This is a genomic window from Burkholderia sp. AW33-5, from assembly GCF_053427615.1.
On record NZ_JBSAXA010000011.1, the window covers coordinates 115,343 to 171,987 of the forward strand.

51 protein-coding genes (2 of these 51 running past the window's edge) are annotated in these 56,645 nt (G+C 68.2%); 22 read left to right on the forward strand and 29 right to left on the reverse strand.

The features are described 5' to 3' along the window. The 6 genes from pgaB to ACV22V_RS18995 all read left to right on the forward strand — a co-directional run. Positions 1-1,233 carry the 3' portion of a poly-beta-1,6-N-acetyl-D-glucosamine N-deacetylase PgaB gene (gene pgaB / locus ACV22V_RS18970; RefSeq protein WP_059524962.1) on the forward strand. The gene continues 861 nt to the left of window position 1, outside the view, so 1,233 of the gene's 2,094 nt are visible here — the last part of the coding sequence; the start codon falls outside the window, past its left edge; its stop codon occupies positions 1,231-1,233. Beyond that, a complete protein-coding gene (gene pgaC / locus ACV22V_RS18975) occupies positions 1,230-2,501 on the forward strand; it encodes a poly-beta-1,6-N-acetyl-D-glucosamine synthase (RefSeq protein ID WP_059524960.1) in 1,272 nt (423 codons plus the stop codon). The genes pgaB and pgaC overlap by 4 nt, the downstream gene beginning before the upstream one ends. Beyond that, positions 2,479-2,967 (forward strand): Biofilm PGA synthesis auxiliary protein PgaD, encoded by a 489-nt coding sequence (locus ACV22V_RS18980; protein ID WP_448015058.1) that lies wholly within the window; start codon positions 2,479-2,481, stop codon positions 2,965-2,967. The genes pgaC and ACV22V_RS18980 overlap by 23 nt, the downstream gene beginning before the upstream one ends. A 118-nt stretch (positions 2,968-3,085) precedes the next feature. Further along, positions 3,086-4,909: a glutamine--fructose-6-phosphate transaminase (isomerizing) gene (gene glmS / locus ACV22V_RS18985; protein ID WP_059524957.1), complete on the forward strand. Its 1,824-nt coding sequence runs from the start codon at positions 3,086-3,088 to the stop codon at positions 4,907-4,909. Beyond that, on the forward strand, positions 4,909-6,207 hold the full coding sequence (locus ACV22V_RS18990) for a hypothetical protein (RefSeq protein WP_448015158.1): 1,299 nt from the start codon (positions 4,909-4,911) through the stop codon (positions 6,205-6,207). Before glmS ends, ACV22V_RS18990 begins: the two co-directional genes overlap by 1 nt. Before the next feature lie 166 nt (positions 6,208-6,373). Beyond that, positions 6,374-7,210: a c-type cytochrome gene (locus ACV22V_RS18995; RefSeq protein WP_448015060.1), complete on the forward strand. Its 837-nt coding sequence runs from the start codon at positions 6,374-6,376 to the stop codon at positions 7,208-7,210. A gap of 21 nt (positions 7,211-7,231) precedes the next feature. Here ACV22V_RS18995 and ACV22V_RS19000 read toward each other — a convergent pair whose 3' ends face one another. The 3 genes from ACV22V_RS19000 to ACV22V_RS19010 are packed head-to-tail and all read right to left on the reverse strand — an operon-like array spanning position 7,232 to position 10,204. Further along, entirely contained in the window at positions 7,232-8,488 is a 1,257-nt protein-coding gene (locus ACV22V_RS19000; RefSeq protein WP_448015062.1) for a Zn-dependent hydrolase, read from the reverse strand. Beyond that, on the reverse strand, positions 8,481-9,020 hold the full coding sequence (locus tag ACV22V_RS19005) for an L-2-amino-thiazoline-4-carboxylic acid hydrolase (RefSeq protein WP_059700578.1): 540 nt from the start codon (positions 9,018-9,020) through the stop codon (positions 8,481-8,483). The genes ACV22V_RS19000 and ACV22V_RS19005 overlap by 8 nt, the downstream gene beginning before the upstream one ends. A 17-nt stretch (positions 9,021-9,037) precedes the next feature. Continuing rightward, positions 9,038-10,204 (reverse strand): branched-chain amino acid ABC transporter substrate-binding protein, encoded by a 1,167-nt coding sequence (locus ACV22V_RS19010; protein WP_448015063.1) that lies wholly within the window; start codon positions 10,202-10,204, stop codon positions 9,038-9,040. Between the two features lie 177 nt (positions 10,205-10,381). Between ACV22V_RS19010 and ACV22V_RS19015 the strand changes: the two genes are divergently transcribed. Further along, complete coding sequence (locus ACV22V_RS19015; RefSeq protein ID WP_448015065.1) at positions 10,382-11,275, forward strand: LysR substrate-binding domain-containing protein; 894 nt, start codon at positions 10,382-10,384, stop codon at positions 11,273-11,275. Between the two features lie 21 nt (positions 11,276-11,296). On the opposite strand, the gene ACV22V_RS19020 is transcribed toward ACV22V_RS19015, so the two are convergent. The 3 genes from ACV22V_RS19020 to ACV22V_RS19030 are packed head-to-tail and all read right to left on the reverse strand — an operon-like array spanning position 11,297 to position 14,276. After that, the gene (locus ACV22V_RS19020; RefSeq protein ID WP_448015066.1) at positions 11,297-11,998 is read right to left on the reverse strand and encodes an aspartate/glutamate racemase family protein; all 702 of its coding nucleotides are present in this window, start codon (positions 11,996-11,998) and stop codon (positions 11,297-11,299) included. Positions 11,999-12,013: 15 nt separating this feature from the next. Beyond that, a complete protein-coding gene (locus tag ACV22V_RS19025; protein WP_448015068.1) occupies positions 12,014-13,318 on the reverse strand; it encodes a dicarboxylate/amino acid:cation symporter in 1,305 nt (434 codons plus the stop codon). A 1-nt stretch (position 13,319) separates the two neighbouring features. Continuing rightward, complete coding sequence (locus tag ACV22V_RS19030; RefSeq protein WP_448015070.1) at positions 13,320-14,276, reverse strand: ABC transporter substrate-binding protein; 957 nt, start codon at positions 14,274-14,276, stop codon at positions 13,320-13,322. 321 nt (positions 14,277-14,597) lie between these two features. Between ACV22V_RS19030 and ahpC the strand changes: the two genes are divergently transcribed. Beyond that, complete coding sequence (gene ahpC, locus ACV22V_RS19035; protein WP_006488685.1) at positions 14,598-15,161, forward strand: alkyl hydroperoxide reductase subunit C; 564 nt, start codon at positions 14,598-14,600, stop codon at positions 15,159-15,161. Between the two features lie 125 nt (positions 15,162-15,286). After that, positions 15,287-16,885 carry an alkyl hydroperoxide reductase subunit F gene (ahpF, locus tag ACV22V_RS19040; RefSeq protein ID WP_448015071.1) on the forward strand — a complete coding sequence of 533 codons (1,599 nt, stop codon included), beginning with the start codon at positions 15,287-15,289 and terminating at the stop codon, positions 16,883-16,885. Between the two features lie 114 nt (positions 16,886-16,999). Here the strand turns inward: ahpF and ACV22V_RS19045 are convergent, their stop codons facing one another. The 8 genes from ACV22V_RS19045 to ACV22V_RS19080 all read right to left on the reverse strand — a co-directional run bounded on the left by ACV22V_RS19045 (position 17,000) and on the right by ACV22V_RS19080 (position 27,195). Then, complete coding sequence (locus tag ACV22V_RS19045; RefSeq protein WP_448015073.1) at positions 17,000-17,812, reverse strand: extensin; 813 nt, start codon at positions 17,810-17,812, stop codon at positions 17,000-17,002. A gap of 251 nt (positions 17,813-18,063) precedes the next feature. Further along, positions 18,064-18,618, reverse strand: coding sequence for a carboxymuconolactone decarboxylase family protein (locus ACV22V_RS19050; RefSeq protein WP_059818878.1), 555 nt, complete (start codon positions 18,616-18,618; stop codon positions 18,064-18,066). A 25-nt stretch (positions 18,619-18,643) separates the two neighbouring features. Then, on the reverse strand, positions 18,644-19,978 hold the full coding sequence (locus ACV22V_RS19055) for an aspartate aminotransferase family protein (protein ID WP_448015074.1): 1,335 nt from the start codon (positions 19,976-19,978) through the stop codon (positions 18,644-18,646). Positions 19,979-19,993: 15 nt separating this feature from the next. Next, positions 19,994-21,043, reverse strand: a complete 1,050-nt coding sequence (locus ACV22V_RS19060) for a C45 family autoproteolytic acyltransferase/hydolase (protein ID WP_448015075.1) — start codon at positions 21,041-21,043, stop codon at positions 19,994-19,996. 20 nt (positions 21,044-21,063) lie between these two features. Further along, entirely contained in the window at positions 21,064-21,792 is a 729-nt protein-coding gene (glnQ, locus tag ACV22V_RS19065) for a glutamine ABC transporter ATP-binding protein GlnQ (RefSeq protein WP_059524930.1), read from the reverse strand. After that, the gene (glnP, locus tag ACV22V_RS19070; RefSeq protein ID WP_175912039.1) at positions 21,789-22,496 is read right to left on the reverse strand and encodes a glutamine ABC transporter permease GlnP; all 708 of its coding nucleotides are present in this window, start codon (positions 22,494-22,496) and stop codon (positions 21,789-21,791) included. The genes glnQ and glnP overlap by 4 nt, the downstream gene beginning before the upstream one ends. 15 nt (positions 22,497-22,511) lie before the next feature. After that, entirely contained in the window at positions 22,512-23,264 is a 753-nt protein-coding gene (gene glnH, locus ACV22V_RS19075) for a glutamine ABC transporter substrate-binding protein GlnH (RefSeq protein ID WP_059700050.1), read from the reverse strand. A gap of 388 nt (positions 23,265-23,652) precedes the next feature. Further along, on the reverse strand, positions 23,653-27,195 hold the full coding sequence (locus ACV22V_RS19080) for an ABC transporter ATP-binding protein/permease (RefSeq protein ID WP_448015077.1): 3,543 nt from the start codon (positions 27,193-27,195) through the stop codon (positions 23,653-23,655). Between the two features lie 120 nt (positions 27,196-27,315). Here ACV22V_RS19080 and ACV22V_RS19085 point away from each other — a divergent pair, with 120 nt between their 5' ends. After that, positions 27,316-28,269 carry a LysR family transcriptional regulator gene (locus ACV22V_RS19085; RefSeq protein WP_448015079.1) on the forward strand — a complete coding sequence of 318 codons (954 nt, stop codon included), beginning with the start codon at positions 27,316-27,318 and terminating at the stop codon, positions 28,267-28,269. 48 nt (positions 28,270-28,317) lie between these two features. Here the strand turns inward: ACV22V_RS19085 and ACV22V_RS19090 are convergent, their stop codons facing one another. Then, entirely contained in the window at positions 28,318-28,689 is a 372-nt protein-coding gene (locus ACV22V_RS19090; RefSeq protein WP_448015080.1) for an MAPEG family protein, read from the reverse strand. Positions 28,690-28,992: 303 nt separating this feature from the next. On the opposite strand from ACV22V_RS19090, the gene alr reads away from it, so the two are divergent. Then, positions 28,993-30,114, forward strand: coding sequence for an alanine racemase (gene alr / locus ACV22V_RS19095; RefSeq protein WP_448015081.1), 1,122 nt, complete (start codon positions 28,993-28,995; stop codon positions 30,112-30,114). A gap of 90 nt (positions 30,115-30,204) precedes the next feature. Here the strand turns inward: alr and ACV22V_RS19100 are convergent, their stop codons facing one another. The 6 genes from ACV22V_RS19100 to ACV22V_RS19125 all read right to left on the reverse strand — a co-directional run bounded on the left by ACV22V_RS19100 (position 30,205) and on the right by ACV22V_RS19125 (position 36,342). Beyond that, positions 30,205-30,999, reverse strand: a complete 795-nt coding sequence (locus tag ACV22V_RS19100; RefSeq protein ID WP_059690201.1) for an enoyl-CoA hydratase — start codon at positions 30,997-30,999, stop codon at positions 30,205-30,207. Positions 31,000-31,239: 240 nt separating this feature from the next. Further along, entirely contained in the window at positions 31,240-31,605 is a 366-nt protein-coding gene (locus ACV22V_RS19105) for a response regulator (protein ID WP_006765703.1), read from the reverse strand. Positions 31,606-31,641: 36 nt separating this feature from the next. Further along, on the reverse strand, positions 31,642-32,601 hold the full coding sequence (locus ACV22V_RS19110; protein WP_059524919.1) for a chemotaxis protein CheX: 960 nt from the start codon (positions 32,599-32,601) through the stop codon (positions 31,642-31,644). Positions 32,602-32,627: 26 nt separating this feature from the next. Continuing rightward, positions 32,628-33,212, reverse strand: coding sequence for a hypothetical protein (locus tag ACV22V_RS19115; RefSeq protein ID WP_448015082.1), 585 nt, complete (start codon positions 33,210-33,212; stop codon positions 32,628-32,630). Beyond that, positions 33,209-33,949, reverse strand: coding sequence for a methyl-accepting chemotaxis protein (locus ACV22V_RS19120; protein WP_448015083.1), 741 nt, complete (start codon positions 33,947-33,949; stop codon positions 33,209-33,211). Before ACV22V_RS19120 ends, ACV22V_RS19115 begins: the two co-directional genes overlap by 4 nt. 2 nt (positions 33,950-33,951) lie before the next feature. Then, positions 33,952-36,342, reverse strand: coding sequence for an ATP-binding protein (locus tag ACV22V_RS19125; protein WP_448015085.1), 2,391 nt, complete (start codon positions 36,340-36,342; stop codon positions 33,952-33,954). A gap of 96 nt (positions 36,343-36,438) precedes the next feature. On the opposite strand from ACV22V_RS19125, the gene ACV22V_RS19130 reads away from it, so the two are divergent. Together ACV22V_RS19130 and ACV22V_RS19135 are read left to right on the forward strand one after the other, a co-directional pair. Next, complete coding sequence (locus ACV22V_RS19130; RefSeq protein ID WP_448015087.1) at positions 36,439-36,834, forward strand: hypothetical protein; 396 nt, start codon at positions 36,439-36,441, stop codon at positions 36,832-36,834. Beyond that, positions 36,831-37,520 carry an alpha/beta hydrolase gene (locus tag ACV22V_RS19135; protein WP_448015089.1) on the forward strand — a complete coding sequence of 230 codons (690 nt, stop codon included), beginning with the start codon at positions 36,831-36,833 and terminating at the stop codon, positions 37,518-37,520. Before ACV22V_RS19130 ends, ACV22V_RS19135 begins: the two co-directional genes overlap by 4 nt. 33 nt (positions 37,521-37,553) lie before the next feature. On the opposite strand, the gene ACV22V_RS19140 is transcribed toward ACV22V_RS19135, so the two are convergent. Next, the gene (locus ACV22V_RS19140; protein WP_059524912.1) at positions 37,554-39,053 is read right to left on the reverse strand and encodes an amino acid permease; all 1,500 of its coding nucleotides are present in this window, start codon (positions 39,051-39,053) and stop codon (positions 37,554-37,556) included. A gap of 103 nt (positions 39,054-39,156) precedes the next feature. Further along, positions 39,157-40,563: an aspartate ammonia-lyase gene (gene aspA / locus ACV22V_RS19145; RefSeq protein WP_448015091.1), complete on the reverse strand. Its 1,407-nt coding sequence runs from the start codon at positions 40,561-40,563 to the stop codon at positions 39,157-39,159. A 154-nt stretch (positions 40,564-40,717) separates the two neighbouring features. On the opposite strand from aspA, the gene ACV22V_RS19150 reads away from it, so the two are divergent. After that, complete coding sequence (locus ACV22V_RS19150; RefSeq protein WP_059689844.1) at positions 40,718-41,692, forward strand: LysR family transcriptional regulator; 975 nt, start codon at positions 40,718-40,720, stop codon at positions 41,690-41,692. Positions 41,693-41,761: 69 nt separating this feature from the next. Here ACV22V_RS19150 and ACV22V_RS19155 read toward each other — a convergent pair whose 3' ends face one another. The 4 genes from ACV22V_RS19155 to ACV22V_RS19170 form a co-directional block, all read right to left on the reverse strand. Beyond that, positions 41,762-42,826 carry an asparaginase gene (locus tag ACV22V_RS19155; protein WP_175912054.1) on the reverse strand — a complete coding sequence of 355 codons (1,065 nt, stop codon included), beginning with the start codon at positions 42,824-42,826 and terminating at the stop codon, positions 41,762-41,764. A gap of 257 nt (positions 42,827-43,083) precedes the next feature. Next, positions 43,084-44,106, reverse strand: coding sequence for a DUF2891 domain-containing protein (locus ACV22V_RS19160; protein ID WP_059700026.1), 1,023 nt, complete (start codon positions 44,104-44,106; stop codon positions 43,084-43,086). Between the two features lie 10 nt (positions 44,107-44,116). Then, on the reverse strand, positions 44,117-45,067 hold the full coding sequence (locus tag ACV22V_RS19165) for a DUF979 domain-containing protein (protein ID WP_059689839.1): 951 nt from the start codon (positions 45,065-45,067) through the stop codon (positions 44,117-44,119). Further along, positions 45,064-45,753, reverse strand: a complete 690-nt coding sequence (locus tag ACV22V_RS19170; RefSeq protein WP_059689837.1) for a DUF969 domain-containing protein — start codon at positions 45,751-45,753, stop codon at positions 45,064-45,066. Before ACV22V_RS19170 ends, ACV22V_RS19165 begins: the two co-directional genes overlap by 4 nt. Positions 45,754-46,085: 332 nt before the next feature. Between ACV22V_RS19170 and ACV22V_RS19175 the strand changes: the two genes are divergently transcribed. The 4 genes from ACV22V_RS19175 (at position 46,086) to ACV22V_RS19190 (ending at position 48,873) form a co-directional block, all read left to right on the forward strand. Beyond that, a complete protein-coding gene (locus ACV22V_RS19175; RefSeq protein ID WP_039357299.1) occupies positions 46,086-46,310 on the forward strand; it encodes a hypothetical protein in 225 nt (74 codons plus the stop codon). A 133-nt stretch (positions 46,311-46,443) separates the two neighbouring features. Continuing rightward, on the forward strand, positions 46,444-46,707 hold the full coding sequence (locus ACV22V_RS19180; protein WP_223958967.1) for a hypothetical protein: 264 nt from the start codon (positions 46,444-46,446) through the stop codon (positions 46,705-46,707). Continuing rightward, positions 46,704-47,708: a chemotaxis response regulator protein-glutamate methylesterase gene (cheB, locus tag ACV22V_RS19185; RefSeq protein ID WP_059524898.1), complete on the forward strand. Its 1,005-nt coding sequence runs from the start codon at positions 46,704-46,706 to the stop codon at positions 47,706-47,708. The genes ACV22V_RS19180 and cheB overlap by 4 nt, the downstream gene beginning before the upstream one ends. Before the next feature lie 55 nt (positions 47,709-47,763). Continuing rightward, positions 47,764-48,873 (forward strand): diguanylate cyclase domain-containing protein, encoded by a 1,110-nt coding sequence (locus ACV22V_RS19190; protein ID WP_290370981.1) that lies wholly within the window; start codon positions 47,764-47,766, stop codon positions 48,871-48,873. 4 nt (positions 48,874-48,877) lie between these two features. Here the strand turns inward: ACV22V_RS19190 and ACV22V_RS19195 are convergent, their stop codons facing one another. Continuing rightward, complete coding sequence (locus ACV22V_RS19195; protein ID WP_448015094.1) at positions 48,878-51,130, reverse strand: putative bifunctional diguanylate cyclase/phosphodiesterase; 2,253 nt, start codon at positions 51,128-51,130, stop codon at positions 48,878-48,880. Between the two features lie 417 nt (positions 51,131-51,547). Here ACV22V_RS19195 and ACV22V_RS19200 point away from each other — a divergent pair, with 417 nt between their 5' ends. Then, positions 51,548-52,270, forward strand: coding sequence for a haloacid dehalogenase type II (locus ACV22V_RS19200; RefSeq protein WP_448015095.1), 723 nt, complete (start codon positions 51,548-51,550; stop codon positions 52,268-52,270). 121 nt (positions 52,271-52,391) lie between these two features. On the opposite strand, the gene ACV22V_RS19205 is transcribed toward ACV22V_RS19200, so the two are convergent. Next, entirely contained in the window at positions 52,392-53,345 is a 954-nt protein-coding gene (locus tag ACV22V_RS19205) for a LysR family transcriptional regulator (RefSeq protein ID WP_059700020.1), read from the reverse strand. A 156-nt stretch (positions 53,346-53,501) separates the two neighbouring features. Between ACV22V_RS19205 and ACV22V_RS19210 the strand changes: the two genes are divergently transcribed. The 3 genes from ACV22V_RS19210 to mmsB form a co-directional block, all read left to right on the forward strand. Next, the gene (locus ACV22V_RS19210; protein WP_059700018.1) at positions 53,502-54,821 is read left to right on the forward strand and encodes an MFS transporter; all 1,320 of its coding nucleotides are present in this window, start codon (positions 53,502-53,504) and stop codon (positions 54,819-54,821) included. A 122-nt stretch (positions 54,822-54,943) separates the two neighbouring features. Beyond that, positions 54,944-56,470, forward strand: a complete 1,527-nt coding sequence (locus tag ACV22V_RS19215; protein ID WP_448015097.1) for a CoA-acylating methylmalonate-semialdehyde dehydrogenase — start codon at positions 54,944-54,946, stop codon at positions 56,468-56,470. Positions 56,471-56,632: 162 nt separating this feature from the next. Further along, on the forward strand, positions 56,633-56,645 hold the beginning of the coding sequence (gene mmsB / locus ACV22V_RS19220; RefSeq protein ID WP_448015098.1) for a 3-hydroxyisobutyrate dehydrogenase. The gene runs 878 nt beyond the window's last position; only the first 13 of its 891 coding nucleotides appear in the window; the start codon lies at positions 56,633-56,635; its stop codon lies beyond the right edge, outside the window.

Here is a 56,645-nt window from a genome sequence, read left to right on the forward strand (position 1 = left end):
CCGCTCGACCGGCTGAGGCGGATCCTGATGATGTACGACGTCGACATCGGCGGGTTCGAGCGCTCGATGCGCGAGCCGGCATCCAACCGTGGCGACGTCGACGTGCCCGAGCGCATCGTGCAGGTCGATCTCGACCAGGTCTACGATCCCGATCCCGCGCGGCAGGAAGCGAATCTCGGCAAGCTGATCGAGCGGATCTACCGGATGCAGCCGAAATCGGTGTACCTGCAGGCCTATGCCGACCCGAAGGGCACGGGCGTGGCCGAAGCCGTGTATTTCCCGAACCGGCACCTGCCGATGCGCGCCGACCTGTTCTCTCGCGCCGCGTGGCAGCTCAACACGCGCTCCAACGTGCAGGTCTACGCATGGATGCCGGTGCTCGCGTTCCGGCCGCCGCCGGACAAGCATCAGGGGCTCGAGGCCGTCAGCGCATACGGCGGCGCGCCGGCCCGCGAGAACGGCACGCGCGTGTTCCGGCTGAGCCCGTTCGATCCGGAAGCGCGACTGATGATCCAGCAGGTCTACGAGGATCTCAGCAAGCACGCGTCGTTCAGCGGCATCCTGTTCAGCGACGACGCCGTGCTCGACGACTACGAGGATGCGGGCCGACATGCGCTACGAACCTATTCGCAGTGGGGGCTGCCGGCCGACGTCGGCAAGATCCGCGAGAACCCCGACCTGATGAAGCGCTGGACGCGCCAGAAGTCGCGCTACCTGATCGACCTGACCCGCCAGCTCGAGCAGATCGTGCTCGCGCACCAGAACGTGGGCGACGTGCTGACCGCGCGGAACATCTTCGCGATGCCGGTGCTCAAGCCCGAGTCCGAAGCGTGGTACGCGCAGAACTACGACGATTTCCTTGCCACCTACGACTACGTCGCGCTGATGGCGATGCCGTACATGGAACAGGCGAAGGACCCCGAGGGCTGGCTCGACCAGCTCGTGCGCACCGTCCGCACGAAGCAGCGCGGGCTGCAGCGCACCGTGTTCGAACTGCAGTCGTACGACTGGCACGCGCACAAGGACGTGCCGGCCCGCACGCTGCTCGCTCAGATGCGGCGGCTGCGCAGCGAGGGCGCGGTGAATTTCGGCTATTACCCGGACAACTTCCTGAACGGCCAGCCGGAGCTCGACGCGATGCGCGACGTGATGTCGTTGAAGTCGCGGCTCGACCCGACCTCGATCAACGCGCTGATGCAGATGCAGCATGCGCAGGGAACCAAGACGCCATGACCACCCACAGCATCATCCAGCGCCTTCAGGATTTCGTCTTCTACTATCCGTTCTTCATGTCGTATCTGTGGATGATCGGTGGCGTCGTCCATTACTTCCTGCTCGAGGAAGGCCGCGAGCTGTCGACGCGCACGATCGCGGCGAGCGGAATCCCGAAGATCTCGATCGTCGTGCCGTGCTTCAACGAAGCGGCGAACGCGCGCGCCGTGATCCGCCACCTGAACGCGATGGACTACCCGAACTACGACATCATCGCGGTCAACGACGGCAGCAAGGACCGCACCGGCGAGATCCTCAACGAGCTGGCCGTCGAGATCCCACGGCTGCTCGTGATCCATCACGCGCGCAACGAAGGCAAGGCGGTCGGGCTCACCACCGCGGCCGCGGTATCGAACGCGGAATACCTGCTCTGCATCGACGGCGACGCGCTGCTCGCGCACGACGCGATCGGCTGGATGCTCGAGCATTTCCTGACCGATCCGGGCGTCGGCGCGGTCACGGGCAACCCGCGCATCCGCACGCGCACGTCGCTGCTGGGGCGCATGCAGGTCGGCGAATTCTCGTCGATCGTCGGGCTGATCAAGCGCACGCAGCAGGTGTACGGCCGCATCTTCACGGTTTCGGGCGTGATCACGATGTTCCGCAAGACCGCGCTCGCCGATGTCGGCTACTGGAGCTCGGACATGCTGACCGAGGACATCGACATCAGCTGGAAGCTGCAGTGCCGCGACTGGCGCGTCGTGTACGAGCCGCACGCGCTCAGCTGGATCCTGATGCCCGAGACGCTGAAGGGGCTCTACCGGCAGCGGCTGCGCTGGGCGAAGGGCGGCATCCAGGTGCTGCTCAAGTACGCGGGCACGCTCGCGCGACCGACGCAGATGATGATGTGGCCGCTGTTCGTCGAGTACCTGATCGGCATCGCGTGGGCCTATTCGATGTCGTTCATCCTGCTGCTCGCGCTGATCGACGTCGTCTATCCGCTTCCGCAGACCTGGCATGTGTCCGTGGTGCCGCACTGGCACGGGATGCTGCTGGTCGCGACCTGCATCCTGCAGCTGATCATCGGCAGCATGATCGATCGTCGTTACGACGAAAAACTCCTGATGTATTTCCTTGACACCGTCTGGTACCCCGTCGCGTTCTGGTTGATCAGCATGGTCACCACCGTCGTCGCCCTGCCCGCCGTCGTTTTGCGGGGCCGCGGCAAGCGCGCCGTTTGGGTCAGTCCCGACCGAGGCATTCAACATGAAGAACGCACCGATTATTGACCTTTCCCTGCGCGCCCCGCGCGAACTGATCGCCGAACGCGGCGGCATCGTCGGGCCCGTGCTCGTCGCGTGGTTCCGCCTCGTGCGGCCCGCGCTGGTCGGAGGTGTGTGGGCATCGATCTGCATCTATACGTACCGCTACCTGCTGCCGTTCAACCAGGCCGAGATGCCGATCGAGCAGATCGTGTTCTACGTGACGAGCATCGCGCTGATCGCCGGCACGATCGTCACGTGGCTGATCGCGGGACGTGTCGTGCATCCGCTCGCGTACCGGTTGCGCGTCTCGAAGATGCTGCGGCGCTCGGCCAGCGTGAAGATGCGCTCGCTGCCGCCGACCGCGCTCGCGGGCGCCCGCCGGCGCGGCACGCGGCGCACGTCGCGCATTCTCGTCGCGTCGCACGATGCGAACGGCTCGATCTCGGGCATCGAATGGATCGCGCACGCGGGACCGCAGCCCCGCGAATAGGTCACCGGAGACGTGCCGCGCCGGACGCGACGCATGCCGCGCGACGCGACACCGCTCCCGGATTCGCGCCGTCGCGTGTCGTGCGCCGGCCTGCAACTTCCTGTAGACGAGGTGAATCATGTGCGGAATCGTCGGAGCAAGCGGCCTGAACAATCAGGTGCCGCAACTGGTCAATGCACTGAGCCGGCTCGAGTATCGCGGTTACGACTCGTGCGGCATCGCCGTGCTGCGTGACGGCCGCCTGCGCAGCGAACGCACGCTGCGACGCGTGGCGGACCTGCAGGACCGCGTGCTGACGCTCGGCCTCGAAGCGCAGACGTGCATCGCGCACACGCGCTGGGCGACGCACGGCGCGCCGTCGGAAATGAACGCGCACCCGATCATGTCGGGCGACACGATCGCGGTCGTGCACAACGGGATCATCGAAAACCACGATGCGTTGCGCGCCGAACTGCGGGAGCGCGGCTACACGTTTCGCGGCGAGACCGACACCGAGGTGATCGCGCATCTGATCCACAGCATGTATCGCGACGACCTGTTCGATGCCGTCACCCGCGCAGTCAAGCGGCTGCACGGCGCGTACGCGATCGCCGTGCTGAGCGCGCGCGAGCCGCAGCGGCTCGTCGCCGCGCGCGCGGGCTCGCCGCTCGTGATCGGCATCGGCGCGGACCAGAACTACCTCGCGTCCGACTGCGCGGCGCTCGGCGACCTGACCGACCGCTTCGTCTACCTGGAAGACGGCGACGTCGCGCTGATCACGCCGGAACGGATCGACGTGGTGGACGCGATCGGGAGCGAGGCCCAGCGTCCGCTATGCCTGGTCAAGGCACGCGACGACGACGCCGCGCTCGGCCCGTATCAGCACTTCATGCAGAAGGAAATCTTCGAACAGCCGAAGGCGATCGCCGCCACGATCGACGGTGTCGACACGATCTCGCCCGCGCTGTTCGGCGGCAGCGACAGCACGCGCGCGCTGCTGTCGAAGACCCGGAGCGTGCTGCTGCTCGGCTGCGGTACCAGCTACTACGCGGGCCTGACCGCGAAATACTGGCTCGAGGGCATCGCGGGCATTCCGGCGCAGGTCGAGATCGCGAGCGAATACCGCTACCGCGACACCGTGCCCGATCCGCGCACGCTGGTCGTCGGTATTTCGCAGTCCGGCGAAACTGCCGACACCATCGGCGCGATCGAGCGCGCGCGCGCGATGGGCCAGGATATGTCGATGGCGATCTGCAACGTGGCGACCAGCTCGATCGCGCGCGGCGCGCCACTCAGCTTCCTGACGCGAGCCGGCATCGAGCTCGGCGTCGCATCGACCAAGGCGTTCACGACGCAGCTCGTCGCGCTGTTCGTGCTGACGCTGACGCTCGCGCAGCAACGCGGCCGGCTCGATGCGGCGCATGTCGCGATGCACCTGAAGAAACTGCACGAACTGCCGGATCGCATCGCTCATGCACTCGCGCTGGAAACGCAGATCATGGGCTGGGCCGCGAAGTTCGCGCGCACCGAGAACGCGCTGTTCCTCGGGCGCGGCATTCACTACCCGATCGCGCTGGAAGGCGCGCTGAAGCTGAAGGAAGTGTCGTACATCCATGCGGAAGGCTATCCGGCCGGCGAACTGAAGCATGGCCCGCTCGCACTCGTCACGAGCGCGATGCCGGTCGTCACGATCGCGCCGGATGACCGCCTGTTTCAGAAGCTGAAGTCCAACATGGCCGAAGTGCGCGCACGCGGCGGGCGGCTGTACGTGCTCGCGGGCCATCATCTCGAGATCGACGCCGACCGCGACACGCACCTGATCCGCGTACGCGAATCCGGGGACGCGCTGTCGCCGATCGTCAATGTGATCCCGTTGCAGCTGCTCGCGTATCACGTCGGGTGCGCGCGCGGCGCCGACGTCGACAAGCCGCGCAACCTCGCGAAATCCGTCACCGTCGAATGATGCGACGGCCGGTCGCGACGCCGATCGCCACCGTGCGCGCCCATGCGGGCGCGCGCGCCGCCGCGTGGCGTGTCGCGACCGTGCTCTGCGGCGCGTGTTGCGCCATCGCGGCACCGTCGCACACGTTCGCCGGCCCGCCGGTCGTGCACACCGTCACCGTGCAGGCGCCCGCGTCGCCGCAGGACAGCGGCGACCCGCGGCGCTTCATGCACGGAATCGGCGTGGCCGACGCCGGCGACGGCCGGCGCTGGGTGTTCTTCAGCAGCTCGGGCATCGCGCCGCGCGGCGCGCTGCGCAACGGCAACTGGCCGCACGACGTGTACGTCGGCGAATGGCTGCCGGGCAAGCCGCGCCTGCTGCGCGTCCGCACGTTCATCAGCCGTCCGGAAGCGCAGGAGCCCGTATCGATCGCGCAGAATCCGCGCGGCGACATCTTCGTCACGTTCGAGGACGGCTGGAACACGCCGCAGGAGGTCAGCCAGCGCTACGGCGTCTATCGGCGCGACCTGAAGCCGATCAAGCCCTACCCGAACGACGTCGAGGCGGGCGGTCACTCCGGGCATGTCGCCGCGGTGGGCGAACGTTTCGTCGTGTTCTATTCCGCCGACTGGATCGACGGCGGCGGCGTCGACAACCTCGGCACCGGCAACGGTGTCTACGTGAAAACCTACGATGCCGACGGACGCGTGCTGAATCACGTGCCGGTCGCGCCGCACCGCCGCGAATGGTGGCCCGTGGTCGCCGGCTCGCCGCACCGCGCGCTGCTCGTCTGGCAGAAATACATCGAAGGCAGCACGGATGCGACGCTCGAATACGCGATGTTCGATCCGGTCACGGCAAAACTCGACAAGCTCGGGCCGCTGAGCGACGCGATCCAGTACTACGTGTATTCGTCCGCGTACGTGCCGGCGATCGACCGCTTCGTCGTGGTCACGACGACGGCGGACAACCGCGGCGTCGCGATGCTGATCGACCCGGACGGCCGCCGCCTTGCGACGCTCGACTGCCTGCCGGCGTCGGTGCGGGAATCCGGAATCGGCGTCGACGGCACGCATGCGTATGTGCCGACGCGCGACGGGCGGCTGCTGACGCTGGCGCTTTCGGCAACCGGCATGTCGGTGAGCGGCGCGCAGCGCTCGCCGATTCCGTGGGGCTCGACCGGCATCGCCGGGTTCGCGGCACGCGGCGGGACGATGCATTTCGTGTCGCTGACGCCGTCCGGGACGCGCGAAGCCGATTTCGACACGGCACGGGAAACGCCTTTACCGAAGACCGACGCGCAGTGTCCGACACATTGACGGCGACGCGAACGGGACCGGACCGACACCGCCGCCCCGTGTAATTGCGCCGATCCCGCATCGAATTCGCCAGCGACGCCCGTACCGGCTAGACTGTCGCCCGATTCCATTCATCGGCCGCGCGCTCGCCTCCCTGCCGCCGCCGGAACGCCCCCACGGAGAACGAATGCTGAAGCGCCGGTGGTTTTCGCTGTTGCTGGTGACGGTGTGTCTGATCGCGACGCGCGCGTCCGCGCAGGGCTCGCTCGAACTCGAGACCGACGGCACGCCTCGCGTGCTGACGCGCCAGGCGCTGCTCGCGCGCGCCGACGCGACGGACATCCACGTGCCGCGCGACATCGCGTACGGCCGGCCGATGACGTTCCGCGCGGTGCCGTTCGCCGCCCTGCTCGGCGACACGCCGCTGCCGGCGGACGGCGTGCTCGAAACACGCGCGGCCGACGGTTTCGCCGCGCAACTGCCGCTGGATCTCGCGCGCCGCCGTGCGCCGGCCGGCGCCGTCGCGTGGCTCGCGATCGAGGACCCCGCGCATCCGTGGCCGAAGCTGCCGGGCAAGCAGGTCAGCGCCGGGCCGTTCTATCTCGTGTGGCTCGGGGCGGATGCATCGTCGGTGCGGGGCGAGCAATGGCCGTATCAGATCGTGCGCATCACGATCGAATCGTCGCCGCTCGCGCGCTGGCCATCGCTCGCCGTCGATCCCGCGCTGCCGGCGAACGATCCGGCCCGCGCGGGCCAGCGCCTATTCGTCACGCAATGCCTCGCGTGCCATCGCCTCGACGGCGCGGGCAGCAGCCAGGCCGGCCCCGACCTGAACGCGCCGATGAATCCGGTCGACTACTTCCAGCCCGCCGCGCTGCGCCGCTACATCCGCAATCCGGCATCGGTGCGCGACTGGCCGGGCCGCTTGATGCCGGCATTCCCGCCCGATCAACTGAGCGACCGGGAGCTCGACCAGATCGTCGCCTACCTTACGTTCATGGCGCGGCGCAAGGCGGGCAAGTAAGCCGCGCCCGTCACGCGCGCATCACGCGCCCGGTTCCTGCGCGCTTTGCAGCACCGCGCGCAGCAGCACGTCGGCGCCCGCCGCCGACCATTCCGGCGTGATCGCCTCGGCCTCGTTGTGGCTCAGCCCGTCGACGCACGGCACGAAGATCATGCCCGTCGGCGCGACGCGCGCGATGTAGCACGCGTCGTGACCCGCACCGGAAACGATGTCCATGTGCGGCAGCCCGAGCGCCTGCGCCGCATCGCGCACCGCGTCGATGCAGCGCGGCGCGAACGGCACCGGCGGGTACGTGAAGATCTGCTCGATCCGCGCACCGAGGCCGGCGTCGGTCGCGACGCAGGCCAGTTCCGCACGCAGCGCCGCGTCGAGCTCGTCGAGCACCGCATCGTCAGGATGACGAAACTCGACCGTGAAGAAGCAGCCGCCCGGCACCGTGTTGCGCGAATTCGGCCGCGCCTCGATCATCCCGACCGTCGCGCGCGCGTGCGGCGCATGGCGACGGCCGAGCGCATCGACGAATTCGATCATCCGCGCGGCACCCACCAGCGTGTCGCGCCGGAATTCCATCGGCGTGGTGCCCGCGTGCGCGTCGACGCCCGTCAGCGTCACCTCGTACCAGCGCTGCCCCTGCCCGGCCGTCACGACACCGATCGTCTTGCCCGCGCGTTCGAGAATCGCGCCCTGTTCGATATGCAATTCGTAGGCGGCATGCACCGGATAGCCGCCGACAGGCTCGGCGCCCGCGTACCCGATCCGCGCGAGTTCCTCGCCGATCGTCCTGCCCGCGCCATCCGTTCGCGACAGACCGTATTCGAGCGGATAGACGCCCGCGAACACCCCGGCCGAGATCATCGCCGGCGCAAAGCGCGAACCTTCCTCGTTGGTCCAGATCACGACGTCGATCGGACGCTCGGTCTCGATGCCCGCATCGTTCAGCGCACGCACGACCTCGAGGCCGCCGAGCACGCCGTAGATACCGTCGTAGCGGCCGCCGGTCGGCTGCGAATCGGCGTGCGAGCCCGTCATCACCGGCGCGGCATCGGGATGGCGGCCCGCGCGGCGCGCGAACACGTTGCCCATCCGGTCCACCCGCACCGTGCAGCCGGCATCGCGCGCCCACTGCACGAACAGGTCGCGCGACTCGCGGTCGAGGTCGGTCAGCGCGAGACGGCAGACGCCGCCTTTCGGCGTCGCGCCGATCTGCGCCATCCGTTCGAGCGACGCCCACAACCGCGCGCCGTCGACGCGCGGCGCGCCCGCGAGATCGTCACGCATTGCCGGCCTCCGGCGCGTCGTCGCGCGGTGTCGTGCGCAACGCATAGCGGAAATCGCAGCGCTTGCCGCCCTGCATGATCGTGCTCGTGCGCGTCAGCGCGATGCGCGGATCGTAACCCTCGATGAAATAGCTGTCGCGCGCACAGCTCAGCAGGTGGCCGATCTCGCCGAGCCCCATCGCGTGATACATCTCCGCGTAGCTGCAGCGATGCACGTCGTAGTCGTAGTGCGCGTCGTCCGCGCGATGCACCTCGACGTCGAGCGCATCGTCCTTCTCCCACAGCACCTGCAGCGCGATGAACGATTGCACGCTCGTGCCGTCGGGCTCCTGCGCCGCGAACGTGCGGCCCGCGTCGACGGCCGCGCCGCGCACGGCTTCCGCGATCACGGCCTGCGCGCGCTCGGCGCCGAATTCGCGCTTCATGATCTCGTAGATCGGCTTGATGATTTCCGCTTCGATGCGGCGCCGCGCGAGGATGCCGAGGCGCGTGTCCTCGGGTGCCGCCGTGGATGCATGTGTCGTGTCGGTCATGGGATTCGTCTCCGTCGTCATTTCGTTGCCGGGTGCGCGCCGCCGAGCACGTCGACGACGGTCCACTTGCCGCCGCGCACCTGGTAGATCGTGAATGCCGGGTCCTTCAGGTTGCCTTCGGCGTCGAACGCGACCCGGCCGGTCACGCCGGGCCGGTCGATCGCGCGCACGGCCGCGACCAGCTTCGCCGGCTGCGTCGTGCCGGCCTTCTGCGCGGCCGCGATCAGCGTGGCCGCCGCGTCGTACGCGAACGGCGCGTGCAGTTCGATCGGCGCGTGAAAGCGTGCGCGGTACTGCGTGTCGAACGCCTTGCCGCCCGGCATCCGGTCGAGCGGCAGGCCCGGTTCGAGCGCCGTCACGCCGTCGCCGTCCTTGCCCGCGAGCGACAGGAAGGTCTGGCTCACGAAGCCGCCGGCGCCGAGCAGCGGCGCGTTCACGCCGAGCTGGCGCATCCGGCGCGCGATCGGCGCGGCCTGCGCGTCGAGCCCGCCGAAGAACACGAGATCCGCGCGCTTGCCCTTGATCGCGGTCAGCACGCCGCTGAAGTCGGTCGTCTTGTCGTTCACGTACTGGCGATCGACGATCGTGCCGCCGTTCGCCTGCACGCCCTTGATGAACTGGTCGGCCAGCCCCGCGCCGAACGACGTGCGATCGTCGATCACCGCGATACGTGCGGCCTTCAGCGTCTTCACCGCATAGGCGCCGGTGAAGTTGCCGCCCGCATCGTCGTGACCCATGATGCGGAATGCCGTCGCGTAGCCCTGCTGCGTGTACGGGTGGCCGGTGGACGCCGGCGCGATCTGCGGAATGCCGGCATCTCGATAGACGCGCGACGCCGGCACGCTGCAGCCCGTGTTCCAGTGACCGACGACGCCGATCACGTGCTGGTCGACGAGCTGCTGCGCGACCGCGACGGCCGTGCGCGGATCGGATTGATCGTCGGCCGCGACGAGCTTGTAGACGACCGGCTTGCCGCCGATGCTCGGATGCGTCGCGTTCGCGTCGTCGATCGCGAGCTGCGCGCCGTTCTGCAGGTCCTTGCCGATCCGCGCGGACGGGCCGGTGAGCGGCGCGGCGAGACCGATCAGGATCGTCTGCGGCGCGGACTGCGCGAAGGCGGGAACGGCGGCGATCAGCGTGGCCGCGGAGAATGCGAGGCTGGCGGGAAGAAAAGCGATTTTCATGTGCGGGGATCGGGGACTCGAATCAAAACATGAAAAATATTAAATATTCAGCTCCAACACCCCAAATACTCAATTGTTGGATGCTTATGCCATTCCCGACACAATAACGTAATCGCCTGTAAATACGGGATATTTTCATGTTGTCGCTTACCCTGATTTTTCGATAAAATTCGACACATGAAAAATATCGAACAATTGCCGCACGATCCGCCGCTGCGCGCCGTCCGCGCGTTCGAGGCATTCGCGCGTCTCGGCTCGGTCACGGCGGCAGCGCACGAGCTCGACATCACGCCGTCCGCGGTCAGCCACCAGTTGCAGCTGCTCGAAGCGTTCATTCAGACGCCGCTGACCGTGCGCGAAGGCCGGCTGCTCGCGCTTACCGACGAGGGGCGCGACTATTACCGCTCGATCAGCGCCGCGTTCTCGGTGCTGCGCAGCGCGACGCGCTTCGTGCGCGACCGGTCGTCGCTGCGGCAAATCACGATCAGCCTGATTCCGCTGCTCGGCATCGGCTGGTTCATTCCGCGGCTGCACGCGTTCCTCGCCGACAACACCGATGTCGACGTGACCGTGCTGTATGCGCATCACCGCAACTATCGAAGCGACGCGTCCGACCTGTCGATCCGCTTTGGCACCGGCGACTGGCCCGGCTACCGCTGCGAGCGGCTGCTGCCGGGCGCGATGGTGCCGATGTGCAGCCCGTCGTTCCTGAAGCGCCACGGGCCGTTCCGCACGCCGGCCGATCTCGCGCGGGCGCCGCTCGTGCACGACGAGGATCGCAGCACCTGGGTCAACTGGCTGCAGGGCGCCGGCGTGCGGCACGTGTCGCACGCGGTGGGGCCGATGTTCGAGGACGGGCAACTGACGCTGAGCGCGGCGCGCGCGGATCTCGGCGCGGCGCTGCTGCGCGCGCCGCTGGTCGAGCGCGAACTGGCGAGCGGCGAACTCGTGAAGCTGTTCGACCATGCGCTCGACGACGGGCGCGACTACTACCTGTGCACGCGCGAGGATACGGACATGCCGGACGGCGCGAGGCGGCTGGCGGAATGGCTCAGGCGAATGGCTGCATAAGCGCGCCGTCCCGTCGATGCGTCACACCGCCCGCCCCCATCCGCACGCGACCGCATGGGCGACCGTCGCGCGCGCCAGCTCCTGCGTGCTGTCGACCAACGCGAACGGTGCATCGCGCAACGCGCGCGCCGCGATCGGAATTTCCGTGCAGCCCATCACCGCGACACCCACGTCCCGTCGTGCCAGCGTCGCGAGCGCGCGCGTCAGGCGCCGCACCGACGCATCGATCTTCCCCGCCTTGACCGCCGCGATGCACGCGGCGATATCGCGCTGCGCGGCCACGCCCGGCATCACCGGCTCGAAACCGCGTGCACGCAGCGCCGCCTGGTAAAAGCCCGACACCAGCGTGCCGCCCGTGGCGAGCACCGCGACGCGCCGCACGCCAGCCGGCAACGCGGCCACCGACGCGTCGACGATATGCAGAATCGGCGCCGCGCTGCGTTCGCGCAGCGGCGCATACCAGTGATGCGCCGAATTGCACGGAATCGCGATCACGTCCACGCCGCAGCCGTTCAGCAGCGCGATGCCATCGAGCAGCGCCGGCAGCGGATCGGTCCCGCCGTCGATGATCGCGCGCGAGCGATCGGGCGTTCGCGTCAGGTTCGCGACGATCATCGGCAGGTGCTCCTGGTCGCAGCGTGCGCGTGTCAGGCAAATCACGCGATGCATGAAGTCGACCGTGGCCAGCGGCCCCATTCCGCCCAGTACGCCGACGAGTGCCATGACGCCTCCCCTCCTTCACGCGCGCGGCGGCCGCGCGCAGATCGCGGATACGACGGCCGAGTTGCCGATCACCAGCAACAGCGTCCGCAATATTTCGCAGAACGGATCGATTGCCGCGAACAGCACGAACGCAGCCTCGAACGGCAGATGCAGTGCCGCGCACACCATGCCGGCGAGCGACACCGTCACGACGCCCGACGTGCCGGTCGACGCGAATCCGGCCAGCACCGATGCGACCAGCACGACGCAAAGCTCGCCGGGGCCGAGCGACCGTTCGTAGAGTTGCGCGACGAACAGCGTCGCGCTCGCGTAATAAACCATCGGCCCGACGCGCAGCAGCGACACGGCAAGCGGAACGACCAGTTCGACGCGCGCACGGGCGAAGCCGAAGCCGTCGGCCAGGCACTCGATCATGCTCGGCATGCAGGCCACGCTGCTGCGCGTGGCGAGCGCCATCGCGAACGGCGTGCGCAACCCGGCGAGCGTCTCGGCCAGCGTCGCGCCCGAGCGTTTCCAGATCACGACGATCGCGGCCGCGATCAGCACGAGCGCGACGACGGCGAACGCGGCGACGAAGCGGACCATCGCCTCGAGCGGCCCGAACCCCGACGTGCCGATCTGCGCGGCGCCGCCGCAGAACAGCACGATCGGCGTCGGATACGCGAGCCAGTGCATGATTTTCTGACACGTGAAATACACGGTCTCCAGCGTCTGGCTCAGCGCCGCCGAGATGCTCGCCGGCACGCGTCCCGACGCGAAGCCGAAGAACAGCGAGAACACCAGCGCCTTCAGCGTGTCGCCGCTCGCGAGCGCCGCGAAGAAGTTGCCGGGCACCAGCGCGATCAGCATGTCGGCAAGGCCCGACGATTTCTCCGCGGGATCGGCGCCGTACAGCGTCATCACGGTGTCGCTCGCCGCGCCGTCGCTGCCGACCAGCGCGCCGAATGCCTTCAGCGTCGCGTTCGACAGATGCTCGCCCGGCCGCATCGCGACCAGCACGACCGCGCCGACCGCCACGACGAACACCGACGCGCAGCCGAAGGTCGCGATCACACGCATCACGAGATCCGACGCGCTGCCGTCGCGCAGCAGCCGCTGCAGGCTGAAGATCACGGCGGCCGTCATGAACGGCAGCGCCGTCATCTTCAGCAGGCCGACGTACACCTGGCCCACGTAGTCGAACTTCGGCGCGGCGGCCGGCCACAGCACGCCCGCCACGATCCCGAGCGCGAGGCTGCCAAATACCGTCAACGGATGGATCGCGAACGCATGCAGCCGCTCGATGCGAGGCATGATCCTGATGTTCTCGTTCATGTTCATGTCAGCGACCCATCGCATCGAGCAAGGATTTCACGTCGAGCCGCTTGTTGCGCTCGGCCAGGAACTGATTGACGAACGCGAGCAGCGTCGGCGTGGACACCGGCACGCCGACGGCAAGCGCGTCGGTGAGGTCGTCGAAGGTCGCGACGCGCAAGCGGATCGGCGCGGTCGGGTCGTCCTGCATCACCAGCTTGATCGCGAGTTCGTCGCGATACACGGCCGTGACCGCGCCGGCGTTCAGCGCGTCGAGCGTCGCCGGCCAGCTCGGATACGTGCGCACCCGCGCGGCCGGGAAGTCGTTGCGCACATATTCCGCGTAGGCCGACCCCGCGACGACGCCGATCGTGCCGCGGTAATCGCGCACGACTTCCGGCAGCGCGCGCCCTTTCGCGAGTTCCGCGAAGCTGACGCGATTGATCAGCAGCGCGCGTCGCAGGTTGATGTACGGCGTGCTGAAGCGGATCACCTGCGCACGCGGCAACGTGCGCGACAGCTTGCTGATCGCGACGTCGGCCTGCCCGGTCGCGAGCAGGTGAACGACATCGTCGAACGTGCGCGCATCGCGGTCGAACTGCACGGACACGCCGAGCTTTTTCGCGAGTTCGTCGGCGAGATCGATGTCGACGCCCGCCAATGCGCCGTTGCGCGACATGAAGAACGGCGGCTGATCGACGCCGAGCACCGCGACGACGAGCGCGCCGCGCGAGACGATGCGGGCGAACTCGGGCGCGAGCAGCCGGCCGTCGGGCATCTGCACGAGGCCGGTCGACGTGGTGGCGGGTGTCGCCGTCGCGGCCGGCGCGGACGCATCGACAGCGAGCGCCGGCGCGGCACACGAGAGGGCCACGAATACGCAGGCCGCACCGCGCAGGAGCCGATGCAGGCATCGCCGCGTGGGGACGATCTCGCGGAACCACGCGAGCAGCGCACACAGGGCGCGTCCGGAAAAGAGGTTCATGGCGGCAGTGGGACGAAGCGTGTCTGACGACCGCGCAACCGTTCGTACCGAACGGGCGCCGGGCCCTTGCGCGGGGTGCGTCGCCGTCGCCCGGCGCCGCGCCCTCCCGCACGCCCAATGTGTCAGAAGCGCCGGCTGGCCGAAATCCGCCGGAAGGCCCGGCCCGGATGGCACGGGTCGACCGGACGGCCCGTCGCGACGGGGGCCGGAAGCAGATAGAAATTCCCGATGCCGCGGATTGAAACAAGCAATTTCACAAACCTGGGGTGAACCCGGATACTGGCAACACTTCATCAACACCCAAGCAAAGGAACTCGCAAGATGCCGATCATCAACACCCAAATCAAACCGTTCAAGGCAACCGCATACCACAACGGCGATTTCGTGCCCGTGTCCGAAGAGAACTTCAAGGGCAAGTGGTCCGTCGTCGTGTTCTACCCGGCCGACTTCACGTTCGTCTGCCCGACCGAGCTGGGCGACCTCGCCGACCGCTACGCGGAATTCCAGAAGCTGGGTGTCGAGATCTACGGCGTATCGACCGATACGCACTTCACGCACAAGGCATGGCACGACACGTCGGACACGATCGGCAAGATCAAGTACCCGATGATCGGCGACCCGACGCTCACGCTGTCGCGCAACTTCGACGTGCTGATCGAGGAAGAAGGGATGGCGCTGCGCGGCACGTTCGTGATCAACCCGGAAGGCGAGATCAAGCTGTGCGAAATCCACGACAACGGCATCGGCCGCGACGCAGGCGAACTGCTGCGCAAGGTGCAGGCCGCGCAATACATCGCGGCACACCCGGGCGAAGTGTGCCCGGCCAAGTGGACGCCGGGTGCGGAAACGCTGACCCCGTCGCTCGACCTGATCGGCAAGATCTGACGTTCGCGCCGCGCGCCTCGCACGAGGCGCGCGCGTCACGCGAATGCGGGCCGCCTCGTGCGGCCCGCGCCCTTCTCCGGCACGACGTGCCCGACCATAATTATCAATACGGAATCCGAAACGCCATGCTCGACGCCAATCTCAAGAACCAACTGAAAGCGTACCTCGAAAAGATCACGCGCCCGATCGAACTCGTCGCGTCGCTCGACGACAGCGCGAAATCGCAGGAACTGCTTGCGCTGCTGAACGAGATTGCGTCGCTGACGTCGCGCGTGACCGTGACCGAACGCCGCGACGATGCCGAGCGCAAGCCGTCGTTCTCGATCGGCGAACCCGGCAAGCCGGCCGGCATCCGCTTCGCCGGCATCCCGATGGGCCATGAATTCACGTCGCTCGTGCTCGCGTTGCTGCAGACGGGCGGCCATCCGCTCAAGCTCGACGACGACGTGATCGAACAAATCCGCGCGCTCGACGGCGATTACGCGTTCGAGACGTATTTCTCGCTGTCGTGCCAGAACTGCCCGGAAGTCGTGCAGGCGCTGAACGTGATGTCGCTGATCAACCCGCGCATCCGCCACGTCGCGATCGACGGCGCATTGTTCCAGAGCGAAGTCGAAGCACGCCAGATCATGGCCGTGCCGACGATGTTCCTGAATGGCGAATCGTTCGGCCAGGGCCGCAGCAGCGTGAAGGAAATCCTCGCGAAGCTCGACACGGGCGCCAGCGCCCGCGCCGCGAAGTCGCTCGAGAACAAGCCGGTGTTCGACACGCTGATCGTCGGCGGCGGCCCGGCCGGTGCGGCCGCCGCGATCTATTCGGCGCGCAAGGGCATCGCGACGGGCGTCGTCGCCGAGCGTTTCGGCGGCCAGGTGCTCGACACGATGGCGATCGAGAACTTCGTGTCGGTGCAGGAAACGGAAGGACCGAAGTTCGCCGCGGCGCTCGAGCAGCACGTGAAGCAGTACGACGTCGACATCATGGACGTGCAGCGCGCCGACGCGCTGATTCCGGGCGACGTGCACCAGATCCGCCTCGCGAATGGCGCCGTGCTGAAGGCGAAGACGATCATTCTCGCGACCGGCGCGCGCTGGCGCGAAATCAACGTGCCGGGCGAGCGCGAATACCGCAACCGCGGTGTCGCATACTGCCCGCACTGCGACGGCCCGCTGTTCAAGGGCAAGCGCGTGGCGGTGGTCGGCGGCGGCAACTCGGGTGTCGAGGCCGCGATCGACCTGGCCGGCATCGTGACGGAAGTCACGCTGATCGAATACGGCGCGCAACTGCGCGCGGACGAAGTGCTGCAGCGCAAGCTGCGCAGCCTGCCGAACGTGACGATCGTCACGCAGGCGCAGACGACCGAGCTGACCGGTGACGGCAGCAAGCTGAACGGGCTCGTCTACAAGGATCTGCGTTCGGGTGAAACGAAGCGGGTCGATCTCGAAGGCGTGTTCGTGCAGATCGGCCTCGTGCCCAACACCGAATGGCTGAAGGGCACGATCGAACTGTCGAAGCACGGCGAGATCGTCGTCGATGCGCGCGGTGCGACGTCGGTGCCGGGCGTGTTTGCCGCCGGCGACGTGACGACGGTGCCGTTCAAGCAGATCGTGATTGCGGTGGGCGAAGGCGCGAAGGCATCGCTCGGCGCGTTCGATCACCTGATCCGGCAAGACGCGACGCCCGCTGCCGCCGACGCCCCGCAGGCCGAAGAAGCGATCGCCGCGTAACGCGCGACGCACCACACAGGTTCGTGTCTCTTGGCCCCGCATGCCCTGGTCGGCGTGCGGGGCCCTTTTTCATCCTGCATCGAGCGGCGCTGCGCGAGCGCGGCCGCTCCCTTCTCACTGCGCCACGCCAGGCCCCGCGTTCGCCGGTGTGGCTGCCTTGAAGCTGCTCGACTGCTTGACGAGCTGGTCGGTCATCGCGGCGGCGACCGGATTCGCGCCCGTCGTCGCGTGCTGCCGATCGGCGCTCGGCGTCGCCACGTATTGCGGCGGCGGCAACGACGGATCGAGCTTTGCCGATTCCCGCACGAGTGCAGCGGTTTCAGGCGTTTCGGATTTCATCGCGGGGGGCGCAGCCGCGTGCCGCTCGAGCCCGTCGCGCTTGCGCGCCGCGCGCTGGGTCGGCTGCTCCGCCTGCTGACTCGGCCGAGCCGCCTGCGTCGCCTGGGCCGGCGGCGTCGATTGCACGGGTTGCGCTGCTTGTACCGGCGCTTTTACGGGCGGAGCGGGCTGGACTTTCGGCGGGGTCGCAACCTCCGGCTCGACAGTCACGACATGGACGGTCGGCGGCGGCGCACTCGGTTTCGCCGGTGGCGCCGGCGCGGCGACGACCGGCGCGACGGCAGCGGATGCCGGCGCCGCGCTCGTACGCGCAGGAGCCGCGGATGGCGGCCGTGCGGCCGCTGGTTTCGGCGCGGCCTCATCCACGTGCGTGGAAGGGACGGCGACCGCCGCAGGCGGCGCGATCGTGCCTTGTGCGGTGTGACCGTCGTTCGCCGCCGTCACGGCGGCGGCAGGGGCTGCGGAATCGCCGATGCCGGCCTCCGCGATCGCGCGGTGGTCCGCACGCAGCAGCATCACGTAGCCGGTGCCGGCCGCGGCAACCAGCAGGCCGCCGGCGATCATCAATGTCTTACGGGTACTAGTCATGCTTGCTCACCGATCTTATCGACGTGAACAAGCCATCATACGCGTGCGATCGCGGCTGATCCCGCACGAATACAATTGGTTTCATTGATGTCGACCCCAGAGCGGCGCGGCCTTGCCGCACTGCGTCGCCCTATCGTCAGACGGTTCGACATCGCTCCGGCGGTATTTCATCGGGCGATCGATGTCGCGGAAGATCCCGCCATTCGCGCTGAAGCACACGCAATGAACGCGATCCCCCCCGCATGCGGCGATTACTCCGGAAACGGCAAATCCGTTTGTCCGTCCGCGCGCATACCGAACGTGTTGAGCGTCATCGCCACGAGCGCGTAATAGCCGAGCAGCGCGACGAGGTTCACGACGGTCTCGTGGCCGAAACGCGCCTGCGCGCGCGCGAACGTCGCATCGCTCACGCGCCGCGTGTCGTACAGCTCGCTCGCGAACGCATGGATCAGCGCATCGTCGTCCGACTCGAACACCGGCTCGACGCCGCGGCGGATCGCGTCGGCCGTCGCGGCCGGCACACCGGCATCGAGCGCGATCGGATGATGGATGTGCCACTCGGCCTGCGAACGCCAGCGCGCGGCCGTCACGAGAATCGCGAGCTCCGACAGTCGCAGCGGCAGACCCGTGCGATAGCGGCAGAACGCGCCGAGCCGCTGCGCGTGCTGCGCGAGCTCGGGACTCGCGATCCAGCCGAGGAACGGCCCGTTCAGGTTGCCGCGCGGGCCGCTGAGAATGTCCGCGAGCACGGCCTTCTGCTCGTCGGTGGCCGATGCGGGATCGAAGGGAGGCAGTCTGTCCGTCATGGTGAGGATTCGATGAGGTAAAGGTTCACGCGCCGGCCGATGCGAGCGCCGCATCGATCGCGCCGGACAGCCGTTCGACGATCGTGTCGATCTGCTGCGCAGTGCAGACGAACGGCGGTGCGATCAGGATGTGATCGCCGTGCACGCCGTCGATCGTGCCGCCCATCGGATACACCATCAGCCCGCGCTGCATCGCCTCGCGCTTGACCGCCGCATGCAGCTTCAGCGCGGGATCGAACGTCGCCTTGCTGTCGCGATCGCGCACGAGCTCGACGCCGACGAACAGCCCGCGACCGCGCACGTCGCCGACATGCGGATGCGCGCCGTAATGCTCGCGCAGCGACGCGCGCAGTTGCTCGCCGCGCGCCTTCACGTTGTCGAGCAGCTTCTCTTCGGCGATCACGCGCTGCACTTCGAGCGCGGCCGCGCAGGCCGTTGCATGACCGAGATACGTGTGGCCGTGCTGGAAGAAACCCGAGCCGTCGACGATCGTGCGGTAGATGTGATCGCTCACCAGCGTCGCGCCGATCGGCTGGTACCCTGCGCCGAGCCCCTTCGCGATCGTCAGCAGGTCGGGGGCGACGCCATCTTCGTCGCACGCGAACAGGTAACCGGTGCGCCCCATCCCCGACATGATTTCGTCGAGGATCAATAGCACGCCGTACTTGTCGCACACCGCGCGAATCTTCTTCAGGTAGCTACGCACCGGCGGCACCGCGCCGGCCGTCGCGCCGACCACCGTTTCCGCGACGAATGCCGCGACGTTTTCCGCGCCGAGCTCGACGATCTTCCGCTCCAGCTCGTCAGCCAGGCGCTGCGCATAGGCTTCGTCGGTTTCACCGGCCTGCTGATCGCGATACGCATAGCACGGGCTCACGTGATGCGCTTCGATCAGCAGCGGCAGGAACGGCTCGCGCCGCCATGCGTTGCCGCCGATCGCGAGCGCACCGAGCGTGTTGCCGTGATAGCTCTGGCGACGTGCGATGAAATGGCGGCGCTGCGGCTCGCCCTTCTCGACGAAATACTGACGCGCGAGCTTCAATGCGGCTTCGATCGCCTCGGATCCGCCCGACACGAAATACACGTGTTCGAGACCGGCCGGCGCGGCCGCGACGAGCCGGTCGGCCAATTCTTCCGCCACGTCCGTCGTGAAGAACGACGTATGCGCGTACGGCAGTTGCTGCACCTGCCGCTTGATCGCATCGATCACGCGCTGGTTGCTGTGGCCGAGGCACGACACGGCCGCACCGCCGCACGCGTCGATGTAGCGTTTGCCGGTCGAATCGATGATCTCGATGCCGTCGCCTGCAACGGCGACGGGCAAGGTGGCGCGTGGAGCGCGATGAAAAACGGTCGTCATGCGTTGCCTCATGGATCAGGACGCGCTGCGCGCGTGCGCGGACGGCACGATGCGCGTCGCGAAGCGCTGCGCGCCGTGCTGGTGAATGGTGAAGTCGATCGCGGTGTCGCGAGTCGCGAACACGGCGGTCGCCAGCGTGTTTTCGTCGTCGGGGTCGGCCGGATCGTCGCGATAGATCGGCAGTCCTTCCGGTGCGCGGTCGCCGAGCACGCGCAGCAGCGCGGCTTCGTCGATCGCGTCGATGCCCGGCGTCAGCGCATCGACACGCCGCTGACGATCGCCGGACGATTGCGTGACGATCTGCGCTTCCCCCTCGCATCCCGGATGCACGAGATGGTTCGCGTGACCGGCAAGACGCGCGACTTCGACGACCGAGCAGCGCGCGACGCTCGCCTCGATGCTCAGGAGCCGCGTATCGCCGGTCGCGCCGAGCGTGTGGTGAAAGCCGCTCGCGCGCGCATGCGTGCGCAGCACGTCGGCGGCCGCATCGAGCGATGTGGCGTCGAGCACGGCGCGCGCGAGGATCATCCGCGGCACGCCGAGCGCCGGCGTGCGGATCCGCAGGTTGTTGATCGCCTGCGCGATGCCCGCGCGGTTCGCGGCGAACGTATGCCCGGGCAGCGAGCCCGGGTAGTAGAAACTGATGAAGCCCGGCTTGCCTTGCGGCTGCACGTCGACCAGCAGGCAGCGCTCGCGCAGGTACGGATCGCCGTCCTCGTTGTGCGCGATCCAGCGCGTGCCGTGCGCATCGCGCCCGGCGAGCGTCGTGCAGCCGTCCGGCGCGTGATGGATCAATTCGCCGCGGCAGTTCCACAGAAAGATGTCCTCGGCCGGCCAGCCGATGCCTGCCGCGATCCCGTCCAGTTCCGCAACGAGATCGGGGTACGCGGCCAGCGCGGCCTGTCGCAGCGCGGCGACGAACGGATGGCCGCGCCAGCGGCGCACGGCCTGCCATGCGCTGCTCTGCTGCATGTACGCATCGAACACGGGGCGGGCAAGCTCGCCGAGGCGCACGCCGATGTCGAACGGCGTGCCGGCGATGACGGGAGACGAGGAAAGCGGCATGTCGGTTGATTCGGTTTCGTTCAGGACACGTGTTTCAGGAATTCCTTCAGGCGCGGTGTCGGCGGGCGGTCGATCAGGTCGACCGGATGGCCGTCCTCGGCGATGCCGCCCTGATCCATGAACAGCAACCGCGTGCCGACCCGCTTCGCGAAGCCGATCTCGTGCGTGACGACGATCATCGTCATCCCTTCGGTCGCGAGATCCTGCATCACTTTCAGCACTTCGTGGCGCAATTCCGGATCGAGCGCCGACGTCGGCTCGTCGAACAGCATCAGCCGCGGCCGGATCGCGAGCGCGCGTGCGATCGCGACGCGCTGCTGCTGGCCGCCGGACAGCTCCGACGGATAATGATTCGCGCGCGATTCGAGGCCGACCTTGTCGAGCAGCGCCATCGCCTGGTCGCGCGCGTCGGCGCGCGACGCGCCGCGTACCTGGGTCGGCCCGAACATCACGTTCTCGAGCGCGGTCATCTGCGGAAACAGGTTGAACTGCTGGAACACCATGCCCGCTTCGAGCCGGATGTTGCGGATCGTCGATGCGTTGCCGCGCACGCTCTGGCCGTCGACCAGCAGCTCGCCGCTCGTGATTTTCTCGAGCGCGTTGATACAGCGCAACATCGTCGACTTGCCCGAGCCCGACGGACCGATCACGACGACCACCTCGCCCGCATCGATCTTCAGGTCGATATGCTTCAGCACCGGCACATGGCCGAAGCTCTTCGACACGTTCTGGAATTCGATCATGCTCATAAGATGCGCATCCTCTTTTCGACGAGCCGAAGCGTCAGCGTCATCGCGCCGGTCAGCATCAGGTAGATGACGGCCACCGCGGTCCAGATCTCGACCGCCTGGAAATTGCCGGCAATGATTTCCTGCCCCTTGCGCGTCAATTCGCCGACGCCGATCACGATGAACAGCGACGTGTCCTTGAGGCTCACGATGCACTGGTTGCCGAGCGGCGGAATCAGGCGCCGGAACGCGAGCGGCCCGACCACCTTCAGCAGCACGCGCGGCATCGACAGGCCCATCGCGAGCCCCGCTTCCGTCAACCCCTTCGGGATCGACAGCAGCGCGCCGCGCACCACTTCCGCGAGATACGCGCCCGAATTCACCGTGATCGCGATGATCGCGGCCGTCAGGCCGTCGATCCGGATATGCGCGAGCAGCGGCAACGCGAAATACAGGAACATCACCTGCACGACGATCGGCGTGCCGCGGATCAGTTCAATATAAACCTGTGCGAGCACGTTCATCGCCTTCGGTCCGTATGCGCGGAACATGCCCGCGATCATCCCGACGACGAATCCGCCCACCAGCCCGAAAAATGCGATGAACACCGTCAACCGGACCCCGTCCATCAGGTCCGGCAACGCCGCCCAGATCGCCGACCAATCGAAATTCACCTGTCGCTCCCCGTCCGATTCAAGACCGGCGCGGCCGCCCGGCCGCGCCATGCTGTGCCGTCACACTCACATCTTCGGCGGCTCGGCGCCGAACCACTTCTTGTAGATCTGCGCGTAGCGGCCGTCGGCCTTGATCTTCACGAGCGACGCGTTGACCTTCGGCACGAGCGCGCTGCCCTTCGGGAAGCCGATCCCGTACTTGTCGCCGCTGACCGGCTGGCCCGCGACCTTCACCTTGCCCTTGCCTTCGTTGTTCACGAAGAACAGCACGTTCGGCGTGTCGTGCATCGCCGCGTCGACGCGGCCGGCCTCGAGCGCGAGATAGGCCTGGTCGATGTTCGGGAACTGGCGGATCTCCTTCGGCTTCAGGTGCGCCTTGATCCAGTCGATCGTCGCGGTGCCCGTCTTCGCGGCGATCACCTTGCCGTTCAGGTCGTCGATCGACTTGATCGTCGTGTTATCCGTCTGCACCATCGCCGCGAGGCCGCTGTCGTAGTACGGCGCGGAGAAGTCGATCGCCTTCTTCCGCTCTTCCCTGATGGTCATCCCCGACAGCGCGACGTCGATGTTCTGCGTCTGCAGCGCCGGGATCAGGCCCGCGAAATCCATCGGCTGGATCGTGTATTTCCAGCCCTGGTCCTTCGCGATCTCCGCCCACAGGTCGAGATCGAAGCCGACGTACTTGTCGCCCTGCTTGAACTCGAACGGCATGAACGACGTATCGGTCCCGACGACGAGCGTCCTGGTATCCGCGTGCGCGATGCTGGCGCCGAGCGCGGCGACCACCGCGACGGCTTTCAGGAAGGAACGGCGACTCATGACTTTTCTCCGCATGGTTGAGCGATGTAACCGGCCGGCTGGCCGGGGAACGACGACATCAAGCCGCACCGCAACATGCGATGTTGAATTAGACCTTAGTGCAACAAGTGTTGTCAACACGGATACTACGACAACAAAAAAATACTCAACAGGAAAATGAATCGAGACAAACCCGAGCCGCACGGGCGGGATTGATCGGAGGAAAGGCGTGCGCGGATGGGCGCATGGCGTGGAAGCGCGGAACGCCCGGCAATTCGGCGTGACCGGAGGGCCCCGTTGCGCGCCGACGCCGCGGCGATCGTGATGCCGGCCACCGCCGGCGCGGCTCAACGAACGGCGTGTACCGCGAGCGACAACGCCGTTCGGCACCGCCTCGAAGCGCGGTCGGTCACGCCGCCACCCCGCTCGCCTGATGCGAGACCAGCCGCGCATACGCACCCTGTCGCGCGATCAGCGCCGCATGCGTGCCCGCCTCGATGATCCTGCCGTGCTCGATCACGAGGATCGTGTCCGCGTTGCGGACGGTCGACAACCTGTGCGCGATGATGATCGACGTCCGCTGCGCCATCAGGTCCTCCAGCGCCGCGCGGATCTGCTGCTCGCTGATCGTGTCGAGATGCGAAGTCGCTTCATCGAGGATCAGCACCGGCGCATCCTTCAGGAACGCACGCGCGATCGCGACGCGCTGGCGCTGCCCGCCGGACAACTGCACGCCGCGCTCGCCGACCCGCGTCGCGAGCCCGTCCGGCAGCCGCGCGACGAAATCGCCGAGCGCCGCCTGATCGATCGCGCGCTGCACGTCCTCGTCCGATGCATCGTTCGCGGCAAGCCGGATGTTCGCTTCGAGCGTGTCGTTGAACAGATAGGTGTCCTGCGCGACGAGCGCGATGTGCCGGCGCAGATCGTCGAGCCTCAGGTCGCGCAAATCGGTGCCGCCGAGCGTCACGCGCCCGTGTTGCGGATCCCAGAAGCGCAGCAGCAGGCTCGCGACGGTCGACTTGCCGGCGCCCGATGCACCCACCAGCGCGACCGTGCTGCCGGGCGGCACCTCGAAGCTCACGCGATCGATCGCCGGCACCCCGCGTCCCGGGTACGTGAAACCCGCTTCCTCGAACCGCACGGTCGCGTTGCCGGACAGCGCGTGCGTGCCGTCGACGACCGTCACCGGCTCCTTCTCGAGCGCGCGCAGGCGCCGCGTCGACGCGATCGTGTCGGCCAGCTGCCGCGCGACCTGGCCGATCTCCGCCACCGGCATGAACGCGGCCACCGCGACCAGCACCAGCAGCGGCAACGATTCGTGCGCGAACCAGCCACGCGCGCACAGCAACGCACCGAGCGCAGCGACGGCCAGCCCGCCGAGCCCGCTCGCGACTTCGAGCGCGGCGCTCTGCGACGACAGGTCGTCGAGCAGCTTCGCGCGCTGCTGCCTGTACGCGTCGGCTTCCGCGACGAACGCGGCACGCCGCCGCGCGAGCGCCTGGAACGCGGTCAGTTCCGCCAGCCCCTGGATCGTTTCGGTCAGATGCGCGCCGAGCTGGCCGAGCGCCTCGCGGGCACCGGTGCCGAGCCGGTCGACGTCGCGCCGCGCCAGCACGGGCGCCAGTCCGGCCCACAGCAGGAACGGCAGCAACACCAGCGCGAGCGGCCATGCGACCGACGCGAGCAGCACCAGCACGCCGGCCGGCACCAGCACGGCGACGAACGCCGGCGCGAGCGTATGCGCGTAGAAGTATTCGACGGTCTCGACGTCCTGCGTCGCGAGCGCGACCAGGTCGCCGGAACGGCGGCGCAGCAACCCGGCCGGCGCGAGCCGTTCGAGCGTCGCGAACAGCGCGATGCGCATCTCGGCGAGCAGCCGGTACGCCATGTCGTGCGCGAGCCACGATTCGAGCCAGTGCAGCACGGCCGCGACCGGCGCGACGACGAGCAGCGCCGCGACGAGCGCGCCGTTCGCGTGTCCGGTCGACACGCCGCCGACCACCAGCGCACCGATCACGCCGACGCCGATGAACGCGAGCACGCGACCGATTCCGAACAGCACGGTCAGCACGACCTTGCCCTTCCACGGACTGACGAAACGCAGCAGCGCGCGCAACGTTTCGGGCCAGCCGATGGTCGCCGCATCGTCGTTCAGCGGCCTGACCTGCGGGCCCGACGCGGCGCGTGCGCCCACGCCGCCGGCGGTCGCGGCCATGCCGACGGCTTCGGCGGCGGCCTCCAGCTGCGGCCCCATCAGCCGGCGATACGGGCCGTCGCGCGCGATCAGTGCCGCATGCGTGCCCTCGTCAACCACCCGCCCGTGGTCGAGCACCAGGATCCGATCGGCGCCGATCACGCTGGACAGCCGGTGCGCGAGCACGAGCGTCGTGCGCCCGCGCGTGAGCCGGTCGAGCGCCTGCTGAATCAGCGCCTCGTTCTCGGCATCGACCGACGACAGCGCCTCGTCGAGCAGCAGGATCGGCGCGTCGCGCAACAGCGCACGCGCGATCGCGATCCGCTGGCGCTGACCGCCCGACAGCATCAGCCCGCGTTCGCCGATGCGCGTCGCATAGCCGTCGGGCAACGCCGAAATGAAATCGTGCGCGTTGGCGGCGCGCGCGGCCGCGATCATGTCCGCGTCGCTCGCATCGGGACGGCCGAGCCGCAGGTTGTCGGCGACGCTGCCGTCGAACAGCGTCGCGTCCTGTGCGACCACCGCGATCATCTCGCGCACCTGGTCGGCGTCGAGCGTGCGCACGTCGTGGCCGCCGATGCGGATTGTGCCGCCCTGCGCATCGTGCTGGCGCAGCAGCAGGCGCACGATGGTCGACTTGCCGGCACCGCTCGGGCCGACGATCGCGACCGTCTCGCCTTCGCGCACCGTGAAGCCCAGCGACGCATGCGCGTCCGCGCGACGCCCCGGATACGCGAAGCTGACGCCGTCGAACACGATCTCCGGCCGCACGTGCGGCACGCGCGATGCGACTGCGGGCGGTGCGTCGCCGCCCGCGTCGAGCAGCGCGTGAATCGCGTTCGCCGCCGACTGGCCGATCATCCCCTGGTGCAGCACGCCGCGCAGGTCGCGCAGCGGCCGGAAGATTTCGCTGCCGGCCATCAGCACGATCAGCAGCGCCTCGAGACTCATGTCGCCATGGCGCACGCGCCATGCGCCGACCGCGATCGCCGCCGCCGCGCCGAGGCCGGTGCCGAGATCGGTGAAGAGCCGCGTCAGCAGCCCGAGCGCGAGCACCCAGAACGTGCTGTCGGACAGCGCGCGCGCCTTGGCCGCCAGCTTCGCGCCGAACGCACCGCTTTGCCCGAACGCCTTCAGCGTCGGCAAGCCCTGTACCGCGTCGAGAAACTCCTCGCCGAACGCCTTGAACGCGGCCGAGCGTGCGAGCGCCGCGCGCCGGTCGGCGCGATGCACGAGTTGCGGCAGCGCGAGCGTGACGAGCGCCGCGACCAGCAGGATCGCGGCCGTCGGCACGTCCCACCACGCGAGCACCGCGAAGATCATGACCGGCGCGCACGCGGCGATCACGAGCTGCGGCAGGTAGACGCCGAAGAAGGTCTGCAGTTGCTCGACGCCGTCGACGACGGCCAGCATCACGCCGCCCGTGCGCTCGCCGCTGAACCAGGCGGGGCCGAGCGCGGCGATCCGGTCGAACAGCCGCGCGCGCAGCGCGGACTGCACGCGCCCGGCCGTGTGCTGCGCGAGCACCGTGCGGCGATGATCGAGCCATGCACGCAGCAGCACGCAAGCCGCCGTTGCGGCGACGGTTTCCGCAATATCGCGCGCCGGCGCGCCGGCAAAAACGAGCGCCAGCACGCGGCCGAGAAACACGAAACGCAGGATGCCGACACTCATCGCGAGCAGCCCGAGCGCAACCGCGGCGGCAACCCGCCAGCGCATTCCGGCCATCATCGCCCATAGTCGTCGGTCGAAATACATGAAGCCCTCCGGTCGGTTTTTTGGTTGTGATTCGATTGACCGGACCAAGGCTACCCGCGCACCCGACGCGCGGCAAAAGATGATTTTTCAACGGGTGTTGAGTCAACTACAATACCCCGCATGTCGCACCTTCCTCCCCTCAGCGCGCTGCGTGCTTTCGAGGCGGCCGTCCGCCTTGGCGGGTTCGCGCGCGCGGCGGCCGAGCTGAACGTGTCGACGAGCGCCGTCAGTCACCAGATCCGCGCGCTCGAGGCATCGCTGGGCGCCCGCCTGCTCGAACGCAGCACCGGGCTCGGCGGCATCGGCCTCACGCAAGCGGGCGCCCGCCTGCTGCCGGCCGTCAGCGACGCGCTGTCGAAGCTGACCGACGCGTGCGACGAGATTCGCGGCACCACCGCGCAACGACTGACGGTGTCCGCCAATGCGCCGTTTTCGTCGATGTGGCTCGCGCGTCGCCTCGCGGAGTTCTCGTCGCTGCATCCCGAAACGCCGCTGCATGCCGTCGTGGTCGAGGACGAACCGGATTTCGCGCGCAGCGGCGTCGATCTCGCGATCGTGCACGTGCCCGCGCACCGGCTGCGTGACGACGATGACGTGTTGATGCGCGAAACCGTGTTTCCGGTCTGCAGTCCCGAACTGTATCCGCATGCATCGGGCTATGTATGCCGCTCGCGGCTGCTGCAGGAGATGCACGAGGACAGCCCTGAAATCGACTGGCGCAACTGGGCCGTGCACTTCGGCTTGCCGGACGACTTCGAAACGAAGATCGTCCGCTACAGCAGTTTCAGTCAGGTGATCGGCGCGGCGCTGGGCGGCGCGGGCATCGCGCTCGGGCGCGTGCCGCTGATCGAGCCCGAACTGCGCAGCGGCCGCCTGGTGCCGCTGGTGCCGGGCCTCGCACGCGATGCGTCATGGCGCTTCGTGCTGCGCCGCAATCCGTCGGCGCGGCATCGGCTGCTCGATCCGTTGATCGCGTTCCTGCGCCGCGAAGCCGATGCACCACCGTTCCAGCTCGCGAAGATCGTTGCGCCCGCATCCAACGACAGTCACGCGCGCGGCGCGGGCGGTGCGTAGCGAACCCGCGCGCCAGGCCCGCGCCGGGGCCGCCCGTTCATCTTCTCGTCACGGCGCGGCAAAGAACAACGCGACGACGCAGGCCATCCCCGCGAACCACACGAGCGAGCGCAGCGACGCCCAGTTCAGCAGGTACGTCAGCACATAGACGACGCGAAGCGCGACGAACCCCATCGCGAGTTGATCGACGTGATGCGCGTTCGCGCCGTTGTGCCATGCGACGACCAGTGCGGCCGTAAACAGCGCCAGCGCTTCCCACGCATTCTGGTGCGCGGCCTGCGCCCGCGCGCGCCAGCCTTCGAGCCTTGCCAGGTACTCGCGCGGCGCGCGGTTGTCGTAGCCCTTGCGGGCCTTGACCAGGAACGTCATCGGGAACGGCAACAGCGCCACGATGAACAGGCAGATCTGGGACGTCGTCATCAAAGTCTCCTCCTTTATGATTACATTGATCAATGACACGGTCGCGCAGAGCTTAGCATTGCGCCGAGTTGTTCGCGCACCGGTTTTCTAGACGGGAGACTCGGCAAAACCGCCTGCCGAAGGCAGTGACGGCATGGATCCGGCACAAAAAATTCCACCAAATCGCCAACAAATACGTTAATTAAAACTGGTCGAACACCAATAAGATAGCGCTCAACACTGGCTTGGCGTGTTGCCGCGCCAGCCTGCTCACCCGCGCCGCGCCGCCGCGTGCGCCGAACGACTTTCGACCCGAGCCCGCCCATGCCCCGTCCCATCGTCGCCCATATCCGTCCCGACGCCGTCCGCCACAACCTCGATTTCATCCGCCGCACCGCCGCGCAATCGCGCGTATGGGCCGTGGTCAAGGCCAACGCATACGGTCACGGGATCGAGCGGATCTATCCGGGCCTCGCGGCCGCCGACGGCATCGCGCTGCTCGATCTCGACGAAGCCGTGCGCGTGCGGGACCTCGGCTGGGACAAGCCGGTGCTGCTGCTCGAAGGGATCTTCGAGCCGATCGACGTCGAACTGGCCGATCGCCATCGGCTGACGGTGGCCGTGCACTGCGACGCGCAGCTCGATCTGCTGATCGCCGCGAAGCCCCGGCAGCCGATCGACGTCCAGCTGAAGATGAACTCCGGGATGAACCGGCTCGGCTACCGGCCCGACGCATTCCGCGCCGCGTGGGAACGCGCGGCGGCCGCGCCGTCGATCGGAAAGATCACGCTGATGATGCATTTCGCGAACGCCGACGAAGGCGAAGTCGACTGGCAGCTCGATCAATTCGATGCGGCCACGGCCGGAATTCCGGGCGAGCGCTCGGCATCGAATTCGGCGGCCGTGCTGTGGCATCCGCGCGCGCATCGCGACTGGGTCCGGCCGGGCACGATCCTGTATGGCGCGTCGCCCACAGGCGCGTCGCGGCACATCGCCGACACGCCGCTGATGGCCGCGATGACGCTGACGAGCAAGATCATCGGCGTGCAGACGCTCGCGCCGGAGGAAACGGTCGGTTATGGCCGTCGCTTCACGGCAGACCGGCCGATGCGGATCGGCGTCGTCGCGTGCGGCTACGCGGACGGCTATCCGCGCCACGCGCCCACCGGCACGCCGATCGCGGTGGATGGCGTGATGACGCGCGTCGTCGGCCGCGTGTCGATGGACATGCTGACCGTCGACCTGACGCCGTGCGCGAACGCGGGCATCGGCTCGAGCGTCGAACTGTGGGGCGATCAGGTGAAGGTCGACGACGTCGCGGAAGCCAGCGGCACGATCGGCTACGAGCTGATGTGCGCACTCGCGCGCCGCGTGCCGGTCGTGACCGTGCCGCCCGGCGCGTCGACGGTGCAGCCGGCGCTGCGCACGGGCAGCTACGGGCGTTGATGCCCGGCGCGGATGCGGCGGCACGCTCGCTGTCGCCGCGCATCCGGATCAGCGCGCTGGCGCGGGCAAGGCGCACGCGCGGCCGCCGCGCTACGAACGCCACACCGGCTTGCGTTTCTCCAGGAACGCGTCGATCCCCTCGCCGGCATCCTCTTCCATCATGTTGCGCGCCATCACGTCGCCCGCAAACGCGTACGCGTCGTCGAGCGGCAGTTCGCGCTGCCGGTAGAACATCTGCTTGCCGTAGCGCACCGCCGCCGGGCTCTTCGCGACGATCTCCGCGACCTTGCGCGCGACGGCCGCGTCGAGCGCATCCTCGGGCACGGCCTCGTTGACGAGCCCCCAGGCAGCCGCCGTCGCCGCATCGACGAAACGCCCGGTGACGAGCATGTCGAACGCGCGCTTCGCCGACACGTTGCGGCTCAATGCGACGGCAGGCGTCGAACAGAACAGCCCCACGTTGATTCCGGATACCGCGAAGCGCGCGGTGTCCGCTGCGACGGCGAGATCGCACGCGGCGACGAGCTGGCAGCCGGCCGCCGTCGCGATGCCGTGCACGCGTGCGATCACCGGCACCGGCAACGCGCGCATCGCGAGCATCACGCGGCTGCATTGCGCGAACAGCGTGCGGTAGTAATCGAGTTCGGGTTTGGCGCGCATCTGCCGCAGGTCGTGGCCCGCGCAGAACGCCTTGCCCTCGGCGGCAAGCACGACGCAGCGCACGTGCGGATCGGCGGCCAGCGAATCGAACGCGTCCTGCAGGCTCGCCAGCATCGCCTCCGACAACGCGTTGAACTGTTGCGGCCGGTTCAGCCGCAGCGTGACGACGCCGTCGCGCACGTCGCGCAGCAGGATCGGCTCGGGTGTTTCGTGACGGGATTCCATGATGCTCCGCTCGACGGGGTTCGATCGGGCGCGAATCCGCAGCACCGGCAGCGCGGGCGGCTCGCGCCCGGATTCGCGATCGACATGATCACGAATCGTCCTCCACATTGCGCGCGGCGTCCAGCGGGGCCGACCAGCCGGCCGCGAAGCCGGCTTGCACGTCACCGCACCGTGAAGCGAAGGCCACCCAGGCTGCCCATCGATCGCCGCTCGACGGCGATGCATCCCCCGCGTGCGCGCTCAGCCCGCGAGCTTCTTCAGCGCGTCGAGCACCGCGTCGCCCTTGAACGGCTTCACGATCCAGCCCTTCACGCCGGCGGCCTTGCCGCGCTCCTTCATCGCCGGGCTGCTTTCGGTCGTCAGCATCACGACGTTGACCGACGTATTCGCCAGCTCGCCGCGGATCTTCTCGACCATCGTCAGGCCGTCCATGTTCGGCATGTTCACGTCGCTGATCACGAGGCGCACGCCGGGCGTCGCCTTGAGCTTCGCGAGCCCGTCCTTGCCGTCCACCGCCGTCGCGACGTCGAGCCCGTGATTGCGCAGGAACCCCGCGACTTCGTCGCGCACCGTGCCCGAATCGTCGACCACCAGAATCTTTGCCATGCCGTATTCCCCTTTCCTTGTTGCTGACTTCAACATTCAAAACAGTTCGAGTTCGCCCGACTCGACCATCGGCCCCACGTCCTGCACGGACTCGCGGAAATCCTCCGGCGACCAGCTCAGGCTGAACACGAAACGCTGGTCGAGCCGCACCGATCGTCCCGACTCGGGGTCGGTCATCCGGTACTTGAAACACAGCTGCGGACAGTCGCCGCCGAACGAAATGAACTTCTGCTTGTGATTGACGACGAGCGGCACCTGCACGGGATGGCGCGCGAGCGCCTCCGCGTCGCCGAGATAGCGGTTCTTGAACGCGCCCCACACGAGGTTGGTCAACTCGCCGAGCACGTTGTTCACGTCGCGGAAATCGGGTGCGCGGCCGTCGTCGCGCGTGCCGCCGATCATGTCGAGCAGCGGTTGCTCGCTCGTCTGCAGCAGCATGTAGCCGCGGCACCACGCGCTTTCCAGCGCGATCAGGCTGAACACCTCGCCGAAGATGATCTGGTCGCGCACGATGCACGGCGTGTCGCGCTCGATCGCGAGGCCCGGAAACAGGCTGTCGAGCCGCGCCTCGGTGATCTCCGCGATGCCGCGCACGAGCGCGTTCGGGTAGTCGCGGCCGAACAGGTATTCGTCGATCGCGCGCTTGAGCGGCGTCAAGTCGTCGGCGACGTAGGCCGCGCACGCGACGCGCGCGAGCGCATCGGGCAGCCCGTCGCGCGACGCATTCGACGCGCGGCGCAGGATGATCGGCAGCTCGGGCCGCAGCGCATCGATCTGCGTCGCGATGATCGCGCTTTCGTCCGGCGAGCCGCCGTAGTCCTCGGCGAGCAGGATCGCGCCGAGATCGATGTTCGAGCGCAGCACCTTCAGCAGCCGGTTGCGCCGCACGGTCAGGCCGACCAGGTTGTGCTCGTCGCAGAAGCGCTTGATCGTCGCCGCATGCGCGCGGCTGTCGTCGAGCACGAGCACCTTGCTGACGGGTTGGTCTACGGTCATCTCGCGGAGTCCTTCCTCACAATCGGTCAAAACAGTTCGAGCTCGCCGCCCGTGTCCACGCTTGCCGCTTCCGGCACGTGGAAATCGACCGGCGCGTTCGCGCACACGCACAGCGTCGCGCCGATCCGCACGTCGCCGTCGAGCGTCACGTCGTACGCGGCCACGTGGTCGGGATGCAGCGCCGGCAGGTAGTCGACGCTCGCGCCGCTCAACAGGTAAGGCGTCGACATCCCAAGATCGGGGAACGGCGCGGTCAGCGCCTGGTTGATCGCGCCGCAGCACAGGTTCGCGACTTCCATGAACGCCTCGGGCAGCGGCCGCTGCGCGCTCGCGCCGGGCATCGCCGCGGCGAAATGACGACGCGTCGGTTCGTCGTCGCGAAAGCGCAGCGCGAGCAGCAGCCGGAAATGCAGTGCCGAGATCGTCAGCACTGCGACGTGTTCGGGCACCTTCGGCGTCGCGCGCGACTTCGCGCATGACGGATCGTGCGACGCGTCGTGCGCATCGCCGGCGGCCGGCCTGATTTCGCACGCGCCGCCGGACGCGAGCCGCGTGCGCGCCGCATCGAAGAAGATCCGCTCGAAACCGGCCCGGGCCTGCGCGGTGATCACGCCGCCGCTCCGTCGAGCCGCGCGTGCAGCTGCCCGGCCAGCGTCTCGACCGTCGCGAGCGCGGCCGTGATCATCTTGCCGCCGGCCTGGATGTCCTGGAACGTCGCGGCGGTCACGAGATCGTTGCGATTCAGGCTGTCGCGATAGCTGTTCGACAGTTGCTGCGAGCGCGCGGCGAGCCCGCGCACCTCGCTCGCGACGATCGAGAAACCCCGCCCGGCCGTGCCCGCACGCGCGGCCTCGATCGACGCGTTCAGCGACACGATCGACACGTGCGCGACGATCGCCGACAGCTCCTGGTTCTTCGTGCGCATGTCCTGGTTCTGCGTGGTCAGCGAGATCATCTGCTCGTGCCAGCGTTCGAACGTGCCGGCCAGCCCGCGCAGCCGCGCGGCTTCGTCGGCGAGCTTCGTCGCATGCTGCGACAGCGCGGCGCGCTCGGCCGCGAGCGCCTGCAGCGCGTCGCGCTGCTCGCCGGTGCCGGCCGCCTCGCGCGCCAGCGCCTCCTCGAGCGCCGCTTCGCGGCGCGCCCACGCCTGTGCCGCTTCGGCATGTGCGGCAACGGCTTCATCGGCCCGTGCATCGGCCGCGCCGAGCGCGGCGCGCAACGCCCCGGCTTCGCGCGTCAGCGCGGCAACGAGCCGCGCTCGCGTGATGCGACACACGATCGCGGCCACCGCCGCGACCACCAGGCCGCCCGCCAGCGCGGCGCCGATCGGGATCATCCACGCTTGCACGATCACTCCGCCACGTCGGCGTTCGCGATGCCGGCGCCGGTCGGCTGCCCGGCGTCGCGGGCCGCGCCGTCCGCCGCGAATCGCGCCGGCAGCGACACGATCGTCTCGAACGCGCGATACGACGCGCCGACGCGATCGTCGGTGAAGCGCAGCGCGATGTCGCCGCCGTCGCGCTTCAGGAAGTTGCGCACCGCGTCCATCCCGACGCCGCGCCCCGATACTTCGGTCACCGCGCGCGCGGTCGAGAAGCCCGGGCGAAAGATCAGTTCGGCCACCGCTTCGTCGGTCAGCGCGGCTTCGTTGCCGGCGTCGATCCAGCCGCGCTCGCGCGCGATCCCGCGAATCCGGTCGAGCGCGAGGCCGCGGCCGTCGTCGCCGAGCACGAAGCGCAACGCATCGTCCTCCACGTCGACCGCGATGTCGATCTTGCCGGCCGGCGCCTTGCCGGCCGCGCGACGCTCTTCCGACGTTTCGATCCCGTGGTCGATCGCGTTGCGCAACAAGTGCATGAACACGTTCTTCAGCGTCGCGCCGATCTCGCTGCGCACGCGATGGCCGTTGCTGTCGATATGCACGACGGGCGCCGGCTTGCCGAGTTCGGCCGCGAGCGACGGCAGCGATTCGATCACGCCGCCCAGCGCATCGCCGATGCCCTGCGTGCCGAACTGGCTCAGCAGGCGGCGCACCGAATCGCGCGCCGCGCGCCAGTCGCTTGCGTTCGCCGGATCGGCGCCGTCGAGCATGCGCAGGCTCTCGCTGATATGCGCGCGCTCGACCATCAGGTAGTCGGCGCCGCCGTGCTGCGCCGCCTCGCCATGCCGGCCGAGCGTGACCGCGTTGATCGTCGCGTAGTGGTCGACTGCCTCGCGCACGCGGGCCAGGTCGTCCATCAGCGCATCGCGATTCCACTCGGGGCCGCCGTCCGCGCGGCGCAGCGATTCGTACGCCTGCTCCGCTTCGTGCACGATGTTGGTCAGATGCTGCAGGCTGTACGTGCGCGCGTTGCCCTTGATCGTGTGCATGTTGCGGAAGAGCGCCGCGACAATCGAATGATCGGCGCGTTCGTGCTGGCGGATCATCCGCTCGTTCTCGCTGAGGAAGCCCTTCGCGCTGTGCACGAAGTCGTGGAACTTGTCCTGGCTGATCGACAGGATCTCGCCGATCATCTCGAGACGGCGCTGCTGCTCGCCGGCCTGCGCGGTCAGCTCGCGAATCTCGGTCACGTCGCGCACGCACAGCATCAGGCGCACGACCGTGTCGGTCTCGTCGGTGATCGCCGACCAGCTCAGGTCGAGCCATTTCTCGCGGCCGTCCGGCATCCGCTTCGCGACTTCGTTGACGAGCAGGTGCTCGTTGAACGCGAAGTTCATGCTGTCCTCGCCGAGGCACGCATGCACGGCCGCGTCGACCTGCGAGCGCGCGTCGGAACCGATGCTCGAATCGTCGAACACGAGCGCCATCAGGTCGCGTCCGGCGATGTCGCCGGTCTCGAAGATGGTCTCGAGGTAAGCCGAATACTCCGCATGCACGACGCCGCCTTCGACGACCGTCAGGATCCCTTGCTGCATGTTCTGCAGCATCGCCTGGATGTCGGCCGTCTTCTGCTTCAGTTGCGCGGCGTTCTCCTGGATCTTCTCGATCATCCCGTTGAACGCGACGATCGAATGACCGATCTCGTCCATCCGGCCCACCGGCACGCGGCGCCTGAAGTCCTGGCTCGCGGCGATCTCGCTCATCGCCGTCTGCATCCCGATCAGCGGACGCGTGATCTGGCGATACAGCACGAAGCCGAGCGCGGTCAGCAGCACGACCACCGTGCCCGCCACGCCCGCGATCGCGGTGGCCGTCGTCGCGAGCATGCCGTTCAGCGCGCGGATCGCATCGTCCTTCTGGCGGTTCTTCTCGACGCGCAGCGTGTCGACGATGCCCTCGAGTTCGTCGCGATACTGCGCGACGTTCGCGAACAGGTACGCCTGCGCCATCTCGGGCTTGCCGTCGGTCTTCATCTTCACGGTGTCGTCGATCGCGGCGAAGTAGTTCGCGGCGCTGTCCTTCGCCTGCTCGACGAGGCCTTCCTGCGCGCGGCCGACCGCCGATTTCGCCTGGGCGTCGAGCGCCGCGCGCAGCGCGCCCTGCTTCGCCTTCAGCTCGTCGCGCGCCTGCGCGGCGGTGTTCGCGTCGGGCGCGTAGACCAGCGTCATCGTCGCGATCTGGATGTTCTTCACGTCGGCGACGAGATCCGCCGACGCGAGCGCGCTCGGCACGATTCCCTGGGTAACCTGACGCACCTCGGACGCGCTCTTGCGCGTCTGGTACACGGCGTACACGCCGATCGCGGACAGCGCGAAAAACGTCAGGACGACTAGCAGCGTAATGCGATGACGGATGGTCATGAGTACAGCTCCCCGCAGCGATCCGGCTTCGATCGCCCTTTTGTCTATTGAAAGAATGTGAGCGCCGAATTATCGGGGATGGTGTATGACTGTCCGATGACTGAAAATCAATCGGTCGTTGAGAAAATCGCAATGGTCAATTGCGGCGAGAAAATCCTAAAGTTTTTCTCGAATCGGCCGTTAACTTCTGGCCTGAACGGCCCGGCGGGCGTTGCCGGCGGCCTCGATAAATCGAATCCGGATATTCATTCTTTTATTTGCGATCCGATAATTCAATCGGGCCGAATACCGGTAAAACGTTTGCGCATTATCCGCGAATTGAATCGGGCATGCACCTTCCGCCGCGCGGCCGGATTCGCCGCGCCGGCCGACATGGCGAATGGCCGACGATTCATTCCCATCAGGAAACAATCAATCGCCGTCCGGCGATTCACCTTCCCTTCCGCGCGTTCTAGACTGTCGGATCACTTCCCCACCGGATCCTTGCAATGACCGACGTCCTGCCGCTGACCACCGACTCCGAATCCGGCCTCCACTACCGGCTGCGCCCGGCCGCGGGCCGCCCCGTGGGCCGCCTGTTGCTGCTGCACGGCGTCGGCGGCAACGAAACCAATCTGCTGAATCTGGCCGGCACGATCGACCCGCGCATCGAAATCGCGTTCGTGCGCGGCCCGCTGACGTTCGGCCCCGGCCAGCACGCGTGGTTTCCGGTGCGCTTCGGCCCGAACGGCCCGGAAATCGATGCGGCCCGCGCGGAGGCGAGCCGTGTGCAGCTGATCGCCCTGCTGCGCGCATTGCGCGCCCGGGGCACCGACGACGAACACGCGGCCCCGCCCACCGTGATCGCCGGCTTCAGCCAGGGCGGCATCATGAGCGCGAGCGTCGCGCTCACGTCACCGGCCGATGTCGCCGCGTTCGCGGTGCTGTGCGGGCGCATCCTGCCGGAGATCGATCCGCTGATCGCGCCGCGCGACGCATTGAGCGCGCTGCACGCGCTGGTGATGCACGGCCGCTTCGACGACAAGCTGCCGGTCGCGTGGGCCGAAACCGCCGACGCGAAGCTGACGGCGCTCGGCGTCGCGCACGACACGCGCCTCTACGACGCCGGCCACGAACTCACGGCGGAGATGGCCGGCGACTTCGGCCGCTGGGTCGCTGCGCGCACCGGATCGAACTGAGCGCACGGGCGGTCGACCCGCCCGTGCGTATCGTCAGACGTTGCTCGCCGGATCGGCACCGATCGGCGCGGCGGCCGCGGCGGACGCCTCTCGCGCGGCGCCGCGCTTCGCGAGCTTCCAGCCCACCACGAGCGCGAGCACGACGACCGGGATCATCCCGACGGTCCACGTGCCGCCCGGGTAATCGAACGCCATCATCACCAGCACGCTGACCAGGAACCCGAGCGTGAGCCACGACGTGAACGGCGCGCCGGGCATCCGGAACGAGACAGGGCTCAGCTCGCCGCGATTGACCGCGCGGCGGAACAGGATCTGGCACATCACGATGAAGCCCCAGGTCGTGATGATCCCGAGCGACGCCATGTTCAGCACGATCTCGAACGCCTGCGCCGGGACGATGTAGTTCAGCGGCACGCCGATCGCATTGACCGCGACCGTGACGAGGATCCCGCCGTACGGCACGCCGCGCGCGTTCATCCGCGACACGAAGCGCGGCGCCGAGCCGCCCATCGCCAGCGAACGCAGCACGCGCCCGGTCGAATAGAGGCCGGAATTCAGGCTCGACAGCGCGGCGGTCAGCACCACGACGTTCATCACCGTGCCGACGTACGGCACGCCGAGCTTGCCGAAGAACGTGACGAACGGGCTTTCGTGCGCGCTGTACGCGGTCCACGGCAGCAGCATCGTCAGCAGCACGACCGAGCCGACGTAGAACAGCGCGATGCGCCACATCACGCTGTTGATCGCCTTCGGCAGCACCTTGCGCGCATCGGCGGTCTCGCCCGCGGCGACGCCGACGAGCTCGATGCTCGCATACGCGAACACGACGCCCTGCACGATCAGCACGGCCGGCAGGATCCCGTGCGGGAAGATCCCGCCGTGATCCGCGATCAGGTGCAGCCCCGGCATCTGCCCGGCGACCGGGTGACCGCTCGCGAGAAACACGGCGCCGACGGCGAGGAACAGCGCGAGCGTCCCGACCTTGACGATCGAAAACCAGAACTCCATCTCGCCGAACACCTTCACGCCGATCATGTTCATCACCGACACGATCCCCAGCGCGCCGAGCGCGAACACCCACTGCGGCACGTCCGTGAACACGGCCCAGTACTTCATGTAGATCGCGACCGCGGTGATGTCGACGATGCCGGTGGTGGCCCAGTTCAGGTAGTACATCCAGCCCGCGACGAACGACGCGCGCTCGCCCATGAACTCCCGTGCGTACGACACGAACGAGCCGCTGGTCGGCCGATGCATCACGAGCTCGCCGAGCGCGCGCATGATCAGGAATGCGAATACGCCGCACACGAGATACACGACCGCCAGCGCGGGGCCCGCGCTCTGCAGGCGGCCGCCCGCGCCGAGAAAGAGGCCGGTGCCGATCGCTCCGCCCATCGCGATCATCTGCACGTGGCGCGGCTTCAACTGTTTCTCATAGCCGGATTCGTGCGACGCGAACATCGCGTCTCGGTCGGCATGACGGGGATCCGCGCCGCCGGCCGTGTCGGCCGCGCGCTCGCTGGCGTGCTTCATGGTGTGTCTCCGTTTCTTGATGTGTCGCGCCCGTCGACGGGGCGCTGCGGGAACGGCCGCGCACGGGCGTCCGGCGGCATGCGCCGGCGCCGCGCGGCCGGAATCAGTACGCGCGCGGGCGGATCAGCGCTTCGGGCTGCAGCGCTTCGTCCAGTTGCGCGGCGGTCATCAGCTGGCGATCGAGCACGACTTCGCGGATCGACTTGCCGCTCGCGTGGGCCTCGGCGGCCACGGCCGTCGCGCGCTTGTAGCCGATGTACGGGTTCAGCGCGGTCGCGAGCGCGACCGACCGCTCCATCGTTTCGCGCAGCCGCTCGGGGTTCGCGGTGATTCCGCTCACGCAGCGGTCCGCGAGCGTCGTGCAGGCCGCCGTCAGGTGGCCGAAGCTGCGGAACAGCGCGCTCGCGATCACCGGCTCGAACGCGTTGAGCTGAAGCTGGCCGGCCTCGGCGGCGAACGTCACCGTGAGGTCGTTGCCGAATACTTCGAATGCGACCTGGTTCACGACTTCCGGAATCACCGGGTTCACCTTGCCCGGCATGATCGACGAGCCGGCCTGCACCGGCGGCAGGTTGATCTCGCCGAAGCCGGCGCGCGGGCCGCTCGACAACAGCCGCAGGTCGTTGCAGATCTTCGACAGCTTCACCGCGATCCGCTTCAGCACGCCGGAAACCTGCACGAACGCGCCGCAGTCCTGCGTCGCTTCGATGAGGTTCGGCGCGGTGCTCAGGTCCAGGCCGGTGATGCGCCGCAGCGCGGCCAGCGCCTTCTGCGCGTACTGCGGATGCGCGGTGATGCCGGTGCCGATCGCGGTCGCGCCGAGATTGATCTCGCGCATCAGCAAGCCGGCTTCCTGCAGGCGCGCGATGTCTTCCGTCACCATCACCGCGTAGGTCGAGAATTCCTGGCCGAGCGTCATCGGCACGGCGTCCTGCAGTTGCGTGCGGCCGAGCTTCAACAGATCCGAGAACGCGTCGGCCTTCTCCGCGAACGCATCGCGCAGGCGCGCCATCGCGTCGAGCAGATGCTCGACCGCGAAGCAGGTCGCGATCCGGATCGCGGTCGGATAGACGTCGTTCGTGCTCTGCGCGAGATTGACGTGCTCGTTGGGATGGAGGTATTCGTACTGCCCGCGTGCATGCCCCATGATTTCGAGCGCGCGGTTGCAGATCACCTCGTTGGCGTTCATGTTGGTCGACGTGCCGGCTCCGCCCTGGATGATGTCGACCACGAACTGATCGTGCAGCCGGCCCTCGCGGATCTCGACACAGGCGGCGGCGATCGCGTCGCGATACGCGTCCGGCAGCAGCCCGAGCTCGCAGTTCGCATCGGCAGCGGCTTCCTTCACCGCCGCGAGCGCCATGACGAGGTACGGCAGCGACGCGATCGTGCGCCCCGAAATGTCGAAGTTCTCCTTCGCGCGCAGCGTATGGACGCCGTAGTACGCCGAATCCGGAATGCTTCGTTTCCCTAAAAGATCCGCCTCGACGCGGAAGCCGCTTTCCGTCATGGTGCCCCTCCTGAATTGTTTCTGCCGACGCGGGAAACCGGCTGCGTTCACCGCTTCCCCGGACGACGGGATCGCATTCTATGCCTTTGCATAAAGAACCTCGCTTCTGTATTATCGAAAGCGGTTTTGCGTGGGATGCAACAGCGAGAGACGAATGAAAACAACGGCGAGAGACACCGGCATCGATCACCTCGGCGCGATGCGCGCGTTCGTGCGGGTCGTCGAAATGGGAAGCTTTTCCGCGGTCGCGAAGGAGATGCGCGTGTCGACGTCGACGGTCGCGCGCAAGATCACGGCGATCGAGGACGCCCTCGGCGTCGCGCTGTTGCATCGCTCGACGCACAGCGTGACGCTGACCGAGGCCGGCCACATCTACCTGGAACGCGCGGTCACGCTGATCGCCGATCTCGACGACACGCTGCGCGTCGTCGCCGAGCTCAATTCGCAGCCGAGCGGCCCGCTGAAGCTCACCGCGCCGGTCGCATTCGGCCGCCGCCATCTCGCGCCGCTGATCGCGCCGTTTCTCGCGCGCTATCCGACGATCCAGCTCGACGTGCGGCTCACCGACAACCACAACGACCTCGTCGCCGGCGGCTTCGACCTCGACATTCACGAAGGCGAGAACTACCTGGACAACCTGGTCGTGCACCGGCTGTCGCGCAACGACAGCATCCTGTGCGCGACGCCCGGCTACCTCGACCGCTGCGGGCGCCCCGCGACGCCGGACGACCTGCGGCATCACAACTGCCTGCGCTACGTGCATCCGGAGGGCGATCCGCGCTGGGAGCTCGTGCGCGGCGATGCACGGCACAGCGTGCTGCCGGCCGGCAACCTCGTCACCGACCATTCGGAACTGCTGCTGGACGCGACCTGCGCGGGCCTCGGCATCGCCGAATTCGAGATCTGGCTGGTGCGCGACCTGCTCGCGAGCGGCCGGCTCGAAGCCGTGCTGCCGCGCTACCGGCTGCAGAACAAGCTCACGGGCGACTACATCTACATCGCGTATCTGGCGAACCGGCGCAGCTCGGCGAAGCTGCGCGTGTTGAAGGACTTCCTCGCGGAGCATCTCGCGCACATCGGCGAGCTGTCGGAAGTCGAGCTGACGAAGATTCGCGACGCGGGCGCGTAGCGGCGGCCGGCAAGCCGGCGCCGACGCCGCATGCACCTTCGGCACGCGGCATCGGCACGACAGCCGCCGTCAGGCCGGCTGCAATTCGAACGGGAACGTCGCGTGCCCGATCTCGACGCCCTGCGTGTTCAGCATCCGCGGCCGGTGGAACGCGGCGAGCCGCGCGCGCTGCGCGTCCGTGCCGATCCGCAGCCGTTCGAGCAGTTCGCTGACCATCATGTACAGCACGTCGATGTTGCCGTCCTCGATCTTCACCGAGAGGCCGAGCGCGCCGTCGGCGCCGAGTTCCCGCGTGCGCGCCGATGCGCGTACGCCGATCCCGTAGCACGCATCCGCGCCGAGCTTGCCGACGACCTGCCCGTCGAAGGCCTCCATCAGCACCGTGCAGTAGCGCCCTTCTCCGGCGACCAGCTCGGGATGGGCCGTCATCGCATGATGAATGCGCGCCAGCGCGCGCACGCGATCGGTCGTCGCCGCGCCGCCGGCTTCAACCGTATCCGCACCGTCCGCCAGCGATGCATAAAGACGCGCGAGGCGGTCGAGCGGGAACGCCGGCGTCGGCAGGTTGCAGCCGTCGATCGCCCAGTCGACCTCGTCGTCGGGCAGGCCGCACGCATCGGCGACCACGTGCTTCACGCGCATCTGCATCGGATGCGCCGGCAGATGGTAGTCGGCGATCGCGGCGCCGATCGCCCGCGCGCCGGCCAGCATCCCGACGTGCTTGCCCGAGCAGTTGCTGCACACGCCGGTCGGCGTGTAGTCGCGCTTGATCCAAGACCGGTACACCGCGTCCGACAGCGGCGCATGGCCGCCGCACCGCAAATCCGACTCCTGCGCGTCGACCTTCGCCAGCATCGCCCGCGTGCGCGCGATGTGCCGCTCCTCGCTGCTGTGCGATGCGCACATCAGCGCGATGTCCGCTTCGTCGAAACCGAAACGCTCCGGCGCGCCCGTCTCGATCACGGACAACGCCTGGGCCGGCTTCGCCGCCGAGCGCGCGAGCGTCATCCGGAACGGATCGCCGAGCCGGAACAGCAGCTTGCCGCCGGCATCCACCACCGCCACATCGGCGACGTGCGTGTTCTCGATCGCATTGCCGCGGTACGTCACGACCGCTGCGCGTTGGGTGTCCATCTGTGCTGTCTCCTTCGTCGGGGCCTGATATGCCGGGGCCCGTGCAACCGGTACGGCAGTGTATCGACTCTGCCGCCGGGTCGAGCCGGGCGCCCCGTGGAAAGCGGTATTGCGCCGGATGCAAAGCCGTCACGCCCGCCGGGCTCGAACGCGGGCCTCGGCGGCGGCGTCGCTCCCATCACCGCGACGAACCAGGATCTCGCGCCCGAGCGCTAGCGCAACATCGGGATCGGCTTCGCAGGCAACCGACGCCGCGACTACGCGTCCAGCGCCAGCAGCGCGAACGTCGCGAGCCAGTGCTCGCCCATATAGTCGCCGGCCACGTGCGCGAGCGCGCTCGCGAGGTGCCGGTCGGCCGCATCGCGCAGCTTCGCGCGCCGCGCATCGCCTTCCGGCAGCGCGCCGGCGAGCGAGCGCTGGCACCACGCGCGGCTCAGATTCAATCCGTCCAGATGCGCGATCTTGCCGTCGCTGCGGTCGCTGACCGTCGCCGGCTCGAACAGCGTCGCCGGCTCGCCGCGCGCGAGATCGGGCAGGAAACGCGCGAACCAGCCGTCGAATTCGGCGGCCGGCAGCACGCGGCGCATCAGCTCCGCCTCCATCAGCGCGGGCGACAGGAATTCGTCGCCCGACGGCTCCCACGCCTGGCACGCGACATCGTTCAGGTGCCAGCGTTTCGCCGTATCGACGATCAGCGCCGCGAGCCCGTCGCGCTGCGTCGCGCGCGCGAAGTCGAGCGCGAGCGCCAGCGCGAACGCGGTGTTGAAGTGCGTGCCGACCCGCAGCGGATAGGTGGCCTTCGGCAGGAAGGTCTCGAAGCGCGCGACGAACAGGTCGGCGAGCGGCGCGAGCGTCTTCGCCCAGCGCGCGGCCTGCGGCACCACGCCCTTCAGCGCGAGCCGCTCCAGCTGCGCGGACAGCGCCAGCAGCCACGCCCATCCGTAAGGCCGCTCGAAGCCGCTGTTGTGCGGCAGCGCCAGATACGCGCGTTCGCCGGCGACGTTCGCGTCGGTGAAGTGCGCATCGACGACGGCGATGATCCGCTCGGCCTCCGGCAGCGCCGGATAGCGTTCGAGCACGCTCAGCACGAGCCAGTAGCCGTGCACGCACGAATGCCAGTCGTAGCTGCCGTAGAAGATCGGATGCAGCGCGCGCGGCCCCTGCACGTCGTGCGGGCCTTCGAGCGAATGCGTGAGCTTGTTCGGATATTCGCGGGTCAGGTGCGCGAGCGCGAGCGACGCGAATTTCGATGCGAGTTCGGGGGTCAGTCGATCGGTCATGGGCACCTCGTCAGAAGCGGAATACGAACGCGTACATCAGCAGCGTGTTGACGGCCAGCAGCAGCACGGCGGTCGGCCACTGCGCCTTGATCACGCCGTTCTTGTCCTTCAGTTCGAGCAGCGCGGCCGGCACGATGTTGAAGTTCGCGGCCATCGGCGTCATCAGCGTACCGCAGAAGCCGCTCAGCATCCCGATCGCGCCGAGGATCGCCGGGTTGCCGTGAAATTGATGGACGATCAGCGGCAGGCCGATGCCGGCCGTCATCACGGGGAACGCGGCGAACCCGTTGCCCATGATCATCGTGAACAGCGCCATGCCGACCGTATAGGCGGCGACGACCGCGAACGGCGAATCGATCGGCACCCACTCCCTCACGAGCCCCGACACCACGCCGCCGACGCCCGCGACCGCGAACAGCGCGCCGAGCGCCGCGAGCATCTGCGGCAGGATCGCGGCCCAGCCGACCGCGTCCATCGTGTGACGCGCCTCCTTCAGCGCGTGAACGGGCGAATCGCGCAGCATCGCGAGCGCGACGGCGAACGCGACGAGCGTGCCGAGCACGAGCGAGATCAGCGTCACGCTCTTCGGATCGACGAACGGCACCCGTTTCAGCGCGAACGTGCCGATCAGCGTGACGACGGGAATCAGCAACGCCGGCAGGAACAGCCGGTTGCCGAAGCGCAGCGCCTTCGCGTCGCGCCGCGCGCCCGCCGCTTCGCTGGATTCGTCCGACTTGCCGCGTCCGAGCTTGCCCGAGCCCGCGATCAGCGCGAGCGCGATCGCGAGGCAGCCCGTCACGAAGTGCGGCAGCCGCGCGCCGAACAGGAACGTGAGCGCGTAGATCGCCCAGAACGCGAAGTTGACGACGCGGCGCGGGTTCGTGCGGTCCGTCAGGTTGAAGCACGCGAACGCGCCGAACATCAGGCCGGCGAGCGTGTACAGCGGTTCGAGGCCGATCATCGCGCGCCCTCCCGCCCGAATGCGCCGAAGCTGCGCGACAGCCGGTGGTCGAGCAGCGCGAGCCGCGTGCAGTGGATCAGCAGCGCGGCGATCGCCGTCGGGATCGCCCAGACCGACAGGTGCAGCGGCTCGACCACGATCCCGTTCTGTTCGAGAAAGCCCTTGATCAGCAGGATCGACTGGATCGCGATGAAGATGTCCTCGCCGAAGAACACGGCGACATTGTCGGCGGCCGACGCATGCGCGCGGATCTGCTGGCGCACGGATTCAGGCAGGTCGCCGAGCCGGCTGACGGCCGCGGCCTCGGCCATCGGCGCGATCAGCGGCCGCACCATCTGCGCGTGGCCGCCGAGCGACGTGAGGCCGAGCGCGGCCGTCACCTGGCGCAGCACGAAATACAGCATCAGCACGCGGCCGGTGGTCGCCGCGTGCACGCGCGAGATCATCCGCTTCGCCTGCTCCTTGAGCCCGTTGCGTTCGAGCAGCGCGATCACCGGCAGCGTCAGCCAGATCAACCCCATGTAGCGGTTGTCGGTGAACGCCTTGCCGAATGCGCTGACGATGTCGACGAGATTCATCCCGCCCGCCAGCCCCGTCGCGAGGCCCGCGATCGTCACCACCAGCAGCGCGTTGAAGCGCAGCGCGAAACCGATCACGACGATCGGCACCCCAATCAGCACCAGCATTGCCCCTCCTTGCGATGGATTCGCGGCGCCGTGAAGGTGAGCCGCCCGCCCGGTTTCGACCGGGTTCAGGCGGCAAAATCTAACACGAGACTTTATCGATAAAAAGTCGACAATTTGAAGCTTCGGGTAAACGTTGAAACCGATGCCACGTTGCGCCGGTCGTGTGTCCGCCGTGTTTCGGGGGAACGATTCGCGGCCGGCGGCGCCGCCGGGCGGCGGCAACGCACGATTCCGGCCGGCGTGCCGTGGACCGCCCGCGCCCCCGCCGCGCATGGCGGAGCGCCGGTGCGCCGACTACACTGGAAGGCATCGCAACGTTCGGGAGAGCCGCCATGATCGACGTATTCCAGACCATCGGCAGCCGCGCGTTCTCCGCTCATCTGGCGAAGGACGGGATGGTGACGCTGATGGAACAACGCCACGAAGTCGACCGCGTGACGCTCGCGACCGCCTATGCCGCGCTCGTCGAGGAATCGGAGCAGGAAGCCGATCTGCTCGACGCAACGGTCGAAGGGATGATGCGCGCGCTGATCCAGGGGTACGCCCGCAGCCATTGAACGACTGGACGCGCACCGCGCGCGGTGTGCCGGCCCGCGCGGCCGGCTCGCCGGTGCCGGCGCGTGCGCCCGTGCCGGGCGCCGCGCTTCGCGCCGTCACGAACGCGTCGACGACGGATTGCCGCGCTGCCGCATGATCCTGCACATCGCTGTCCGTCTTCCCGGGCGGCAAAAAATGCCGTCTACCCATAGAGGAAAGGGTCGGAATCGACGCAATGCGCAATTTTTTCGATTGCCGCCGCTCGCGCCGCATGACAGCATTCGGGGCGTCGCCAGTCGAAAAGAATTTCGTGCCATCCGCCCGCCGATGCCGTTCGGCGGCGCCGGCCCGGCACTGCCTTTCATGAACCCGGCCCATATCCAACACTACGAACCGACCGGAGTATCCCGCTTGTGAACATCGGCATCGTCAACGACCTCCCGCTAGCCGTCGAGGCGATGCGCCGCGCGCTCGCGCACCGGCCCGAGCATCGCGTGCTGTGGGTCGCGACCGACGGCGCGCAAGCCGTCGAAATGTGCGCCGCGCAACCGCCCGACGTCGTGCTGATGGACCTGGTCATGCCGAAGTTCGACGGCATCGAGGCGACGCGGCGGATCATGCGTTCCAGCCGCCCGTGCGCGATCCTGATCGTGACGAGCTGCATCGGCGCGAACGCGTGGCGCGTGTTCGAAGCGATGGGCGCCGGCGCGCTCGACGCGGTCGACACGCCACGCCTCGGCGAAGGCGCGGGCGGCGACACCGCGCGGCTGCTGCTCGCGAAGATCGACCAGATCGGCCGGCTGCTCGACGCGCCCGGCGGCGTCCGCGCGGCCGGCACGGCCTCGCGCGCGAGCGGCGGCCCGCTGATCGCGATCGGCGCGTCCGCCGGCGGCCCCGGCGCGCTCGCGTCGATCCTCGGCAGCCTGCCGGCCGACTTCAGCGCGCCGATCGTGATCGTCCAGCACGTCGATCGCGCGTTCGCGGAAGGCATGGCGCAATGGCTCGACGGCCAGACGCCGCTGACCGTGCGCGTCGCGCACGAAGGCGACCGCCCTCAGCCCGGCGTCGCGCTGCTCGCGGCGACCGACGATCACCTGCGCGTCACGCGCACCGGCACGCTCGAATACACGCGCGAACCGGCCGCCACGCCGTACCGGCCGTCGGTCGACGTATTCTTCAACAGCCTGACCGAGCACTGGCCGGGACGCGTGATCGGCGTGCTGCTGACCGGCATGGGACGCGACGGCGCGATCGGCCTGAAGGCACTGCGGATGAAGGGCTGTCATACGATCGCGCAGGACGAGGCGACCAGCGCCGTCTACGGCATGCCGAAGGCAGCCGCGACGCTCGGCGCCGCGCGCGCGATCCTGCCGCTCGAGCGCATCGCGGGCGAGCTGGTGGCGCTCGCGCGAATCTGAACCCGATGAAACCCTGTCACACCCATCGCTACCATGGCGCAACCCTGCATCAATCATGACTAGCGACTTCACCCGCCCGCCCGGCGGGCTGCATGCGGCGTTCGACGCCGCGCACGCGGCGCCCACGCCGCACGCCGACGCGCCCGCGATGGTCCTGCTGGTCGACGACCAGACGATCGTCGCGGAAGCCATCCGACGCGCGCTCGTCGACGAGGACGGCATCGACTTCCACTACTGCCCGCGCTCGGACGACGCGCTGGCGACCGCGATCGAGACGCGGCCGACCGTGATCCTGCAGGATCTCGTGATGCCCGGCACCGACGGTCTGAGCCTCGTGAAGGCATACCGTGCGAATCCGGCGACGCGCGACGTGCCGATCATCGTGCTGTCGACGCAGGAAGAGCCGGTGATCAAGAGCGCCGCGTTCGCGGCCGGCGCGAACGACTACCTCGTGAAATTGCCGGACCGCATCGAGCTGATCGCGCGGATCCGCTATCACTCGCGCTCGTACATGAACCTGCTGCAGCGGGACGAAGCCTATCGCGCGCTGCGGCAATCGCAGCAGCAACTGCTGGAGGCCAATCTCGAACTGCGGCGCCTCACGCATTCGGACGGCCTGACCGGGCTGTCGAACCGCCGCTATCTCGACGAATATCTGGCCGCCGAATGGCGGCGCGGCACGCGCGAGCGCAGCGAGCTGTCGCTGCTGATGATCGACGTCGACAACTTCAAGCTGTACAACGACACGTACGGTCACGTGTCGGGCGACGGCGTGCTCAAGCAGGTCGCGGCCACCATCGAACGCTGTCTCGGGCAATCCGGCGATCTCGCCGCGCGTTTCGGCGGCGAGGAGTTCGCGGTCGTGATGCCGGCCACGTCGCCGGGCGCCGCGCGGCTGCTCGGCGAGAAGATCCGCCTCGCGGTCGAGTCGCTGCGGCTCGAACACGCACACTCGTCGACGGGGCGCTACGTGACGATCAGCATCGGCGGCGCGAGCATCGTGCCGGCCGCCGGCCTGCCGACGACGTCGCTGATCGAGGCCGCCGATCGCGCGCTGTACCGCGCGAAGCACGACGGCAAGAATCGCGTCGAGATCGATGCGCCGCCCGCACCGCCGGCACCAGCGGCCCCGCCTGCGTCGCCGGACGGCGGCGGTCTCGCGTGAACGCCTAGACGGCGACGAGCCGGCGCGCGTAGTCGGCCGGATCGAGCGGCCGGCCGAACAGGTAACCCTGCTGCATGTCGCAGCCGATCTGCTGCAGGAACCACGACTGCGCCTCGGTCTCGACGCCTTCCGCGGTGACCTTCATCCCGAGCGAATGCGCCATCGCGACGACGGCCTGCGTGATCGCGACCGAGTCGCGATGATCGGGCACGCCCGACACGAACGAACGGTCGACCTTCAGGTTGTGCAGCGGAAAACGCTTCAGGTACGCGAGCGACGAATAACCGGTGCCGAAGTCGTCGACCGAGATCCGCACGTTCATGTCCGTGAGCGCCTCGAGCATCGGCAGCACGGTGTCCGTGTCGTTCATCAGCAGTCCTTCGGTAATTTCCAGTTCGAGCGCGCCCGGATCGAGCCGCGTCTGTTCGAGGCAGCGGTCGACCGACTCGACGAGCCCCTCGTGGAACTGCCGCGGCGACAGGTTGACCGCCAGCATCAGGTCGGGGGCGATCGTGCGGCGCCATTCGGCGGCTTGCCGGCAGGCCGTTTCGAGCACCCACTGGCCGATCGCGACGATGAGCCCGGTATCTTCCGCAACCGGGATGAATTCCGCCGGCGACATCGGCCCGAGCTCGGGGCTCGTCCAGCGCAGCAGCGCTTCGGCACCGACCGTGCGGCCGCTGCGCGCGTCGACGACCGGCTGGTAGGCGAGCCGCAGCGCATCCGAGGCGATCGCGCGCCGCAGCGACTGCTCGATCGCGAAGCGGCGCTGCAGGCGCAGGTTCAGCTGCGCGGTGAAGAACGTGAAGTGGTTGCGGCCGCGCTGCTTCGCGTCGTACATCGCGGAGTCGGCGTTGCGCATCAGCGTGGCCGCATCGTCGCCGTCGCGCGGCGCGACGCTGATCCCGATCGACACGCCGAGCCAGTATTCGTTGTTCGCGATCGCGAACGGCTTCGCGATCGTGTCGATCACCTCGCGCGCGAGCACGGCGAGCGCGTCGGGATCGTCGCAGTCGTCGACGAGGATCACGAACTCGTCGCCGCCGACGCGCGTGAGCGCGTGGCGCCCGCCTGCGCACGCCGCGAGGCGCGCCGCGACGCTGCGCAGCAGCGCGTCGCCGGCGTCGTGCCCGGCCGTGTCGTTGACCTTCTTGAAGCCGACGAGATCGATGAACAGGACCGCGACACGCGCGGGCCCGGCCGCCGCATCGCGCGCGCCGAACAGCTCGCGCATCCGGTCGGAGAGCCAGCGCCGGTTGTAGAGGCCCGTCAGCGCGTCGCGCGTCGCCAGGTAGCGCAACTGCTGCTGCGCTTCGCGCACGGGGCCGATGTCGTGAAACGACACGAGCACCGATTCGGGTTGCGTCTCGCCCGGCTTCACGATCGGCACCGCGTTGCCGCGCACCCAGATGACGTCGCCGTCGGCGAGCCCGAAGCCGACCGAGTAGTCGAGCTGCGGCGTGGCCGTGGTCAGCGCGCGCCGGCTCGGCCAGTCGTCGGGCGCGATCGGTGTGCCGTCCTCGTACAGCTTGTACAGGATCACCGTCGACAGCCGGCGGCCGACGAGGTCGCCCTTCGCGCGCATCATCCGGTTCGCGCTCGGATTGCTCGCGACCACCACGCCGTCGGGCGACACGACGAGAATCCCTTCGTTCAGGCTGTTGACGACCAGGCGGTGATGTTCCTCGCTGCGCACGAGCTGCCGCGCGATCCAGTCCTGGTGCACCGCGAGGCCGACGCTGTTGCCGATGTCGCGCAACAGGTCGGTTTCCGCGTCGGTGGGCCGGCGCGGCGTCCGGTGGTAGACGGCGAACGCGCCGAGCACGGTGCCCGCTTCGTCCAGAAACGGCACCGACCAGCACGCGCGCAGGCCGAACGGCAACGCGAACGAACGAAAGTCGGCCCACAGCGGATCGGTTTCGATGTCGTCGACGGCGACCATCCGGCGTTCGTACATCGCCGTGCCGCACGAGCCCGCGGCGGGCCCGATCGACGCCCCGTCGATCGCCGCGCTGTACTGCGCGGGAAGCGACGGCGCGGCGCCGACGCGCACGTGCACGCCGTCCGCGTCGAGCAGCAGGATCGTGCACGAGGCGCCGTCGCCGAGCAGCGCCTCGGCGCGCCGGCATACCTCGACGAGCAGTTCCGGCAGCGGTGTGTTGCGCGTGATCAGCCTCAGCACGCTCTGCTCGGATGCGAGCACTTCGGCTGCGAGGCCGAGGCTGTAGCGAGAACTTTGCGGTTCGGTATTCGACATGAATCCTGCCGTCAGTTCGACCGGGTCTGATGCGCCCGATTCGTTAGCGATGCTTCGTGCCGTTTTCCGCACCGGGATGACGTCGTGCCCCCGGTGCGTCCCCATTCGGGTGCGCCCCTGATGCGCACCAAAATACATTTAATACCAATCCGTGCAGCCCTGCGCGTCCCTGCGCATCAGGGCTTACGCGCGGTCGCGGCCGGCCTGTCGCCGGAACCCGATTCGTCTGATTATTACGCCGCCGTCACTCCTTGCGGATATGTTCGGCGAGGAAGTCGATCAGCAGCCGCACGCGGGCGGGCGACGACACGGCCAGCCGCGTTCGCGGATACGTGCTTCAATGTCGTTCGAACCGGCGTCGCGCGTTGTCACCACGCCGCGCATCGCGCCTCCCTCGACCGACCTTCACGGAATCCCATGACGAACCCTGCCGACATCAAGGCGCTCGTTTTCGACGTGTTCGGAACGATCGTCGACTGGAGAAACGGCGTCGCGCGCGAAGCCGCCACGTTCCTGGCGCGCCATGCGCCGGATCGCGATCCGTTCGAATTCGCCGATACATGGCGCAGCGAATATGCGCCGTCGATGGAGGAAATCCGCAGCGGGCGCAGGCGCTACGTGCGGCTCGACGTGCTGCATCGGGAGAACCTCGTGCGCACGCTCGACCGCTACGGGATCGACGGCGTGCCCGACGCGGAGATCGACGCGCTCAACCTCGCGTGGCACCGGCTCGATCCATGGCCCGATTCCGTCGCGGCGCTGCAGCGGCTGAAACAGCGCTACATCATCGCGCCGCTGTCGAACGGCAACATCCGGCTGATGGTCGACGTCGCGAAACACGGCGGCCTGCCGTGGGACGCGATTCTCGGCGCCGAACTCGCGCATGCGTACAAGCCGTCGCCGAAGGTCTACACCGAAGCGGTCGAGATTCTCGGCGTCGAGCCGGCCGAGGTTTGCCTGGTCGCCGCGCACAACGGCGATCTGGCCGCCGCGCGGCAACTGGGGCTCGCGACCGCGTTCGTGCTGCGGCCGACCGAACACGGGCCGAACCAGACGACGGATCTGAAAGCCGACGGCGCGTGGGATTTCGACGTCAAGAACCTGCACGAACTCGCCGATCGGCTCGGCTGTCCGGATTGACGCACGGCCGCGCGCCCCGGGTCGCGATGACGACATGAACGCACGGGTCGTCATCGCGGCCCGGTTGCGTTCGTCGTCGCCGATCGACACGGGACGGATCGCCCGTGACGCACCGCCGCGCTCAATCGCCGACGAATCGCACTTGCTCCGACTCCCCCATCAGCAATGCCCGGTTCGCGTCCGCCGCCGCGCGCAGGTAATCCCATAGCGCCGTCACGCGGCGCAGCTTGCGCAGGTCCTCGCGACACGTCAGCCAGAAGCACCGCGTGACCACCACGTCGTCCGGCAGCACCGGCACCAGCGCCGGCTGCGTGGCCGCCATGAAGCACGGCAGGATCGCGAGCGCGCCGCCCTGCAGCGCCGCGAACACCTGCGCGATCACGCTCGTCGTGCGCAATCCGGCGGTCGCGCCGGGCACCGCGCGCTCCAGATACAGCAGCTCGCTGCTGAACGCGAGATCGTCGACGTAGCTGATGAACGCATGCCGCGCGAGATCGTCGGTGCACGTGATCGGCGCGTGGCTCGCCAGATAGTCGCGCGTCGCATAGAGCCGCAACTGGTAATCGCACAGCTTCGTGACCACGTAAGGCCCGCGTTCGGGCCGCTCGAGCGTGATCGCCAGATCGGCCTCGCGCTTCGGCAGGTTGACGAAATGCGGGACCGGCAGCAGATCGACCGTCACGTGCGGATGCGCGACGCGAAACCGCGCCAGCTGCGGCGCGAGGAAAAAGCAGCCGAACCCTTCGGTCGACCCGATCCGCACGTGGCCCGACAGCGCCTCGCCGGTATTGGCGACCTGGTCGCACGCGGACTGCACGGTCGTCTCCATCGCGTCCGCGTACGCGACGAGCCGCTGCCCCTCGGCCGTCAGCGTGAAGCCGCCGGAGCGCGACTTGTCGAACAGCAGCGTGCCCATCGCGGCCTCGAGCGCGCGAATGCGCCGCGCGACGGTCGTGTAGTCGACGCCGAGACGCTTCGCCGCCCCGCTCGCGCGCTGCGTGCGGGCGACTTCGAGGAAGAAGCGCAGGTCGTCCCAGTTCAGGTTGCCGGAAACCGGCTCGGTGGCGTGTCGCATCGGCGGAAAAAAGGGCAGGAGTCTCCGGGCCGGCCGTCGATATGCATAAATGCACATCCAACCGGTTTTCTTGTCGGTACATCGTGGATCCGCGCATAACTATACTCGACCGTGACCTGCGGACCATGAGCCGCGGGCAATAAATACGGAGACACCATGCAGACGCGATCCACCCTCGATGAGCATGCCGCCGTCGCGACGCCGGCGCCCGCCCGCACCGCGAGGCACTACCTGCTGGCCGGCTGGGCCAGCATGGCCGGCACCACGATCGAGTGGTACGACTTCTTCCTCTACGGCACCGCCGCCGCGCTCGTGTTCAACCGCATCTTCTTCCCGTCGCTGGACCCCGTCGTCGGCACGCTCGCCGCGTTCGGCACATTCGCGGTCGGCTTCATCGGGCGGCCGATGGGCGGCATCGTGTTCGGCCACTTCGGCGACCGCATCGGCCGCAAGTCGATGCTGATGATCACGCTGCTGCTGATGGGCGTGCCGAGCATGATCATCGGGCTGATCCCGTCGTACGACCGCATCGGCTACTGGGCCGCCGCCCTGCTGATCGCGATGCGCTTCCTGCAGGGGATGGCGGTCGGCGGCGAATGGGGCGGCGCGGTGCTGATGGCCGTCGAGCACGCGCCGAAGGGCCGCAAGGGGCTGTTCGGCAGCCTGCCGCAGACGGGCGTCGGGCTCGGGCTGATCCTATCGTCGGTCGCGATGGCCGCGGTGGCCGCGCTGCCCGAAGCCGACATGCTGTCGTGGGGCTGGCGCGTGCCGTTCCTCGCGAGCATCGCGCTCGTCGGCCTCGGCTGGTTCATCCGCGCGAAGGTGCCCGAGTCGCCGGACTTCGAGAAGATGCAGCGCCAGGGCAAGGCCGAGAAGTCGCCGGTGACGGCCGCGCTGCGTCGCCATCCGCGCGAGGTGCTGACGATCGTCGGCGCGCGCGCCGCCGAGAACACGTGGTTCTACATGGTCGTCACGTTCGCGCTCGCCTACGCAACGCAGCAGCTGCATCTGCCGAAGGCCGACATGCTGCACGCGATCACGGCCGGCGCGGCGCTGTCGCTCGTCACGATGCCGCTGTGCGGGCATCTGAGCGACCGCATCGGCCAGCGCCGGATGTTCGCGATCGGCCTCGTGCTGATGTGCGCGTTCGCCGCGCCGTTCTTCATGATGCTCGGCACGCAGCAGACGTCGACCGCATGGTGGGCGATCGTGCTCGGCCTCGGCGTCGTGTTCCCGATTCTTTATGCACCGGAGTCGCTGCTGTTCGCGCAGCAGTTCCCGGCGGAGATCCGCTACAGCGGCATCTCGCTGTCGGTGCAGCTCGCCGGCGTGATCGGCGGCGGCTTCGCGCCGATGATCGCGACGTCGCTGCTCAAGGCCGGCGGCGGCCAGCCGCACTACGTGATCGCGTACCTCGTCGGCTTCGGCGTGTTCGCGCTCGCGTGCACCGCACTGATGCGTCCGGCACGGACGTAACGCATCGACGCACGCCGTCCCGTCCTTACCCGGTTTCCATTCGACCTGCCGTCCGCCGTGGCCGAACGCGCGACGGACGCAGGGCACCCATTTTCTTCGCACCACCGTTTCCGGAGAGTTCCATGAACGCCGCAGTTCCCCAGACCACCCTCGCCCTGCCCACCGCCAAGCTGCTGATCGACGGCGCGTTCGTCGATTCGCAAAGCGCCGAATGGGGCGACATCGTCAACCCCGCGACGCAGGAAGTGATCGGCCGCGTGCCGTACGCGACGCTCGACGAGGTCGATGCCGCGATCGCGTCCGCGCAGCGCGCGTTCCAGACCTGGAAGACGACGCCGATCGGCGCGCGGCTGCGCATCATGCTGAAGTTCCAGGATCTGGTGCGCCGCAATCTCGAACGGATCGCGCACACGCTGACGGCCGAGCAAGGCAAGACGCTGCCCGATGCGCAAGGCGACATCTTCCGCGGCCTCGAAGTGGTCGAGCACGCATGCTCGATCGGGACGCTGCAGCAGGGCGAGTTCGCGGAGAACGTCGCGGGCGGCGTCGACACCTACACGCTGCGCCAGCCGATCGGCGTGTGCGCGGGCATCACGCCGTTCAACTTCCCCGGCATGATCCCGCTGTGGATGTTCCCGATGGCGATCGTGTGCGGCAACACGTTCGTGCTGAAACCGTCCGAGCAGGACCCGCTGTCGACGATGCAGCTCGTCGAGCTCGCGATCGAGGCCGGCGTGCCGAGGGGCGTGCTGAACGTCGTGCACGGCGGCAAGACGGTGGTCGACCGCCTCTGCACGCACCCGGACATCAAGGCGATCTCGTTCGTCGGCTCGACGCGCGTCGGCACGCACGTGTACAACCTCGGCAGCCAGCACGGCAAGCGCGTGCAGTCGATGATGGGCGCGAAGAATCACGCGGTCGTGCTGCCGGATGCGCATCGCGAGCAGTCGATCAACGCGCTGGTCGGCGCGGGCTTCGGCGCGGCCGGCCAGCGCTGCATGGCGACGTCGGTCGTCGTGCTGGTCGGCAAGGCGCGCGACTGGCTGCCCGATCTGGTCGAAAAGGCGAAGGCGCTGAAGGTCAACGCCGGCGCGGAAGCCGGCACGGACGTCGGCCCGGTCGTGTCGAAGGCGGCGAAGGCGCGCATCCTGTCGCTGATCGACGCGGGCGTGAAGGAAGGCGCGACGCTGCTGCTCGACGGCCGCGACGTGAAGGTGCCCGGCTACGAGCACGGCAACTTCGTCGGCCCGACGATCTTCTCGGGCGTGACGACCGACATGTCGATCTACACGGAAGAAATCTTCGGGCCGGTGGTGGTCGTGCTCGAAGCCGACACGCTCGACGACGCGATTGCGCTCGTCAACGCGAACCCGATGGGCAACGGCGTCGGCCTCTTCACGCAGAGCGGCGCGGCCGCGCGCAAGTTCCAGAGCGAAATCGACGTCGGCCAGGTCGGCATCAACATCCCGATCCCGGTGCCGGTCCCCTACTTCAGCTTCACGGGCTCGCGCGGCTCGAAGCTCGGCGATCTCGGCCCGTACGGCAAGCAGGTCGTGCAGTTCTATACGCAGACGAAGACGGTCACCGCGCGCTGGTTCGACGACGACGCGACGGCCGGCGGCGTGAACACGACGATCGCGTTGGGCTGAGCGCGAAGCATGAGACCGGGATAAGCGCTGAAGCGCAAAGTTCGGTCGACCGCGAAGCATGGGACCGGTCTAAGCGCTAAAGCGCCAAGTCCGGTCGACCGCGAAGCATGGGACCGGACTTAGCGCTGAAGCGCTAAGTCCGGTCGACACAGGAGCCTGTACATGGAAATTGCAT

Coding starts and splice junctions, on each gene's coding strand:
- ACV22V_RS19110 (WP_059524919.1), bottom strand. CDS start 32,601: ATGACCGTAGACCAACCCGTCAGCAAGGTGCTCGTGCTCGACGACAGC.
- ACV22V_RS19195 (WP_448015094.1), bottom strand. CDS start 51,130: ATGTCGAATACCGAACCGCAAAGTTCTCGCTACAGCCTCGGCCTCGCA.
- ACV22V_RS19105 (WP_006765703.1), bottom strand. CDS start 31,605: ATGGCAAAGATTCTGGTGGTCGACGATTCGGGCACGGTGCGCGACGAA.
- ACV22V_RS19045 (WP_448015073.1), bottom strand. CDS start 17,812: ATGACTAGTACCCGTAAGACATTGATGATCGCCGGCGGCCTGCTGGTT.
- ACV22V_RS19190 (WP_290370981.1), top strand. CDS start 47,764: ATGACTAGCGACTTCACCCGCCCGCCCGGCGGGCTGCATGCGGCGTTC.
- ACV22V_RS19125 (WP_448015085.1), bottom strand. CDS start 36,342: ATGACCATCCGTCATCGCATTACGCTGCTAGTCGTCCTGACGTTTTTC.
- ACV22V_RS19080 (WP_448015077.1), bottom strand. CDS start 27,195: ATGTATTTCGACCGACGACTATGGGCGATGATGGCCGGAATGCGCTGG.
- ACV22V_RS19215 (WP_448015097.1), top strand. CDS start 54,944: ATGAACGCCGCAGTTCCCCAGACCACCCTCGCCCTGCCCACCGCCAAG.
- ACV22V_RS19090 (WP_448015080.1), bottom strand. CDS start 28,689: ATGACGACGTCCCAGATCTGCCTGTTCATCGTGGCGCTGTTGCCGTTC.
- ACV22V_RS18990 (WP_448015158.1), top strand. CDS start 4,909: ATGCGACGGCCGGTCGCGACGCCGATCGCCACCGTGCGCGCCCATGCG.
- glnQ (WP_059524930.1), bottom strand. CDS start 21,792: ATGAGCATGATCGAATTCCAGAACGTGTCGAAGAGCTTCGGCCATGTG.
- ACV22V_RS19155 (WP_175912054.1), bottom strand. CDS start 42,826: ATGGACACCCAACGCGCAGCGGTCGTGACGTACCGCGGCAATGCGATC.
- glmS (WP_059524957.1), top strand. CDS start 3,086: ATGTGCGGAATCGTCGGAGCAAGCGGCCTGAACAATCAGGTGCCGCAA.
- ACV22V_RS19175 (WP_039357299.1), top strand. CDS start 46,086: ATGATCGACGTATTCCAGACCATCGGCAGCCGCGCGTTCTCCGCTCAT.
- ACV22V_RS19165 (WP_059689839.1), bottom strand. CDS start 45,067: ATGATCGGCCTCGAACCGCTGTACACGCTCGCCGGCCTGATGTTCGGC.
- glnP (WP_175912039.1), bottom strand. CDS start 22,496: ATGGCGCGGCCGGGCGGCCGCGCCGGTCTTGAATCGGACGGGGAGCGA.
- glnH (WP_059700050.1), bottom strand. CDS start 23,264: ATGAGTCGCCGTTCCTTCCTGAAAGCCGTCGCGGTGGTCGCCGCGCTC.
- ACV22V_RS19000 (WP_448015062.1), bottom strand. CDS start 8,488: ATGCGTGACGATCTCGCGGGCGCGCCGCGCGTCGACGGCGCGCGGTTG.
- ACV22V_RS19100 (WP_059690201.1), bottom strand. CDS start 30,999: ATGGAATCCCGTCACGAAACACCCGAGCCGATCCTGCTGCGCGACGTG.
- ACV22V_RS19015 (WP_448015065.1), top strand. CDS start 10,382: ATGAAAAATATCGAACAATTGCCGCACGATCCGCCGCTGCGCGCCGTC.
- ACV22V_RS19020 (WP_448015066.1), bottom strand. CDS start 11,998: ATGGCACTCGTCGGCGTACTGGGCGGAATGGGGCCGCTGGCCACGGTC.
- pgaC (WP_059524960.1), top strand. CDS start 1,230: ATGACCACCCACAGCATCATCCAGCGCCTTCAGGATTTCGTCTTCTAC.
- ACV22V_RS19210 (WP_059700018.1), top strand. CDS start 53,502: ATGCAGACGCGATCCACCCTCGATGAGCATGCCGCCGTCGCGACGCCG.
- ACV22V_RS19180 (WP_223958967.1), top strand. CDS start 46,444: ATGATCCTGCACATCGCTGTCCGTCTTCCCGGGCGGCAAAAAATGCCG.
- ACV22V_RS19055 (WP_448015074.1), bottom strand. CDS start 19,978: ATGACGACCGTTTTTCATCGCGCTCCACGCGCCACCTTGCCCGTCGCC.
- ACV22V_RS19160 (WP_059700026.1), bottom strand. CDS start 44,106: ATGACCGATCGACTGACCCCCGAACTCGCATCGAAATTCGCGTCGCTC.
- ahpF (WP_448015071.1), top strand. CDS start 15,287: ATGCTCGACGCCAATCTCAAGAACCAACTGAAAGCGTACCTCGAAAAG.
- ACV22V_RS19205 (WP_059700020.1), bottom strand. CDS start 53,345: ATGCGACACGCCACCGAGCCGGTTTCCGGCAACCTGAACTGGGACGAC.
- ACV22V_RS19140 (WP_059524912.1), bottom strand. CDS start 39,053: ATGAAGCACGCCAGCGAGCGCGCGGCCGACACGGCCGGCGGCGCGGAT.
- ACV22V_RS18995 (WP_448015060.1), top strand. CDS start 6,374: ATGCTGAAGCGCCGGTGGTTTTCGCTGTTGCTGGTGACGGTGTGTCTG.
- ACV22V_RS19150 (WP_059689844.1), top strand. CDS start 40,718: ATGAAAACAACGGCGAGAGACACCGGCATCGATCACCTCGGCGCGATG.
- aspA (WP_448015091.1), bottom strand. CDS start 40,563: ATGACGGAAAGCGGCTTCCGCGTCGAGGCGGATCTTTTAGGGAAACGA.
- ACV22V_RS18980 (WP_448015058.1), top strand. CDS start 2,479: ATGAAGAACGCACCGATTATTGACCTTTCCCTGCGCGCCCCGCGCGAA.
- ACV22V_RS19025 (WP_448015068.1), bottom strand. CDS start 13,318: ATGAACATGAACGAGAACATCAGGATCATGCCTCGCATCGAGCGGCTG.
- ACV22V_RS19200 (WP_448015095.1), top strand. CDS start 51,548: ATGACGAACCCTGCCGACATCAAGGCGCTCGTTTTCGACGTGTTCGGA.
- ACV22V_RS19030 (WP_448015070.1), bottom strand. CDS start 14,276: ATGAACCTCTTTTCCGGACGCGCCCTGTGTGCGCTGCTCGCGTGGTTC.
- ACV22V_RS19050 (WP_059818878.1), bottom strand. CDS start 18,618: ATGACGGACAGACTGCCTCCCTTCGATCCCGCATCGGCCACCGACGAG.
- ACV22V_RS19060 (WP_448015075.1), bottom strand. CDS start 21,043: ATGCCGCTTTCCTCGTCTCCCGTCATCGCCGGCACGCCGTTCGACATC.
- ACV22V_RS19005 (WP_059700578.1), bottom strand. CDS start 9,020: ATGACCGACACGACACATGCATCCACGGCGGCACCCGAGGACACGCGC.
- ACV22V_RS19170 (WP_059689837.1), bottom strand. CDS start 45,753: ATGCTGGTGCTGATTGGGGTGCCGATCGTCGTGATCGGTTTCGCGCTG.
- ACV22V_RS19130 (WP_448015087.1), top strand. CDS start 36,439: ATGACTGAAAATCAATCGGTCGTTGAGAAAATCGCAATGGTCAATTGC.
- ACV22V_RS19010 (WP_448015063.1), bottom strand. CDS start 10,204: ATGAAAATCGCTTTTCTTCCCGCCAGCCTCGCATTCTCCGCGGCCACG.
- alr (WP_448015081.1), top strand. CDS start 28,993: ATGCCCCGTCCCATCGTCGCCCATATCCGTCCCGACGCCGTCCGCCAC.
- ahpC (WP_006488685.1), top strand. CDS start 14,598: ATGCCGATCATCAACACCCAAATCAAACCGTTCAAGGCAACCGCATAC.
- ACV22V_RS19135 (WP_448015089.1), top strand. CDS start 36,831: ATGACCGACGTCCTGCCGCTGACCACCGACTCCGAATCCGGCCTCCAC.
- ACV22V_RS19085 (WP_448015079.1), top strand. CDS start 27,316: ATGTCGCACCTTCCTCCCCTCAGCGCGCTGCGTGCTTTCGAGGCGGCC.